Below are 49030 nucleotides of genomic sequence, written 5' to 3' on the forward strand. Positions count from 1 at the left end.
ACTGAGGATCAGAAAGCTTGTTTGAATCGATGTATTTCATCCGCAGATTATGCACGAATGCTAAGAAATCCGGAGTGCAAATATTAACCAAAAAGAAGATCGTTTTTTGATTTATGAAAGAGATCTACTACAACTAATAATTACTACAACGCTGAATAATGATAAGAATCGACATAAAAAACCAGCCGAAGCTGGTTTTTTGTTTATTCACTTATTTCTTTTTACGATCTAGAGCAGGGTCTTTAATTTCAACATAGGCATTGTTGCGTATTTCACGTAACCAGCTGTCCAGTTCAGTGTCAAATTGACGCTCACCTAAAATCTGACGTGCCATACGTTCTTGTACTTCATGTGTCATGTCTTGTTGACGTGTATCTGTTACTTGCAGGATGTGCCAACCAAACTGAGATTGGAAAGGTTTGCTGATTTCACCTTTCGCTGTTGATTTCATCATCGCTTCAAATTCTGGAACCATAACACCTGGGCTAACCCAACCTAAACTACCACCATTGGCAGCAGAACCGGTGTCATTCGAGAATGTTGAAGCCAAGACAGCAAAATCTTCACCTTTTTGCAGGCGGTTATACAAGCTGTCTATCATTTGTTTTGCGTTTTCAGGACTCACCACTTCAGAAGGTTGAATCAAGATATGGCGAGTTTGGTATTGTGGAACAATGGCTTTTTGTTCGCCACCTTTACGGTCAACCAATTTTAAAACATGAACGCCATCACGTACTGAAATCAGTTCAGTGGTTTGACCGACTTGCAAAGGTGCTACACGTGCAGCAAGTTCATCTGGAATATCAGATAAGTTGCGGAAGCCCATATCTGCACCGTCAACTTTAATGTCTTTGGTGCTGTATTTGTTGGTAATCGCTTTAACATCGTTACTTGCTGCCAGTTCTTTGCGAATGTCTTCAGCGATTTTAACGGCATTATCACTGCTAGCAACGCGTACATGTAAGACGTGGACTTGATTACCTAGCGCAGCTTGACCTTGTGGTGAGCTTAAGAAGTTTTTCACATCTTGGTCACTGATTTGAATGCGAGAAGTGACTAACTGTTGGCGTAGGCGTTGTAACGCGATGTCTTCAGCGATACGTGCACGTAAACCAGCATAGGTATTTGGCGCAACAGCATCTAATTTTTGCTGAAATGCTTCTAAGCTTGGAGAACCTGCGTCTTTTGCAACTTTAAGTACGGCTTCATTGAGCGATTTTTCATCCGCTTTGACGTTATAGCGTTTCACTTGTTCAAGCTGTGCTTGGCGCGTAATTAGCTGTTCTAAAGCTTGTTGCTGCAAGTATTCGGTCGGTGGGACGGTTTGTTTTTTTGCTTGAAGTTGGTGAGTGATCTCGGCAATGCTTTGATCAAGATCACTACGAAGAATCACGCTATTGTCAACGACAGCTACAATTTCATCTTTAGGTTGCGCAGCAGCAAATACAGATACAGAAGTCGATAGGCAAAGTGCCAAAGCTGACGCTTTAAAAATTTGTTTTAACTGTTTTGTCTTCATTAACGTTCTGTCCAAGATTGATTAATATTGTTAAAACCCAACACTCGGTTTTCAAGCAAAGAGGTTAATTTATTGTTGAAGCCACCTAAACCTTTTAGGGTGAACTCCGCCATAATGGCACGTTTTGGTTTAACATCTGAAGATGTTACATCATCTAAATCGTTATAGTACGAACGACCATAAACTGAAACACCCCAGCAGCATGACTCGTAGTTCACACCAAGTAAATATTCACGCGCAATACTGTTGTCGAGGTCATATTGTGCATGACCGATAATACGCCAGTTATTGTGAATAGGTTGAATAAACGATGCTACTGCTTGGTCATAGCTGTCTTGGCGGTTCGGAATGTCTTTACGATAGAAATAACCGACATTGTATAAATTGCCTTTATTTCCTGTGTAATACATTTGAATATCGCGCTGAGCATTATCACCATTCGCCATCCATGCAGAATTGGCATTGACACTGATGCTGTCAGATAGCTGGCTAGAAATGCTCACGACAGGGCCAGTATGGCGTTCGGTATCAAATTTATCAGAGACGTTGTTTAGCGTGACGCGGCGGTCTTCAAAATAGAAACTTTGACCAACGCTAGCTTTTAAACGCTCAAGACCTACATCATCAAATAAACTATAGCTTAAACCTAGAGATGCGAAGTTGTTGTCTTCTAAACGGTCATTACCGTAGAAACGACGCGGGCTAAACAACTGGTCATAGTTAATTGATGCTGTGGTTGAGTCAAAGTTTGGGTTAGTGTCTTGGTTTTTGTATGGAGAATACGCGTAGAAGAAACGTGGCGTTAAAGTTTGTAGATAACGACCTTCGCGCTCCATCACAAGACCCGCATCTAAAGTAAATTGCGGTACAACGACCGACTTACTTTCATTTGATGAACTAATGTTTTGTGCATTAACGGTGTCTTGATCGTAAATCGTGTTGACATTACGAATCGTTGCTTCAGGAATCACAAATGACCAAGGAGTACGATAGTTATAACGCACACTAAAGTCGTTATAAATACGTGCACCACTTGGCTCATACATTGTCGCATCACTATTGTTTTGCGGAATATTATCGCCACGCAGATTCTTTTTAAAATATGCTGTATCGTTGTTAAATTCGTACTGTAAGCCGAGCGGATTACCAGTCTTGTAGTTCAGTAGGAATTGCGGCAAGCGCGCATACGGACGGTCTTCATCACTGACAGTTTTATCCAGTGTTTGGAAGTCTTCAACTTTAAGCTGTGCTTTTAGGCCGGGGATACCATTTTTATAATTGAGTTCCCATGCACGGCGTAAGTTCAGGTCAGTTTTTGAGTTTGGATTATTATTGAGATCTGAGAAATAGTCTTTATCAGATGCATAGTTATATTCTAAATTTGTCGTGAATTGATCGTTAATTTTCCAGTTATGGAGGAAATGTAAGTCTTTACGATCTTGATCGTCATACTTTTGGTCGGATGGTAAATAACCACCCCACACCATCCCTGAACCAAAGTTTTTGGTCAAATAACGGAATTCACCTTCCATCATTGCGCCACGGTCTGCAATATAACGTGGTGTTACCGTAGCATCATAGTTTGGCGCAAGGTTTAAATATACAGGTACTGCAAGCTCAATACCACCGTCATTGGTAAAACCAAAGCTCGGGGTCAAAATACCAGTGGTACGACGGTCATCAATCGGGAAGTTGAAATAGGGCACAGCCATCACAGGTACGTTTTTTACATATAATGTTGTACCTTTGGTTTCACCGCGGCCAGTTTCTTGATTCAGCTTAATTTTGTCTGCTTGAATTTTCCACGTTGGTTTTTCATCGGGTGGACAAGTGGTATAAACCGCATTTTCTAATTCTAGGGTTTCTGTTGAAGTGCGCGAAATTTTTTCAGCACGACCATGCGCATGCTGCTGTTCAGCAATAAAGAAACTGTTATTTAAATCACCTTGTTGGGTTTTTAAATTGTAATCAATTGAATCGCTTTGAGAAATTAGCCCAGACTGCGCCATTTGCACGCGGCCAGAAGCATTGGCGTAGGTTTGGGTTTTATCAATTTTGATTTGATCGGCACGAATTTGACGACCTTCTTGGTCAATCAGAACATTACCTTCAAGAATGGAGTCGCCATTCGGGTCAAAATGACCATAGTCAGCGGTAATGGTAGAGGTTGCATCTTCAGGTGCGACCGCTTTTGTCGTTGGCGCAACAGGGGTAATCCACGTGCCAGTACAAAATGCAGAACTTAATTGATTGGTGTTGCGAATCTGTGCTTCAGGTGCAGACTTATCGACATAATATTGTTCGAAGAACTGCTGCCCCGGATAAGCTTCTGAAATGCTTTGTTTGAGTTGTTCTGTATCGTCATCCGTGGACGGGTTTGAAACAGGTGCTGCATAGCTTGGTAACGAGCTACCACATAGAAGGGTTAAGATCGCAGTCGCTAAAGGATTAAATTTAAACTGATGCTTCATTTGTCTCATTAACCAGGTATGCTTAATCGCAATTAATTATTGTCGCATCATAGAGAAAAAGTTGATAAGTAGCTACACTTAGCACTTTAAAAACTCAGCCTGTATTAGAATTTATCGCAAATGAATACACAACGTGAACAATTGATACAAACATGGATTTCATCTGTACTCGATTCAGATCAATTTGAAATTAACTTCTTAGCAGGCGATGCAAGCTTCCGTCGTTATGCACGAATCAAATTGAATAATAAAACATTTATGCTCATGGATGCACCACCAGAAAAAGAAGATTGTGGTCCTTTTGTGTCGATTGATGAATTTTTTGATGCACATGGCGTGCGTGTACCACATATCGTGGCCAAAGACCTTGATCAAGGCTTCTTATTGTTAGAGGATTTTGGTGATGTTTTATTGTCCACGTTGTTGAATGATCAAACAGTAGACGCACATTATGCTCAAAGTTTTAAACAGTTGATTCAATTACAGTCAATTGATGGTACTGCTCATTTTCCTGCATATACCTATGAAAAGCTGATTTCTGAAATGGAGCTGTTAACCGATTGGTTATTGCCATCTCTACAAGTGCAGCCTACTGAAGAAGAATCGGCACTGATTAAACGTACCTTTGCTATCTTAGCCAATGCTGCATTGGCTCAGCCTCAAGTGATTGTGCATCGTGATTTTCATAGCCGTAATTTGATGGTACTTGATGGTGAGCAAGATCAGGGTGTGATTGACTTCCAAGATGCTGTGATTGGTGCAGATACTTATGATTTGATTTCTATTACACGTGATGCCTATGTGCAGTGGAATGCAGATCGCGTTTATGCATGGTTTAAGACGTTCTATGATTTGCTACCTGCATCGGCAAAAGAAGGTCGTAGCTTTGAGCAATTCAAACAAGACGCAGACCTCATGGCGATTCAACGGCATATCAAAATTTTAGGTATTTTTGTGCGCTTATTTGAGCGTGATGGTAAGTCGGGTTATCTCAAAGATTTGCCGCGCGTGATGTGGTATTTACTCGAAGAAAGTAAACCGTATGCAGAATTACAACCTTTTATGCAATTTATTCAGGCTAAAGTATTGCCGAAATTTGAAGCCAAATACGGCACTTATGAGGTTGTTGCATAATGAAAGCCATGATTTTAGCGGCGGGTCTCGGAAATCGGATGCGCCCTTTAACATTGTATAAGCCAAAGCCGTTGCTTGAAGTGGGTGGAAAACCACTGATTGTTTGGCATATAGAAAAGCTAAAAAAAATTGGCGTAACTGAAATCATCATCAATTCTGCATGGCTTGCAGATATCCTGATTGGTACTTTGGGTGATGGTTCGCAGTTTGGTGTAGATATTCGTTGGACACGTGAAGCGGAAGGTTTGGAAACAGCTGGTGGCATTATTAATGCTTTACCTTTGCTTGGGACAGAACCGTTTATTTTAGTCAATGGTGACGTTTGGACGACTTACGATTTTTCAGCCTTGCTCAATGTTGAGCTAAAAGATGATTTGGCACACTTGGTTTATGTGACTAATCCAACGCAACATCCAAAGGGTGATTTTATCTTGGATGCAGGGCGTAGTTATACCTTTGAGCAAGAACATGCAGGCGAGGCACTCACCTATAGTGGGATCGCGGTCATTCATCCAAATATGTTTGATGGATTGGAAGCGGGCAAGCGTCCGCTCGCACCTTTATTGAAAGAAGCTATGTTGGATGGAAAAATTTCTGCAGAGAAAATGCAAACTGCATGGGTTGATGTTGGCACACCTGAGCGTTTAAGTGATCTAGATCTACAGATTCGCCAAGGCATGTACGATTAAGTGCATATTCGCTAAGCGTTAGCTGCTGTTCCACGGCTTAGAAATCGGTATACTTCAGTTAATTTTTATTGAGATGTCTTCTTTATGCATCCTTTTTTTCAAGACTTAAAGCAAGGTAGTCAAAAGCTTGGCTTAGATTTGAGTGAAGAAGCATTAAATCTATTGCTGAAATACCAAGATGCCCTAGTGCTGTGGAACAAAGCGTATAACTTGACCGCTATTCGTGATCCTAAAGAAATGTTAGTTAAGCATTTATTGGATAGCTTAAGTATCCTAAATGATTTGCCTGTAGGTCGTTTATTGGATATCGGTACGGGTGGTGGCATGCCGGGCATGATCATTGCACTGTGTCAGCCTGAACGTGAATGTGTGCTTTTAGATGCCAACGGTAAAAAAATTCGATTCTTAAAACAATTTATTGCTGACTTAAAACTAAAAAATGTCATTGCGGTACAAACACGTGTCGAAAATGAAGACAGCATTAATGAACTGGGGCAGTTTGATGTGATTACCAGTCGTGCTTTTGCATCGTTAACGGATTTTGTGGATGCGTCTAAACCGTATATGCATGCGCAAAGTATTATCGCGTCGATGAAAGGCTTAATTCCTGAAGAAGAAGTTGAAACACTGAAAAGTGATTTCAAGATTGATATCGTTGCATTAAAAGTTCCACGACTTGATGAGCAACGTCATTTAATTTTTCTTAAACGTATTTAAAATTTTCAAAGGACTGGGGTTACCATGGCTCAAATTATTGCGATTGCAAACCAAAAGGGTGGCGTAGGTAAAACCACAACGGCTGTGAACTTGGCTGCATCTTTAGCCATATTAAAAAAACGAGTTTTACTTGTGGACATGGATTCACAAGGCAATGCCACGATGGGTTCGGGCATTCAAAAAAATGATTTGCTGTATTCAGTCACAGATGTCTTACTCGGCGAAGTGCCGATTGAAACCGCCATATATAAAGCGGAAGTGGGCTATAAAGTTTTAGGTGCAAACCGTGACTTGGCCGGTGTTGAACTGGCGATTGCGGATCAAGACGGTCGTGAGTTTATTTTGTGTGAAGCGTTGGCAAGTGTTGAAAAAGACTTCGACTATATTATTGTCGATTGTGCGCCAAGTTTAAGTTTGATCACTGTCAATGCCCTTGCAGCGGTACGTGCGGTGCTGATTCCAATGCAGTGTGAATATTATGCCTTGGAAGGTTTGGCTGACTTAACCCAAACTATTGACCGTATTCAGCAAGCTTTAAACCCGGATCTAGAGATCGTGGGTGTACTTCGTACCATGTACGATGCGCGTAATGCCTTAACACGTGATGTGTCTGCTGAGCTTGAACAATACTTCGGTCAGAAACTTTATGACACGGTTATTCCGCGTAATATTCGTTTGGCTGAAGCGCCTGCGCACGGTTTGCCAGTGATTTATTTTGAAAAAAGCTCGAAGGGTGCAGTTGCTTATTTGAACTTGGCAGCTGAGATGTTAAAAAAAACCAAAGTAAAAAAAGGAACTAAAGCATGACCGTAAAAAAACGCGGACTGGCTAAAGGTCGTGGTCTGGATGCCTTACTCGGCTCAATTCAAAAAGAAAAACTACAGCTCGAAGCAAAAGCTTTAGATCATGGACAGTTAAAACAAATTGATGTGCATTTATTGAAACGCGGCGAGTATCAACCGCGTCGTTTCATTAAAGAACAAGATTTACAAGAACTTGCTGCATCGATTGAAAAGCATGGCGTCATGCAACCAATCGTCATTCGTCCTGTAGAAGATGAAAAGCATCCCTACGAAATTATTGCTGGTGAGCGTCGTTGGCGTGCGGCTCAGCTTGCAGGTTTAACTGAAGTTCCAGCCATTGTTCGTGACTTGAGTGACCAAGTGGCAATTGCCTTGGCATTGATTGAAAACATTCAACGTCAAGATTTGAACCCAATCGATCAAGCCATGGCTTTACAACGCTTCCATGACGAGTTTGGTTTAAGTCATCAAGAGATTGCCGATACGGTAGGTAAAGCACGTACCACGATTAGTAACTTACTACGCCTCTTGTCTTTAGCGGATCAAGTCAAAGACTTTATGCAGCAAGGTTTGCTCGATATGGGGCATGCACGTGCGATCTTGACGTTAAAAGCCAAAGATCAGCTTAAAGTTGCTGAAATGGTGATTGAAAAAAGTATGTCTGTACGTCAAACCGAACAATTTGTTCGTGATTTGAATGCACCAAAACAACAAAAAGCTAAACCAATTGTTTCATCAGACATTCAACAACTGACACAACGTCTCTCTGATCGTTTCAGTGCAGACGTGAAAATTGATCATAATAAACAAGGGAAAGGCAAGCTGGTGATTAGCTACCATACTCTTGAAGAGCTAGATGGCATTTTAAATATTTGTCTAGCTGAATAATTTTTAAATTCGATTTATTGGGGAAAATCAAATGTGGGAATTAGTCAAAGCGGGCGGGTGGTTAATGATCCCGCTCGTCATTTGTTCGATCTTTACGGTAGCCATTACCATTGAGCGTTTTATTCGTTTAAAAAAATCAATGGTGTTGCCAAAAGACTTGATGATGAATGTGAACACATCAGTGAAAGATGTGGTGCAGCAGCTAAAGCAAAGTCCAACTTTACAGCAAAGTACATTGGGTCGTGTCTTGGATGCAGGTTTTGCCAGTAAAGATCAAAACGAGCAATATGCACGTGCGCAAATGGAAGTCACAGCGTCACAAGAAATTGGTTATTTAGAAAAAAATATCAACTTTTTGGGCACCTTAAGCGCTGTTGCACCGTTACTAGGTTTGTTGGGTACGGTGATCGGTATCATTGAAGCATTCTTAATGATTGATATTGGTACCAATAGTGATCCAGTGTTGATGATGCCGGGTATTTCTAAAGCCTTGATTACCACTGCTGCCGGTATGTTAATTGCTGTGCCTGCATTATTTGCGCATCGTTATTTCCAACGTTTGGTTCAGGAATATGTGGCTGAGTTAGAACAGCAGTCGACATTATTTCATGCCGCTTTGTTTTATAAAAAAACACCTGAAGTAGAAAGTCAGGACATTCAGAAAGCCAGCTGAGTGGAGACTGCGCATGAAATTTAAACGTCGTCAGGTTGAAGATATTCATATCAACCTCACACCGATGATTGACTGTTTGATGTTTATTTTGGTGTTCTTGTTGCTCTCGACTACCTTTAATCAGATGAGTCGAATGAACCTCACTTTGCCAGATGCACAAGGTGTTCCACCTAAAAACTATGATCAAAAAATTGAAGTTGTGGTGGATTCATCAGGCCATTATTCTGTCAATGGTCAGTCATTGGCCAGTAAAGAAGTTTCTGATTTGAATACTGCAATTAAACAGACAGCCAATGATCGTCGTGATTTAATGTTTGTGATTGCCGCAGATGCAAAAGCAACACATCAAGATGTGATTCGGGTGATGGATGTTGCAGGTCAACTTGGATTTGTGAATGTCAACATCAGTACTAAAGTTCCAACTCGAGGTTATTAGTGAAGCACGATTTTAAGGTCTATTTACGCCTATTAAGTTATTTAAAACCTTTTTGGGGAATCGGCCTGCTGGTTTTGCTTGGTTTCGGTATTAATGCTGCGACAGAAGTTTCTGTCGCAAAATTATTGGAACGCATTATTGAAGCCATTCAAAACAAAGATCAAAGCTTTACAACCTTATTTCCACTCTTGGTGGTTTTATTGATGTTCTTCCGTGGACTCGGTTTGTTCATGGGGGGATACTTTACCGCAGTGATTTCTCGAAACTTAATCTTTAATATTCGTCAGCAAGTGTTCGCAAAACTCATGCGTTTGCCTTCGCAATATTATTTAGATAATTCGAGCGGTCATATCACTGCAAAAATTATCTATAACGTTGAACAGTTGACGGCAGCATCATCTGAGTCACTGAAAACGATTGTACAACAGGGTCTGATTACCATCGCATTATTGGGTTATTTGCTGTATACCAACTGGCGTTTAACTCTATGTATTTTAATTTTTGGCCCAATTATTGGGCTGATCATTCGTAAAGCGTCGAAACGCATGCGTAAATTATCCATGCAAGTACAAAGTACCATGGGTGACGTTAACCATGTGGTGCAAGAGACAGTACAAGGCAACTTGGTAGTGAAGGGCTTTGCAGGGCAAGATTATGAACAAAAACGTTTTTATGAAAGCTCAATGGAGAACTTACGCCGCGGCTTAAAAATGGTTGTGGTGCAGCAACTCAATAGCCCAATTGTTCAGCTGATTATGTCGATCGCGCTCAGTATCGTGATGTATATCGCGCTACGCCCAGAGATTCTACAAGATACAACAGCAGGTGAGTTTGTAGCGTATATCACTGCCGCAGGTATGCTGAGTAAGCCGATTAAAACCTTAACGGATGTCAATGAAAAACTACAACGAGGCATGGCAGCAGCTTATTCAGTTTTTGAATTGCTTGATATGCCTGAAGAAGTAAATAACGGCACGCTGAAGCCTGCTTTGAAAGGTGATGTCGAATTTAAAAATGTTAATTTGATCTATGCCGATGGTCACCATGCGATTCATGACTTCAATTTAAAAGTGAATGCAGGGCAAACTGTTGCATTGGTTGGGCGCTCAGGTGCAGGTAAAACCTCACTGGTCAATCTGTTGGTGCGTTACCAAGAGGTATCCTCAGGCCAATTGTTGCTTGATCAGCATGATATTCACGACATAGAGCTCAATAGCTTGCGTACTCAGATTTCGATGGTCAATCAGCAAGTGGTTTTGTTTAACCGTACAGTGCGTGAAAATATTGCTTATGGTCAGCTCGAGCATGCAACAGATGAACAAGTCATTGCTGCTGCCAAAGCTGCATTTGCACATGATTTTATTATGGACTTACCGCAAGGTTATGACACACCATTGGGTGCCCAAGGTTTAAATCTATCTGGTGGACAACGTCAACGGATTGCAATTGCTCGTGCGATTTTGAAAAATGCACCGATCTTAATTTTAGATGAAGCGACCAGTGCGCTCGATAACGAATCTGAATTTTTCATTCAGCAAGCATTTGACGCTGCGATGCAAGATCGTACTACGATCGTGATTGCGCATCGTTTATCGACCATTGAAAATGCAGACTGTATTGTGGTGATGGATAAAGGGCGTATTATTGAACAAGGTTCGCATACGGAATTGATGGCACAACGTGGTGCATATTACCAACTTCATCAGCGTAATTTTGAGGAAAATTAAGTCATGTCTTTTACACAATTGATTCAGGATGCTTGGAATGAACAGGCAAAGTGGCTCGTTGTGTTTAGACCTTTGTCATGGCTTTATCGTGGCGGCTTTTTACTCAATAAAAAACTCTATCAATCAGGTATAAAGCAAAGCTATAAAGCGCCCATTCCAGTCATGGTCATTGGTAACATCACAGTCGGTGGAAGTGGTAAAACCCCTTTGCTCATTCACTTGGTTAGTTATTTAAATAGCTTAAAGCTGCGTGTTGGTGTGATTAGTCGTGGCTATGGTGGTCAAGGACCATTTCCGGCCTATGTGGATTTAGATTCGACGGCTGAAATCGTGGGTGATGAACCGAGCTTAATCGTTCAGTCTACAGGTGTGCCGATGGCGGTCGGTCCAAATCGCCAACAAAGTATTGAGTTGCTGCTATCTAAGCATGAATTGGATTTGATTATCTGTGATGATGGTTTGCAGCATTGGGCGCTTCAACGCCAGTTGGAGTGGATCGTACTGGATAATAACCGTGGTTTAGGCAATGAAAAATTATTACCTGAAGGTTATTTGCGTGAACCGAAAAAGCGCCTTGCCAGTGGAACGGTCATTGAGCATTCAGCAGATCCAAGTTCTCCACTGAATATGCACCTAGAAGCGGCGCAGCCTTATTTGCTCAATAAAGATCTTGTGACGACATTTGATGCAAATAAAGATTTTTATGCCGTAGTGGGTATCGGTTTTCCGCAACGATTTTATAAAACCCTAGAAAACATGGGGATTCATCAATTTCAATGTCATGAATTCCCAGATCATTATGAATATGAACTGAGTGATTTGCAGTTTGAAGATGCCAATCCCATCATTACCACTGAAAAAGATGCAGTTAAAATTTTAGCGATCCTCAAAAATAATCCAGATTTTAAAAGAGAAATATGGGTTGTTCCTGTAGATGCAGTGTTGTCACCTGCGTGTTATGAAACTTTGCATGCGCAGTTGAAAAAACTGGGTCTGAAACTTCCCGAAGGCATTTAATTTATGAAACATATTGTTATTCCTGCACGTTTTTTAAGTTCACGTTTACCGGGTAAGCCTTTACTTGAAATTCATGGTCGTCCGATGATTTTACGTGTGGTCGATCAAGCCAAAAAAGTTGCAGGATTCGATGATCTTTGTGTCGCTACAGATGATGAGCGTATTGCAGCAGTGTGTCGTGCAGAAGGGGTTGATGTGGTACTGACCTCTGCAGAGCATCCATCAGGGACAGATCGTTTAAGTGAAGTTGCATGCATCAAAGGTTGGGCGAGTGATGACATTATTGTCAATGTGCAAGGTGATGAACCTTTGCTTCCCGCTCAATTGGTAAAACAAGTTGCACAATTACTTGTTGATCAACCGACATGTTCGATGTCGACGCTCTGTGAGCCGATTCATAGTCTAGATGAGTTTCAACGTGACAGTATCGTCAAAGTGGTGATGTCAAAGCACAATCAAGCGCTGTATTTTAGCCGTGCGACTATTCCTTATGACCGTGATGGTGCAAAGCAAGCTGAACAAACCTTGCATGATCAGGCTTATCGTCATTTAGGCCTATATGCATACCGCGTAAAACTCCTACAAGAATATGTCACTTGGGATATGGGTGTGCTGGAAAAATTAGAAAGCCTTGAACAATTACGCGTTTTGGAAAATGGTCACCGTATTGCCATTGCTGTGGCAGAAGCGAACCTTCCACCGGGCGTAGATACTCAAGCTGACCTTGATCGTTTGAACCAAATGGATGTTTCGAACTTCGAATAAGGTTAAACGATTTATGCAAAATGAAATTGTGGCGCAAGTGTACCCTTGGCAGAAAAATACATGGAATACATTAACCAGCCGTTTTCCACAATTGGGACATGGCGTGCTTTTGTATGGCAAAAAAGGCTGTGGTAAAGAGGCATTTGCAAAACAATTTCTTGCATGGGTGCTGTGTCAAAAACGTGATGAGCGAACTGAGCCGTGTGGTGAGTGCGGGAGTTGCCAGTGGTTAAAGTCAGATACACATCCAAATTTTGTCCATATCAGTACAGATGAAGACAATAAAAAGCAAAACGCCAAAATTAAAATCGAGAAAATTCGTGATTTATTGCCTTTTGTACAGCAAACCGTAGACGGTTGGCGAGTTGTGTTGATTGAGCCTGCTGAAGCATTAAACATTGCATCATCAAATGCATTGCTGAAAACATTGGAAGAGCCGGGCGAGCGGATTGTGATTATGTTATTGGCAGAGCATTATTTGAAATTGCCGGCAACCATTCGCAGTCGAATGCAGCACTATGCATTGGATCGTATTGAACCGGAACAATCACAGCAATATTTACAGCAGCATTTGCCCGATAGTGGTGAAACCCAGCGCAAAGTTCTCATGAACTTAGCTAGTCAAATGCCATTACAAGCGATTTCATTGGCAAGTAGTGAATGGCTAAATATGCGCCAAGAGTTTCTACAAGATTGGCAAAAACTTGTGACACAAAAAAATATGCCGATGGCAATTGCGACCAAGTGGAATAAAGCTCTGAGTTTTAGTGATTTTAGTCAAATGTTTGAATACTTGTTGTCCGATATAATTTGTGTCAAGCTAAATCAATCCATAAAAAATATAGATTTGGATTTTGGGGTGTTGGCAGAGCAATATTCGCTCGAAACACTCTTTGGGATTTATACAGAATTACAGCAGTCTAAGCGGTTCATCGAGCAGAACGTACAGGGGAATCTGGTCGTAGATGAGCTTTGCATCAAACTGATGAATGTTTAATTAAGGGGAAACATCATGCAACCACGTATGGGCGGGATCGTTCACGCTAATATTCCAGATGTGGAAACACTTTTTGCGAGCTACATGCCTTATGTCGTTGGTGGCGGTTTATTTGTACCATCAAAGCAAGCTGTGAAAATGGGTGATGAGGTTTTCTTATTGGCGACTTTGCCTGAACAAAGTATAAAAATTCCTTTGACAGGAAAAGTAATTTGGATTTCGCAAAAGCAAAATGGTATTAAACCACAAGGCTTTGGGATTCAATTAAGCGGCGAAAAAGGCGTTTATTTTAAAACAGAAGCAGAACGTTTACTTGCAGGGCTTAAATCTGAGGGGCGTAGAAGTTACACTATGTAGTTACAACTGTGAAGACTTGTAGGTACATATTGTGTTTGTAGATACCCATTGCCATTTAACCATGCTCGACCTAAGCCCTTATGAGGGTAATTTAGATCTTGCATTGGATCAGGCTCGTCAAGCCGGGGTCTCAAAATTTATGAGTATCTCGGTTGATCTAGATGACCATATCGAACTTTCAAAAATTGCTGCACGTCATGCCGATGTAGGTTATTCCGTTGGGGTACACCCATGTGAAGATCCTGCAACGATGGCTCGGGCAACAGAAGAATATCTCATTGAATTAGCACAAGCTGAAAAGGTTTGGGCGATTGGTGAAACAGGGCTGGACTATTTTCATAGTACAGACTTTATTGCAGAGCAAAAAGAATGCTTTGCCCGTCATATTCACGCATCGCAAGCCGTAAAAAAACCGGTGGTTGTACATACCCGTTCTGCAAAGCATGATACGGTGGATATTATCCGTGCAGAGAAATCTACTCACGGTATTTTGCATTGTTTTACTGAAGATTGGGAAACGGCAAAAGCTGTCTTAGATTGTGGATATTACGTGTCATTTTCAGGCATTGTTTCTTTTAAAAATGCACAAGATTTGCGTGATGTGGCCAAGCAAGTACCATTGGATCGAGTGCTGATTGAAACTGATAGTCCATACCTTGCACCGATGCCCTATAGAGGAAAGTCTAATGAACCAAAATACGTTCCCTATGTAGCCAAAGCCTTAAGTGATGTATATGATAAGTCAATTGAAGAGATGGCTTTCATTACAATGCAAAACTTTGAAAATCTCCTCAATCTTAAGTAAATAATTTGAATTGATATAAGAGTAAGAGAGTATAGGGTGAAGATGGATCGTCAAGCTCAGTTTAGAGCAAGAGAGGCATTAATTTTCCAAGTGGCAGAGCAGCTGCTATTGGAAAATGGCGAAGCAGGGATGACACTAGATGCGCTAGCGGCAGAACTCGACTTGGCAAAAGGGACGTTATATAAACATTTTCAAAGTAAAGATGAACTATATATGTTGCTCATTATTCGTAATGAACGCATGTTATTGGAAATGATTAAAGACACCGATAAAGCTTTTCCTGAACACCTTGCTTTCTTTATGTTGCATCACTTACATCACCCAGAACGTACAGTGTTGTTTCACCAAATTGAAGAGCGTTTATCGACAACGGGTGTGGGTATTCAGCACTTGTTTAGTGAACTATATCAAGTGCGCAAACAACGCCTACGATTGATCATTCGTATGACTGAGCGTTATTTGGAGTCGATTCAAAGTAGCATGCCAGTACGTGATTATCTTGCTTCGATTTGGTCACTTACACATGGCGCCGCAGCAATTTTGAACTCTAGTTTTTATCAGCGTTATTTGGGTTCAAGAGACACCTTGCGGGTTGCTTATATTGATCAAGCCTTGGCCTTACCAAAACAAGTGCATGCGGTTGCTCAATTCGCTTAAAGGCTGCTTATGAAAAGTGCATCACCATCATCGGTTCGTGGATTCACCCTCGTAGAATTGATGGTGGTGATTGTGATTATGGGCATTATGGCCTCATTGGTGCTTTTAAATATCGGTGGGACAGATCAACGCAAAGCCATGCAGGCACGTGAAGTGTTTGTAATGGATCTGAAACGAATTTTACGCGATGCAAATGATCAAGCATTGATATTGGCCCTACAGCAAAAAGCTGGAACGGATGTCAATACCCAAAGCTATGCGGTACAAGAATATTTACCAGAACAAAAACGTGTAGAAAATAGTATTTTAAATCAGAATAATAAATGGCAAAACTATAAAGACTTTGAAACCCGAGTATTGCCTGAAAATGTCTCTTTTACGATTCAGCCTTTAGATCAGCAGTATGAAAATGCCAATAATGATGATTTGTTAAATACCAATGCACCCAAGTTGATATGGTTGGGCAACGGTGAAGTAAAGCCTGTACGTATACAGTTTTATTTTGAAGAACGTGCCATTGGTAATGAAATCGAAATTGATCATTTAGGGAAAGTCAATGCGGGCTAAAGGGTTTACGCTACTTGAAGTCATGGTGGCATTGGCGATTTTTGCGACTGCGACAATGGCTTTGTCTAATGTTGCGATGCAATATACACAGTCGACAGCACACGCAATTTTAAGAAATAAAGCACAATTCGTTGCGCTGAATGAAATCGCTAAGATGGAAATCAATCGTGAATGGATGACGGGTACTGCATCAAAACAAGTCACTGAACAAGGCGAACAATGGCAAATTGACAAAAAAGCCCAAGCCACCATTAGTCCAAATGTACAACGGATTGATATCCAAGTGAGTTTGATGAATGCTGAAACAGGCGATGTTGAAGCAGGGATTAGCAGTTTGGTGTTCTTTAACTATAAGGCTCCGTTGGATGAAAATAATAACTAGAAAAAAACGTACATCTCAAGATATGCCTGTGCTTGTACAGCAAGGAATGAAGAATCAAGCAGGATTTACCTTAGTTGAACTTTTGGTTGCGATTGCCATTTTTGCAGTACTATCTGCATTGGGCTGGAAGGTTTTTGATTATGTCTCGAAAGTGAAAGAACGAAACGCAACCCATGAGGCACGGCTCAGTCAGTTGCAAGATGCCCATCAGCAGATACTCAGAGACACGGTACAAGCTGTGCCTTTAACTGCCAATATTAATGGAGATATTCAACCAGCGCTGGTGTTGCAAAATGGCCGATTTAATTTCAGTAAGACTGGTGTCACTGACCCATTAAATCAGGGTATTGCACCTGATGAGCGAGTGGAATATCAATACAAAGCTGATGAAAAAAAATTGTATCGGCTAAAGTTTAAAAATCTAAACCAAACGGGGCATGATCAGCCAGATTCGAGTGTGTTACTAGATAATGTAGAGCAATTTAAAATCACGGTACTCAATCCAAATGAGTTAGAGAATTGGCCAGATGCTGCCGCTGATTTGAATAATGAAAAAACCATACAACTGTTACCGCGGGGTATCAGGATGCAACTCACAGTTGATGGGACAAACTACGAATGGTTATTCAGTTTGTTAAATACTGATTTTTTATTGGATAAAAATAAGAATGGTTAACGGTCAGGTTGTGGGGTCATTTGAAGTTCGGAGTTGCTTATGAAACAGCAACGCGGCATTGCTTTATTAACCATCCTGATGATGGTGGCTTTGGCAACCATTGTTGCAGCAGGCATCGCAAAACAACAAGCCAATACTTCTGAAAATACCGCCTACGTGATGCGCCAAAATCAATCGATGTTATATGCGAAAAGTGCCGAAGCATTTTTTGCCGAACTTCTGGTAAATGATGCTGAAAATGCAGGGCAGGTGGATCATTTACAAGAAAATTGGGCTCAGCCCATGCCTGCTTTTCCAGTGGAAGGTGGAACTGTTGCAGGTGTGCTCCAAGATGAATCTGGCAAATTTAACCTCAATAGTTTGGTTTCAGAGGAGGGTGTGGTAAATGACAAAGCAAAGTTATGGTTTGAAAAAATATTGCAGCGTGTTGGTTTACCCGCGGAATTAAGTCAAGCTGTGATCGATTGGCAAGATGAAGATGATGAGACCTCTGGCCCGATGGGAGCTGAACTGGCGTACTATCGTGGTTTAAATAATGCGGCACTACCGCCAAATGCAAAATTTCATAGTGTGGAAGAGTTGAAATCAGTCCGTGGTTTTGAAGGTGCTCAATATAAACTGATTGCACCCTATGTGAGTAGCTTGCCCTCGCATGAAACAACGGTAAACATTAATACCGCTCCTGCATTTTTGTTGGCAACCATGGATGATCGTTTAGATGTCAATGCAGTCGAACAAGCTTTGCAACAAAAAGCTGCCAAATTTGAACATTTTGAAAATATCAATGATTTATGGGCAATGGAGCCATTTGCACAGGTGAGCACAGAAAATCGAGAAGTTTTAAACTCACAATTGGGTGTGCAGTCGAACTATTTTAAAGCGCAAATTGAAATTATTTTAAATGAAAGAAAGCGTCAATTTACCAGTGAGTTAGTGCGAAAAGATAAAGATGTATATGTGGCTTTTCGCAGTATGGCACCATTTTAGGTCTTAAATATCGCTAAATTTTCATGATGCCTTTTCCCAATTGTGCTGAACAGCAAAATTAATGCCTCTTGTTAGACTTTTGCATTATAATCTCTGAGAACCCATAGATTATTTGATTGCATTACGACATATGTTAATTCGTAAGTTATTTAAGTTTGAAAACGCGCATATCGTGCGTAATTGCACGTCAGACCGCTGCAAACGTTCCATTCATGGACACAGTTATAAAGTCGAACTATTACTCAAAGCGTCGAAACTTGACCATGGACAAATGGTTTACGATTTCGGTTTGCTCAAAGGGGTTATTAAAGACTTATTTGACAGTTTTGATCATGCGATTTGTTTTTGGCAACATGATGATGCCGAGTATATTCGTGCCTGCAAGCAGTTCAGCGCACGTTGGGTTGAACTACCCGTATCGCCTTCAGCAGAACAGTTTTCACGGATCTTCTTTTACTTGGCACAACAAGTTCTAAAATCAACAGAAACTCAAAATGGTGAGGGTGATGTTGAAGTGTATTCTGTGATCGTACATGAGACGGACACAGGCTATGCGCAAAGCTTTTTAGAAGATATCGACAACGCACAAATGGGGCTGTTGCAGTTAGATCAAATCGTTTTCTCCGAACAGGTTCAGTCGGAATGGAACGATACTCAGATGTATGAAAAATTAAAACAGGGTCAAAAATTTTTAAACCCTGCAGTTGATTTACAAATTAGAATTTAAGTAAATATTTGGTTTTATTAGGATTGGTTAACAGTGATGTCTTTAACAGAAGAGCAACAAGCAAAACTCGCTAAAGTGCAGCTTGAGCCTAGCTGGAAATATGCCCTAAGTGAGTTTTTGCTTAGCCCCCGCATGGATGAGTTAAAAGACTTTCTGCTACAACAAATGAAACAGGATAAAGTGATTTATCCACCGAATCCGCTGATTTTTAATGCCTTAAACACGACGCCTATGGCGAATGTAAAGGTGGTGATTTTAGGCCAAGACCCGTATCATGGGCCAAATCAGGCACATGGTTTAAGCTTTTCGGTACAAAAGGGGGTTGCATTACCACCTTCTTTACGTAATATTTTCCATGAGTTAAATACCGACCTTGGGGTACCAGTGTCAAAACATGGGGACTTAACACGCTGGGCAGAACAAGGTGTTTTGCTTTTAAATGCGGTACTGACTGTTGAGGCTGGGCAACCAACTTCACATCAAAAACGTGGCTGGGAAGATTTTACAGACCATGTGATTGATGTTTTAAATGAACAACGTGAGCATATTGTCTTTATTTTATGGGGGGCATATGCACAGCGTAAGGGACAACGCATTGACCAAAATAAGCACTTGGTGCTAAAAGCCGCGCATCCATCACCTTTGGCTGCAAACCGCGGTGGTTTTTTTGGTTGTAAGGTGTTCTCAAAAAGTAATAATTATCTTAAACAAAATGGCATTGAGCCAATAGACTGGCAGCTGGACGCATGACTTATTCTCCCGTTTCAAAAAATTATCACCCAGATCTGATTGTGGAAGAAGCGAAAAAGGGCTGGCGCATTGTTCGCCTGAATCGCCCAAAATCGCTTCATGCATTAGATGAATCTATCTGTACAGCATTGCTTGAAGTCTTTCAGGACTTTCAACATGATGATGCTGTTAAAGCGATTTGGTTGGATTCCACTACGCCGAAAGCATTTTGTGCAGGTGGCGATGTACGCAAATTGCGACAATTGGTGGTCAATGATGAAGTTGAAACGGCGAATAAATTCTTTGAACAAGAATATGCCCTAGATTTGCTGCTGCATAACTATGCAAAGCCGATTTTGGTTTGGGGCGAAGGTTATGTCATGGGCGGTGGTTTAGGTCTATTTATGGCCGCACCTTTCCGTTTGGTGACACCTTATTCGCGTTTAGCAATGCCTGAAATTAATATCGGTTTGTATCCAGATGTAGGTGCGACGCGTTTCCTAGCTGACCGTGGTGCTATTGGTTTGTTTACGGGATTAACAGGCTCGATTATGACCGCAGCAGGTGCTTATGGTATCGGCTGGGCAACCCACATTTGCGATGCACAGCGTGATAACGTACTTGAAACTGTCATCAATATTGATTGGGATCATTATCCAGCGGGCGATTTCCGTGCCATTGATGACACTTTAAATAGTATGCATCGTCCTGTGGGGCCGGGCCCATTACAAAATTCATTAGATGTGATTCAGAGTGTGTGCCGTGGGCACAATTTTGAACATGACTATGAATCAATTATTGGTTTAAGCGATGCACGCAGTGATTGGCTACGCCAAGCCAGTGAAAATCTGCAAAAAGGTTCACCTGCAACCGCAGCATTAACATGGTTATTGTGGCAGTGGGGGAAAAAAGTGCATTCTTGGAATGAAGTGTTTGAACTAGAAACTCAAATTTCAGAGTGGAAAATTCGTCATGCGGACTTTGTGGAAGGTGTGCGTGCACGTCTTGTTGATAAAGATCTCTCCCCAGAGTGGAAAAAAGGTACAGACCTTTCCCTTAAAGGGATTTTGGCTGACTATCCTCCTGTAACCAATATTGACAGTTGGAATGCACTGTTAAGACAGTATGGTGTAATTTAGTTAATTGATGTCTGAACAAAACCAACATAGTGATGAGCATTGGATGCAGCTTGCTTTCGAGCAAGCTGCGCAAGCTGCCGAATTGCAAGAAATTCCTGTAGGCGCAGTCATTGTGAGTCAAAATCAAGTCATAGGTGCAGGGTTTAATGCGCCGATTTCTCTGAAAGATCCAACCGCACATGCGGAAGTACAAGCTTTGCGTCAAGCTTGTTTAAATATCGATAATTACCGTTTACCCGACGACGCAACCTTATATGTAACTTTGGAACCATGCACAATGTGTGTGGGCGCTTTGGTACATTCGAGAATTAAGCGTGTGGTATTTGCAACGACTGAGCCTAAAGCAGGTTCTTTAGTCAGTTCGCGTCAATTATTAAATTCAGGCTACTATAATCATATCTTTGAGTTTGAGCATGGTTGCCTACAAGAGAAATGCTCCCAACAATTAAGTGATTTTTTTAAAATGCGTCGTGAACAAAAACGACTGATGAAGTTACAGGAAAAAGCCACTTTGACTGAACTTAATTTAAAAAATCAAGTAAACTCTACTGACAATTAATATTGTCAAATAAAATAGGGTACACCATGAAATCCATTCAAGTAAAAAAAGAATTTAATGCACCGGTCGAGCAAGTTTTTGAATTGCTTTCAAAACATTCGACCTATAACGTGGCTTTTGCGCCGATTCAAGTGGTGCGCGTTAAAGATTCAGCGGATCCTGAACGTCCTGATGGCGTAGGTTCTGTACGTCGTATGGGCTTTGGGCCAGTGAAGCCGTTACAAGAGCAAATAACCTTGCTTGAGCCAAACCAACGCATTGAATATAAAATTATTAAAAACCCATTGGTGAAACATCATTTGGGTGTGATTCAATTCGAAGCGATTGATGCTGCGCGTACTTTAGTCACTTATACGATTGAATTACAGGCGCGTGCGCCATTCGTTAGTCAGTTAATCCTTGCGCAACTGAAGTCAGCGATTAAAATTGGTTTTTCAAAACTTGCAAAAACCGTATAAACAAAAGTGGAAGAGCAATGACAGTTCAAATCATTACAATTGATGGCCCAAGTGGCTCAGGTAAAGGAACATTGGCAGCTAAAATTGCGGCACATTATCAGTTCCACTTACTCGACTCAGGCGCGTTATATCGTCTGTTGGGATTGTCATTGCATAAGCAAGACTTAATTGATGCATTAGACTCAAAGCTCGATGAATGCGTAAAAATTGCAACAAATTTAGACATACAATTTGTGACAAATGAAGCTGGTGTTTCGGTGCTTTTAGACGGTGAAGATGTCTCAAAAGTTATCCGTACTGAGAGAGTTGGAGAGTTTGCTTCAAAAGTTGCTGCAATTCCTGCACTTAGAACTGCGCTTTTGGAACGTCAGCATGCCTTTGCCCAAGCACCTGGTTTGGTTGCAGATGGCCGTGATATGGCAACAACGATTTTTCCAAATGCCCAAGCCAAGATTTATTTAACGGCTTCTGCTCAGTCCCGTGCGGAGCGCCGTGTAAATCAGTTGCAGGCTATGGGCGTGGATGTTAAAATAAACGACATTTTAGCTAATATCGAAGCGCGTGATAAGCGAGATATGGAACGCACAGTCGCTCCACTCAAGCCTGCGCCAGATGCTTATTTCATTGATAGTTCAACTTTGAGTATTGATGAAGTATTCACGCTGATGACGAATTACATCGATCAGCAATTAGCAAACTAAAGAATTTTCAGCAGAAGCATAGCTTGATCAGTCTTATACGGACTATGTAGACGCTTAATTAAACCGGCCTTGTCTGATCCAAGACCGCTGACTTTACTAGGTATATCATGACCGAATCTTTTGCAGCCCTCTTTGAAGAAAGCGAATTAAACCTCAACGTTGAAAAGGGTGCTGTCATCCAAGGCGTTGTAGTAAATATCGACTCTGACTGGGTAACAGTTGACACTGGCCTTAAATCAGAAGGTATTGTTGACCGCGCTGAATTCTTAAATGAACAACGTGAACTTGAAGTTCAAGTTGGCGACACTGTTGACGTAGTTGTTGAAGCTCTTGACAACGGTATGGGTCAAACAGTTTTATCACGTGAAAAAGCGAAACGTGCTGAAACTTGGACTAAACTTGAAAAAATCTTTGAAGACGGCGAAATCGTTACTGGTGTTATCTCTGGTAAGGTTAAAGGCGGTTTCACTGTTGACATCGGTCCAGTTCGTGCGTTCCTTCCAGGTTCTTTAGTTGATACTCGTCCTATTCGTGATACTACTCACTTAGAAGGTAAAGAGTTAGAATTTAAAGTAATCAAACTAGATGCTAAACGTAACAACGTTGTTGTATCTCGTCGTGCTGTTATGGAAGCTGAATCTTCAGCTGACCGTGAAGCTCTTCTTGCTCAGCTTGAAGAAGGTCAAACAGTTACTGGTACTATCAAAAATCTTACTGACTACGGCGCGTTCGTTGACCTTGGCGGTATTGATGGTCTTCTTCACATCACTGACATGGCTTGGAAACGTATCAAGCACCCTTCAGAAGTTGTTGAAGTTGGTCAAGAAGTTACTGTTAAAGTACTTAAATTCGACCGCGAACGTAACCGCGTATCTTTAGGCCTTAAACAATTAGGCGAAGATCCATGGTTAGCGATCATGAACCGTTACCCTAAAGGTTCTATCGTTAAAGCTCGTGTAACTAACTTAACTGACTACGGTTGCTTCGCTGAAATCGCTGAAGGCGTTGAAGGCTTAGTACACGTTTCAGAAATGGACCACACTAACAAAAACATCCACCCATCTAAAGTTGTTCAGATCGGTGACGAAGTTGACGTTATGGTTCTTGAAGTTGATGAAGAGCGTCGTCGTATTTCTCTTGGTATCAAACAAACTCGTGCTAACCCATGGGAAGAGTTTGCTAAAGAACACGACAAAGGTGAAAAAGTTTCAGGTACGATCAAGTCAATCACTGACTTCGGTATCTTCATCGGTTTACCAGGCGGTATCGATGGTCTAGTTCACTTGTCTGACATTTCTTGGAACGAACAAGGCGAAGAAGCTATCCGTCGTTACAAGAAAGGTGACACAGTTGAAGCGGTTATCCTTTCAGTAGACGCTGAAGGCAACCGTATCAGCCTTGGCATCAAACAAATGAACAGCGATCCGTTCAACGATTTCTTAGCTGCTAACGAACGCGGTGCGCTTGTTAAAGGTACTGTAACTGCAGTTGACGCTAAAGGCGCTACTGTTAAGTTAGCTGACGAAGTTGAAGCGACTCTTAAAGCATCTGAAATCAACCGCGACCGCGTTGAAGATGCAACTAAGTTCCTTGAAGTTGGTCAAGAAGTTGAAGCTAAAATCATCAACGTAGACCGTAAATCACGTTCTATCAACTTGTCTATCAAAGCGAAAGACGAAGCTGAAGAAAAAGAAGCGGTAGCTAACTTGAACAAGACAGCTACAGCATCTTCAGACAATGGTCCTAAGACTATTGGTGATTTGATCAAAGCTCAAATGAACCACTAAGTAAGTGTTTGAATTGTATTATTAATGTAAATTAATTAATATTTTTTACACAATTACTGTAACGGTAGCGTAGTAAGTGATTATTACGCTACCGTTTTGTATTTAAACAGGTTATTATCAGGAAACTGATCCTAGGTAGCTTGATAATTAAAGAGGTCGCAGATGACTACTGAAGCACTTAATAAGTCTGACTTAATAGAGCGTATTTCTCTTAAAAACCCACACTTAGCTGAACCCTTAGTGGAAGAGGCCGTTAAGATAATGATCGATCAAATGATCGAAGCGTTATCTACAGACAACCGAATTGAAATCCGTGGTTTTGGTAGTTTTGCATTACATCACCGTGAACCACGTGTGGGTCGTAACCCAAAAACAGGTAAATCAGTAGAAGTTGCAGCAAAAGCTGTACCGCACTTTAAACCTGGTAAAGCTTTACGTGATGCGGTAAACGAATCTGCAAACTAATTCAAAACATTGTTAGGGGTGTTTATGCGTTACGTATTGGTCGTAATTTTACTGGTTCTATTTGGATACTCATTGGCTTTGGTTCTGCAAAACGGAACTGAACTTTCAGTCGATTTGTTATTTACACAAGTGCCTGCAATGCGTTTAGGGCTTTTATTGCTATTAACCTTGTCTTTAGGTTTGGTGTTAGGTCTTTTATTGGCAGTGCAAGTATTTCGAGTATTTCAAAATAACTGGGAAATTAAACGTCTACGTAAAGATATTGACCGCCTACGCAAAGAGCAAATTCAAACTGCTCAACTGGCTGCTGCTGAAGCGGCTGCACATACGCGTCATGAAAAGACAGTTTTAGATATTGATGCGAATGAGCGTCCTTCTAACCCGTTATAATTGGGTTTTAGAAGTAAATTAACTACTTTTATGAGTAGATTTAAATTTTATATTTAACACTCCGGTGGATCATCGGGGTGTTTTTTTATGGGCTGAAAAAATAAAACGCTTATCTCAAATAAAATAATGAGATAACTCAATTCAAATTAATCATTTCAAATAACATGAGTTTTATGACTTTCTGATCAAGTTGAATCCATCTATAATGCACTAATTTTGTCAAAATGAAGGGTAAGTCTCTTGAGTATCATCGTTGCACTAGATGCTAAAAGCCAATATGACGCACTTACAATTGCAGAGCAGTTAGATCCTGCATTATGTCGAGTTAAGGTTGGTAAAGAGTTATTTACCCATGAGGGTCCAAGTGTCGTTAAGGCATTGCATGATAAAGGTTTTGAAGTATTTCTAGATCTAAAATTCCACGATATTCCAAACACTACAGCGCAAGCAGTTTGTGCAGCTGCGGATATGGGTGTGTGGATGGTGAATGTTCATGCTTCAGGTGGTCGTAAAATGATGGAAACCTGTGTTGAGCGTTTAAAGACGGGTAACTATAACACTCAGCTGATTGCAGTAACGGTATTAACCTCGATGGGCCGTGAAGATCTTGCGGATTTAGGTTTAGATGTTGAACCCTTTGAACATGTGAAACGTCTTGCGACTTTAACGAAAGAAAGTGGTTTAGATGGTGTAGTGTGTTCGGCACAAGAAGCAAAAATGCTGCGTGAGACTTTGGGTGCTGAGTTTGCTTTAGTGACACCGGGTATCCGTCCTGCGGGTTCTGCTGCTGATGATCAAAAACGAATTGTGACACCTAAACAAGCCATGCTCGATGGTTCTACACATTTGGTGATTGGTCGTCCGATTACCAAATCGGACAATATGCGTCAGACTTTAAAAGATATTTTAGCGACACTTTAATATTTACCTTCTCTCTCTAACTCTCTCCCAAAGGGAGAGAGAAAGTCCTCTGCCTTTGGGAGAGGATTTAGGTGAGGGGTTAGATAGCCGCCAATATACTCACCAATATTGGTGCAAGTACAGAAAGGATAAAGCCGCTGACCATGGCATGTGGAATAAAATCATTCCCACAGGCTTGTTTGACCATGGGTAGGGTGACATCCATAGCTGTTGCACCCGCAGATGAAATTGCAGAGCGTGGGTAGCGCCAGCCAATAATATACATAAATACAATCGCAAAAATTTCTCTGAATAAATCATTCATCAGCGCGATACTGCCTAGATGCGCATTCTTTAATTCAGTCACGACGATGCCTGTCATCGAATAGAAACCGTAGCCTTGTGACAACATAATCAAATCTTTCAAACTGATTTGTGGCAATAGATAGGCAGCAGCAAAAGCGCCCAAAAGTGAACCGACGATACAGCCGAGTGGAACAAGTAGAATTTTCCAATTTAACCAAGAACGATCGAGCGGTGAGTAGGCGAGATCAAGCCCAATCAGAAACATGAAGACTAAAAGTAGATCCCAAGTACTCATATGTGGCTGAAGACTAAAATGTGCTGCAATTTCGGCAAAAGCATAACCTAAACCTAATGCAATAAAAGCATAGCTAATATTGATGAGTGAGCTTGTCACTAACTGCATGGACACTTTGCCATGACTGGGTTTATAGCCTAAAAGCTTAAACAAAATATAGCAGCAAATAAAAGCACCCATTGAGGTCAATAGTGCAATAAGTACTGATGAAGAGAGGATTTGCAGAGGTGCTGGAATAGTGTGTAATGTTTCAGAAAATTCGATCGCAATCGCAAATAACAAAATATAAGTAAAGTACGGCAGGAGTTTAAAGGCGATTTTTTCAAGCCAAGTGGGTAGGCGACGTGCAAGAATAAAACCAAGCCCTAAACAGGTCAAGAGCTGGAAAATCAGCCAGAAAGATTGCATAAAAAATAGGCAGATAATGAATACCTGCCTATTATGACCTGTTATTGCTTAAGCTGCATGACTAGATTTTGTTTTACTTAGGAGTCGAAAATCAGCTGGATTTATTTTTCGAGTAGCCAGCCAATATTTCCATGTATAAGTTGGCCACAGTGCAAAATTTTTACCGCCATTTTGTTGATACCAGCTTACGCAGCCTGATTGCCATACCGTGCCATCAAGCATGTCTTGTACATGAGTGTTAAATTGGTCTTGCACCTGATCTTTGACAGCGATGGCTTGAACATTAGATTTTGAAACCAATTGCATCATTTGTAAGATGTAATCGACTTGTGCCTCAATCATAAATACCACTGAATTATGCGCAAGTACGGTATTGGGGCCTAATAATTGGAATAGATTTGGAAAGCCTTTGGTGCAAATGCCATAAAAACTTTCTGCGCCAGCTTGCCAAACTTGTTTGAGTTCTTGAGCATTTTCACCAATACATTTAAATGATTTTAAATAAATTCTTGGATCGGTAATAAAGCCTGTGCCATAGATCAGACAATCGATTTCACGGGATTTTCCATCTTTGGTAATAATGGCATTTTCAGTGATTTCTTGTATTGCATCACTGACCAATTCCACATTAGGTCGATTAAACGTTGGAAAGTATTTATTAGAAATTAAAATGCGTTTACAACCCATGATGTAGTTTGGCGTTAGTTTCTTGGCAAGTTCAGCATCTTTGACTTGGTATTTAATATACAGTTCTGCCAGTTTTTGCGCATATTTCATGGTGGTTGGTTTAACAATTGGTACGACACGTGATTCGTTGGTCCAATACAGGCGAGCGCGGTGAATTTTTCGAAACCAATCATATTTTTTAAATAATGATTTTTCTAAACCATGATAACTACGTTCATCTCGTGGAATGACCCAAGCCGCGGTACGCTGAAAAACATACAGTTGCTGTGTTTGTGGTGCGATTTCTGGAATGTATTGGATGGCACTGCCGCCTGTACCAATCGATGCGACTTTTTTACCTTCTAATGGATATTGATGATCCCATTGCGAAGAATGAAACACTTTACCCTTAAATTTTTCAATGCCCGGAATGTGTGGAATTTGCGGGACATGTAGCGGGCCAGATGCAAAAATCACGTATTGAGCGGTAATTTTAACACCATCTTTGAGTTCTAAATGCCAGTCGCAGGTTGATTCATTGTATCGACTTGAAAGCACTTCACTATTAAAGCGACAGAATTGTTTTAAATTATATTCACGGGTGACGTGTTGGATATAATCAAATATTTCAGGTGCTTCGGCATAACGTTTTGACCAATCTGTTTTGGGTGCAAAAGAAAGTGAATACATATGTGATTGCACATCGCAGGCAGCGCCAGGGTAGCGGTTTTCACGCCAGGTTCCACCAAAATCATTGGCTTTTTCGAGGATCAGAAAATCTTGATTGCCTTGTTGTAAAAGTCGGATCGCCATAGCAATACCACCAAAACCACCGCCGATGATGGCGATTTGTGTATGTATTTCAGAATTGGCTTTTGGGGTTTGCACTGTTTTTGTTTGCGCTTCCTGCATCATTTTTTTAATTCCAAGCGAGATTACAGGCTAAGCATACTTGAGTTCATAACCAGAACAATATGATTGAGGTGACAGAAAAATTGATCGAAACGGCAATGTTCATAATTGCAAATTTGTAGTAAAAAAGAAGAAATTTAATGTCATTTTACGATTTATGAAACGATCTATTCTAAGCCTGATGTATTTAGTACAAGGAATGCGTAAAGCAGGCGTAGATGTCGATCAACGTTTGCAAACTATCGGGCTGCGTGTCGATGCACTCGATCCTACTTCGGTGATTCATCCGAGTTTGGAGTGGGATGTACTGAAAGTCATTGGTAAAGATGTAGAACCTGAGCAAGGTTTATTTATTGGTCAGCATTATACGTTGGCGGGTTATGGCCCGTTGCTGATGTTATTGGTCACCAGTGATACTTTACGCCAAGCTTTAAATCAGGGAATTCGCTTTCAACAGTTGACGCATCTAACTGGGCGTTTGAGTTTGCAAATCAGTCAGCATAAAGTGGCCTTATGTTATCAACCGCAAGATGTGTATGCACCACTGGGTGCATTATTGGCGCAGTCGGAAATTTCTGGAACGTATAAATTCATCCGTGATCTGTACAAAATGATGGGGCTATCTACACCGCAAGTTCAAATTGATTTGCCGTTCGCTGAACCCAAAGATCCTGAAAAATTAAAAATGTTTACTGATTATTATGGCTCTCAAGTTCGATTTGGTGCGCCATTTGCGGCATTTTGGTTCGATGAAGATGTTTTAGATATTCGGATCCCTTCCGCAGATATTATTACTTTTCGATTATATGAGTCGAAATGTATTGCGGAGTTAGAACGTTTAAGCGCCGATGAAGATGCGCCATCATTGGTTCAACGTGTGCAAGATTATTTGGAATTACAAAGTGGTGCGATGCCAAGTATGGCAGCAACTGCTCAAGCGTTGAACTTGCCTGAAAGAACTTTGCGTCATCAACTGCAACAGTTAAATACCAGTTATAAGCAAATTCGTGAAGATATTATTAAAGATAAAGCACTCCGTATGATTGAATATAATGAATATTCAATTGAAATGATTGCAGAATTGCTGGGCTATTCAGAACCTGCGGCGTTTAATCATGCGTTTAAACGTTGGTTTGGGCATAGTCCGAGACAATATAATAAATAGCCAATGCGCTTTACTGCCAAAGTGTTATATCTTCGAGTTTATTCTTCGTTATAATTCATTTAGCCCAAAAAAGTATTTAATGATATGTCAGATTTTCAGTCACCACACAACACCGCATTTACTCCGATTTCACCGGCTGAGCGTTATGCTCAAGCCTTAGCATCTGGTCAGTTTTTACCAGATCAGGAACAGGCGCAAGCGGTGCATGAGTTGGATCGAGTTTGGCAAGAATTAATCCAACGTTTTAAGGCTTCTAAAAAAGCGTTTCGTCGTTTCCGTCGTCAAACTGCACCGAAAGGGGTGTATATGTGGGGCGGTGTAGGACGTGGTAAAACGTGGCTGATGGATCAGTTTTATGATTCTGTGCCATTTCGACGCAAAACACGTATGCATTTCCATCACTTTATGCAGTACGTGCACCGTGAATTAAATAAGCTTTCAGGTCAGCGTAATCCACTAGACCTTGTTGCCGACCAAATTTATAAAGAAGCAGTCGTGATCTGCTTTGATGAATTCTTTGTATCCAATGTCACGGATGCAATGATTTTGAGTGATCTATTCCAAAAATTATTTACGCGTGGGATCACCCTTGTTGCAACATCTAACATCGCACCAGATGGTTTATATAAAAACGGGATCCACCGTGACCGTTTTATCCCAACCATCGAAATGGTAAAAAAGAACTGTGTGATTTTAAATGTAGACTCAGGCGTAGACTATCGTTTACGTGTATTGAAACAAGCGCAGTTGTTTAAGTCGCCTTTAACACATGAACATAAGTTGTGGATGGCACAGCGTTTTACAGCATTAACGCAAACCCAAACGGTTTCACAAGAGCCAATTATTATTAATCAGCGTATTGTAGAAACCATTGGTCATACGGAAGATGTGCTGTGGTGTGAATATTCTGAGCTTTGCCTAAAACCACGTAGTCCAGCGGACTTTATTGAAATTGCCAATATTTATAATACGGTCTTAGTGAGTAATGTGCCGCACATGACGGATTATTTGTCTGAAGGGACTCGTCGTTTTATCTATCTAGTTGATGAGTTTTATGACCGTGGTGTGAAGTTGTTGCTTACTTCAGAAGATACGATTATTGAATTATATCAAGGTGAAAAATTGGCATTTGAAATTGAGCGTACACGTTCGCGCTTATTGGAAATGCAATCTGATGATTATCTACATACCTCTCACCGTCAAATTAATGCACCAGAATCTACGGCAGAAAATTAAGCGTTTCTGTTGGAATGAAAAAAGAACGTCTTGATGGCGTTCTTTTTTTTTGATTTTTAGTTTTAGAAAACATGTATAAATTAAGAAAAGCTGTGGAACGAACAATAGAAGTTAAAGCAAAGTCTCATGATAAAAGCATCATTAAATAAGAAGTATGGCTGTTTAATAATTCATCGATAAAAGCGTTAAATTTAAACTGATTGGTTGAAGTTGTAGCATCGACATTGGCAGCATTTCATGGCTTAATCGAGTGAGTTTGTTTGACGCTTGGGTCTATTTGTTCAGTTTTAGAACAAAATTCTGCACTTAAGTCTAATTTCGACATTTCAAAAACTTTATACACTGTAAAAAGGTATTCAGGCTGATGATGACGTCGTATTTCTGATCTTTATTATGTTGAATGATGAGGGTATTTCATTACATAGAAAATGATCATTATTTAGGAATGTGATAGTACTATTCAGCAAAGTATAAATGGGTATACTAGAATCTCTTGTTATAAAAAATAGCAATATCAGGAAAGACAATGACTGCACGTATTCAAAAAGGCAAGTTAGCGATTGCTAAAGAACTTTACGATTTCATCGAAAATGAAGCACTACCGGGTTCAGGTTTAGACAGTGAAACTTACTGGAAAAACTTTGAACAAGTCGTTGTCGATCTTAGCCCAAAGAACAAAGCACTATTGGCTAAGCGTGACGACATTCAAGCTAAAATTGATGAATGGCACCGCAACAACAAATTTGAACTCGAAGCTTACAAAGCTTTCCTTACTGAAATTGGCTACTTATTACCAGAAGTAGAAGATTTCCAAATCAGCACAGAAAATGTAGACGAAGAAATCGCATTATTGGCTGGTGCGCAATTGGTAGTACCTGTGCGTAATGCACGTTACTGCTTAAACGCTGCGAACGCACGTTGGGGTTCACTCTACGATGCTCTTTACGGTTTTGACGTGATCTCTGAAGAAGGCGGCGCGGAAAAAGGTAAGGGTTATAACCCAGCTCGTGGCGCAAAAGTTATCGAATTTGCTAAAAACTTCTTAAATGAAACTTTCCCGCTAGCTAATGGTTCGCATGCAGATGCAACTAAATATGCAGTAGAAGGCAAAAAGTTAGTTGTAAGCCTAAAAGATGGCTCAACTGCAACTTTAGCGAAAGAAGCTCAGTTTGTTGGTTTTAATGGTGACGAAGCTGCGCCAACTGAAATCGTACTTTTAAACAATGGTTTGCATGTAATCATTGAAATTGATGCGACGAGCCCAATTGGTTCAACTGATGCTGCGGGCGTTAAAGACTTAGTTCTTGAAGCTGCAGTAACCACAATTCAAGACTTAGAAGACTCAATTGCAGCAGTTGATGCTGAAGAGAAAGTTGAAGGCTACCGTAACTGGTTAGGCTTAATGAAAGGTACACTTTCTGAGTCAATCGAGAAAAATGGTAAGATCATCACGCGTACATTAAATAAAGATCGTACGCACAAAAACTTAATCGGTGGTGAAACTACGCTTCACGGTCGTTCATTGATGTTGCTTCGTAACGTGGGTCATTTGATGACAAACCCTGCGATCCTTGTAGATGGTGCTGAAATCTACGAAGGCATCATGGATGCATTGATCACACCGTTATTGACGTTTGCAGATATTAAAGGCGAAAACGAAAACAAGAACTCTCGTAAAGGTTCTATGTATATCGTTAAGCCAAAAATGCACGGTCCAGAAGAAGTTGCATTTGCAGTTGAATTATTTGAGCGTGCTGAACAAGCGCTTGGTCTACCTGCGAAGACTTTGAAAATCGGTATCATGGACGAAGAACGTCGTACTTCTGTGAACTTGAAAAACTGTATCGCGCAAGCGAAAGATCGTACGATCTTTATTAATACAGGTTTCATGGACCGTACGGGTGATGAAATCCATACTTTCATGGAAGCAGGTCCATTCGTTCGTAAAGGCGAAGTGAAGTCTCAAATCTGGTTCCCTGCATATGAAAACCGTAACGTGATGATCGGTCTTCAAGCAGGTTTACGTGGTAAAGCGCAAATCGGTAAAGGCATGTGGCCAAAACCAGATATGTTGCTTGATATGTATAAAACTAAGATTGAGCATCCAGAAGCTGGCGCAAGCTGTGCATGGGTTCCGTCTCCATCTGGTGCTGTTATTCACGCGATCCATTACCATCAGTGCAATGTTTCTGAGCGTCAAAAAGAGTTGTTGAATACTCAACCGCTATCTTTAGATGACTTGTTAACACCGCCTTTAGCGACAGATACAAACTGGTCTGAAGAAGAGAAAACCAAAGAACTCGAAAATAACCTTCAAGGTATCTTGGGTTATGTGGTTCGTTGGGTTGATTTGGGTGTAGGTTGTTCAAAAGTTCTAGACATCAACAACGTTGGTTTGATGGAAGACCGTGCAACTTTACGTATTTCTTCTCAACACGTTGCGAACTGGTTACGTCACGGTATCGTAACTGCTGAGCAAGTTGAAGAAGTATTTAAGCGCATGGCGAAAGTTGTAGATGAGCAAAATGCCAACGATCCACTCTACACGCCAATGGCACCAAGCTTTGATGGCTATGCATACAAAGCTGCTTATGACTTAGTATTTAAAGGTGGCGAGCAGCCTTCTGGTTATACAGAGCCGCTTCTTCATGCTTACCGTTTAAAATTAAAAGGTTATACAGGTGACTAATCTGTAAATCAAAAAAAGCCTCTTCGGAGGCTTTTTTTATTACTTTAGAAAGTTAGAATGTCGACATAAAAAATGAAAAGGAAAATCCATGTATTTATGGAATGTAAATCGGTTGGTGGATGATATAAGACTGAATAAAGTCTCTGAAACCCATTATAAAAACTACTATATTGCCAGTTCAATATTGATTTTCTTTAGCTACTTAGCACTGACGTTAACCCCAGAATCCAAACCTACAGAAGCTTGGGCTTCGTTTGTTTTACAAGTTGGTCTGCTGATTAGCTGGGTGAATGCCATATTTAAAGCCAATGGCGGCGAGCAAGGCCGAGATTTTTTAAAGCGCTTTATTGCATTGTATTTGCCCGTAACGATTCAGAGTTTAGTCCTCTTTATCTTGATCGCTGTTGTTGTCGAAGGGCTGTTACCCATGTTGACCCTAAACATGGAGGAGGCTGCGCTTGAGCAACTCACCACAGTTAAAGATCTAAGTTTTGAAGTCATCATTAGCTGTTATATTTATTGGCGAATCTATAAAGCGATGCGGCAGATTCATCAGCCTGTTTAAAGTATAAGGTTGTAAAAGAAATTAATTATAAAGTTTTATCCTGTTTTTCTCATAGCTTTTCAATGCTGAAGCCTTTACATTGGGATGAATGATAAAAATAGGATGGAAACGATGTCAGCTTATACCGCATTAGATTTGCAATATATTGGTGGGCAATGGCGAGCAGGGACTTCAACGCGTCACATCAAAAATATAAATCCCTTTAGCCAAGCACAGATTTTTGAATTGCAGGCAGCCAGCAGTGTGGATGTAGACAGTGCTTATAGTGCGGCAGAAGCAGCATTTAAATCAGAAATGACCAAGCCCATTGAAATACGTCAGCAAGTTATCAATAAATTAGCTCAAACCATTCAGCAGCGCAGAGAAGAAATTATTCAATGGCTGATAGATGAATCTGGGAGTACACGTTTAAAAGCCAATATTGAAGTTGATGCGGCGCTCGGCATTATCCAAGAATCGCTGAGTTTTCCTGAAAAAATGCACACCGTGGAGCTAGAGAGTAAAGATCCGAGTCGAAAGAGTTTTGTACTGCGCAAACCCTTGGGAGTCATAGCAGTGATTAGCCCTTGGAATTTTCCATTTCATTTATCGATGCGTTCTGTGGTGACTGCGATTGCTTGCGGCAATAGTGTGGTGCTGAAGCCTGCAAGTGACACGCCAGTGACAGGTGGAACGTTGCTCGGAAAGTTATTTGAAGAAGCGGGTTTACCGCATGGTGTGTTAAATGTCGTTGCAGGCAGCGGCAGTGAAATTGGCGACTATTTTGTAGAGCATCCTGTACCTAAATTGATTTCATTTACAGGTTCAACTGAAGTGGGTCAACAGGTGGGGGTGAAAGCTTTGGTAAGTTCACGGATTAAGCGTTTAGCGCTGGAACTTGGCGGCAATGCGCCTTTGGTCATTTTAGATGATGCAGATTTAAATTTAGCCGTTGAACTGACCGTGATGGGGCGTTTTTTGCATCAAGGACAAATCTGCATGAGTACCAATCGAGTGATTGTGGATGAATCCTTGCACGATGCTTATGTTGAAAAATTAATTAAACGGGTAAAAAGCATTGTGGTCGGTGATCCGAATGATGTCGAAACTCTGATAGGCCCTATCATCAATAAGTCGCAAATCGATAAATTAAAAACCATTATTCAAAATGCCATTCAGCAAGATGCGATTTTAGCCTATGCAGGCGGTATAGAAGGTCAATTAGTTGCACCGCATATTTTCACCCATGTGGATGCGCACGCTGATATTGCATTGGAAGAAAGCTTTGGGCCAATCTTGCCGATTTTAAAAGCGCGAGATGAAGCACATGCACTAGAATTGGCGAATTCAACCCGATTTGGTTTATCGAGTGCGGTATGTACGTCAAACTTAGCGCGCGGCGGAGAGTTTGCTGCCAAACTCGATATAGGCATGACGCATATCAATGGCATCAGTGTGGCGGATCATTCTAATGCACCCTTTGGTGGTGAACGTAATTCAGGCCTTGGCCGTTTTAATGGTGAGTGGATATTTGAGGAATTTACCCGCACCCATTGGCAGACTTTCCCCGCTTAAAATACACAAAATGAAGTCTATTTTATCTTGTGCAATAGACTTCACAACAGGTTCTGTTGCGCAGGAGCAGGACCTCTCTAGTTTATTTCCATGAAATATCAGGAAGTATATAGTCCCAAAAACGACTCCAACGTGTTTTGTAATACAGAAAAGCGCCAATATCCTGACTTGAACAATTATTCTGATAGTACATTTGCTGATTCATCAACAGCATAGGCTTACGTTGCAAGGTCGTTATATACAGCTTTACCTGCACTTTATAATTGTAGATTGAATAATTAGAAGAAATAGTCTCGGTTTTCATTTTTTGGATATTGTTAATATACACATCAAACTTCAAGCCATTTTTGTAATCCGTTGCCTCATGAATTGTTCGATCTTCGATTGGAATAACCGGATTGTTATCACTAAACGCTAAATATGCATTATGTTTTTGTTTTCCTTGTTGATAATTAAACTGAATAGCTGAATTTGCAGTGGTGAAATAGGGGAGCGCATCCAGAGGATTGATCTTAAAAGTGCCTGTACAATCTGTCCTGACACGGCCTTCATCTGCGTTCACTGTAAACCAGTCAAATTGATCTTCTAATTCTGTCGTGTGGGCTTCATCTGCGTCAGGAAGAATCACGCCAAATTGATCTCGTTGTCTTTGCTGATTTTGCATCAAGCGATAACTATTTTGAGCATGTTTTGCAAAACGGATTTCAGGAAACATTTCTGGAGATGTAATTTTAAAGTCAGAGACATTGATCATTTCACCATAGGGCAGGATGACGAATGAAAATTGTTGTTCTTGAGTATTGGGATGATTTTTGACCGTGACCCAATGATGTGTACTGATCATTTGCTGATTGCGAAAATGCTTATATTGAATGCGGTATTTGCCTGCAGGGATCTCGATTTCATTGATCAGGCTTTGTTTAAATGGATATTCATTGAGATAGAGCGCGTCGAGACTAAAAGGTAGAAATGAAACGGTATGTACAGAAACTTTTGCTGCTTTGCAGTTGGATATAGACTTAAACTGAGAATTAAAACGATAAAGCGACTTCGGTCTAGATTTTTCATTTATTATAAAGATTGAATTTTTGCGGATTATGGCAAATATGTGTGCCAATTTCAAACCGATTACCTTAGCGCAATTAAAGTCGCAAAACTTGCCTGAAATCAGTTTTGAATATCCTGAGGAAGTCTATCCAAATTATGATTTACCGCTGCTCTTTAAGTCTGAGCAAGGGCTAGAGTGGCGAAAAGTGGGTTTTGGCATGGTGCCTAAATGGGCCGAAGACAAATCTATTGCACTAAAAACCTATAATGCCCGAAATGAAACTTTGTATCAAAAGCCGTCTTTTATCAATGCGATCTCAAAATGTAAGTTTGGCGTAATTCCAGTGTCTGAATTTTATGAGTCTATGTATATCGACAATAAACCGCAGCGTTGGAGTGTTAAACGCAAAGATGGAGAAGCGTTTTATATCGCTGCCTTATATGACATTTGTCGGCAAGGTGATGAGATTGTACGTTCTGCAACCATGATTACGATGGATGCTATCGATCATGAAATGATGAAACACTTTCATGAGCCAGGAAATATAAAACGCTCGGTGATTGTGATTCCGCATGCGCGATTAGAGGAATGGTTAAGCTGGAAATCACCCAATATCCAAAGTTTTGTACAGGGTTTTCCCGTTGATGAATTTGAATGCGCGCATGCACCTAAAATAAAAATCGAAAAAATCAGTCCCCAACTGAACTTTTTCGATTAATACTTCGGTGATGCAGAATGCTTAGCGCGCTAAGTTTTTGAAGATGTGCTTTAAGCTTTCCATGGTTTTTTCAATTTGTAGCGGTGTTAAGCCTTCAAAAGATTGCTCGAGAACGACATTCGTTAGATCGTTAATCTTCTGCGTCATTGCAGTGCCTTTATCGGTTAACACGACGCGGGTAATACGCGCATCATCTTCACAAGAATAGGTATCTACTAAGCCTTCATCTTTTAAGCGATAAACAATTTTGGTTGTCGTCGACATTTTAGACACGACCATTTCAGATAAATCCGAAACGCTCGCATGTGGCTTAGACTTGAGTGCGAGAAGGATACGGCGACGTGAATTATCAACACCATATTTTTTCAACGCATGGTCGACGTTTAAAACGTATTGAGCATGAACCTGAGTAACCCAGTAGAAAGGAAAATTTTCTAAACTAAAGTCATCGGTGGATGGTAAAAATTTTGAATACTTTTTTGTCATAAAGGAGTCCCCTGAATATTTGTTTTAATTTTATTTAATGTTTTAACATTCTATTGAAAAATAGAGGGTAATAGCAAGAGTTCACAATAAAAAAATAGAAAGTAGAAGATATCTCATTTTTAGATTATCTAAATAGATTATATTGATATTCTGTCTAAATGCTTAAAAGAAATTAAAACTAAGGTCAGTTATAGAGATAGTGTAGTGAAAATAAATAAGTTTTTAATTTGAATTGAATATTAATATTTTTTACCAAAAGGTAGAAATAAATAATTCATTAGATTTGTCATACAATCTCATACAACGTATTTAATTACATTTAATTAAAAGTCAGGTGAATTCATACTTTTTTTAAAGTGGAAGAGGAGATCTCAAAAAGTAGGTTTTAACATCTAGATGTGTATTTTATATCGCCCATTCGATTTGTAATACATTCAGCGTTTTTAACATTTTGTCATATTGTTGCTGCGAAAAAATATGCTTGAATACATTACAAATGCGCAAGATTATGCATAATGGAATGGTCTCTAGTTACACAGGTTAAATTTATGGATCCGTCGCCGTGCGTTGGTCTGATTGAAGATATTCTTACAATCCAGAATGAGGAAGAGAGCTAATGGAATTTTTGTTAGATCCCGGAATCTGGGTTGGTTTACTTACATTAATTATTTTAGAAATTGTACTAGGGATTGATAACCTAGTCTTTATTGCCATTTTGGCAGAAAAACTCCCTCCAGAACAACGTGATAAAGCCCGCGTACTTGGTCTTTCACTCGCATTATTTATGCGATTAGGATTGTTATTTGCAATCTCTTGGTTGGTCACATTAACAAAGCCCCTGATTACCGTTTTTGATTGGACATTCTCTGGTCGAGATCTCATATTATTGTTCGGTGGATTGTTCTTAGTTTATAAGGCGGTCACAGAGCTGCATGAGAAATTAGAAGGTAAACCGGAAGTTCAAGTGACAACAAAAGTGGCATATGCCAGCTTTACAGCAGTAGTTGCGCAAATTGTTGTCTTAGATGCGGTTTTCTCTTTAGACTCTGTCATTACAGCGATCGGTATGGTCGACAACATTTATGTCATGATGGCAGCAATGATTGTGGCAATGGCAGTGATGTTACTTGCATCTAAACCGCTAACGGCTTTTGTAAACCGACATCCGACCGTCGTGATCCTATGTTTAAGCTTCTTATTACTGATCGGTATTAGTTTGATAGCAGAAGGTTTTGGTTTCCATATTCCGAAAGGCTATATCTACTCAGGTATTGGTGTTGCGATTGTCATCGAAGCCTTTAACCAGTTTAGTCAACGCAATGCTCAAAAACACGAAGCGAAAATTCCATTACGCCATCGTACTGCAGACAGTATTTTAAAACTGATGGGTGGGCGCTTAGAAGCTGATCAAGTCGGTAATCAGGCGCAAGAAACCTTTGCAGACGAAGAGCGTTACATGATTGGGGGGGTGTTGACGCTTGCAGAGCGTTCAGTTGCGTCGATCATGACTCCCCGTAATCAAATTTCTTGGGTGGATTTAAATGACACACCTGAGCAAATTCGTGAGCAAGTCCTTTCTGTGCCGCACAGTTTATTCCCTGTGTGTCGTGGTAGCTTGGATAAAGTGATTAGTATTGTCCGCGCGAAAGAACTTATTGATGTTCTAGACAGTGAAGATGATCTAAAAGCATTGATTAAACGTCATCGTCCAATCTTTATTTTCCAAAAGATGAAGGTGATTGATGCGATTAATACCTTGCGTACCTCTAAAGGCTCTTTGGTATTGGTTACGGATGAGTTTGGTGCGGTACAAGGTCTGATTTCACCACTCGATGTGTTTGAAGCGATTGCTGGTGAATTCCCTGATGCTGATGAACAACTAGATTTGATTAAAATCGATGATGCATATTGGAAAGCTTCAGGCATGCTCGATCTGTATCAGTTAGAACTTGAATTGGAAATGCTGGATTTGATCGAAGAAGATGATGGTTATATCAGTGTTTCAGGTCTTATTTTAGATCAGACCCACGGCAATGTTGAAGTCGGGACTGTAGTTGATTTTAAAGGCATCCAATTTAAAGTTACGGCAATGGATGAAAACCGCATTAAAACGGTTGATATCTATTACCAAGCTTAATGCTTAAATTTTAAAATAACTCAAAGACAGCTTTTCGAAGCTGTCTATTTTGTATGACTAGAAAGTATAAGAAATCCTATCCAAGGGGGCTGTAATTCACGATGTTAAAACGTATTATATTTACATGATGTAACAGTCAAAAAACGCTGCATCTTTTGAGCTTTTAGAGGGCTAAAACGGTTCAAAAGTAAAAAATATTGATAGGGTTGGTTTTAAAAAAGCATGAGGTTAAATAGTGATTCAATTTAACTCGGGGTTTTAATCATCATAGATGATCTATTAATAATTTTATTTCATTTTAAATATCGTTTTTGAAAAATTTATAACTAGGTACTTTGAAGAAATTCAAAGTTAATCCATTAAAAAATGGGTGTTGGTATGGCGATCACTGAGAATATCATTGATTTTAGTAAACTCACGACTGAAGAAAAACATGAGTTGTTTCAACGGCTCTGGGAGTTTGATCAACGTATTTTCCCGACATCGAAAATTGAGCAACTTTATCAATACATGCATGACCCCGATATTGTCGCATTACCAATTATTCAGTATTTTGAGCAAGATAAACTGATCGGGCAAAACATTGTACGCATATTAAAAATTATGCATAACAATCGGCCGATTTTTATTTTTAATTCACGCGCTGGGGTATTGGTTGATTATCGTCGAAAAAACCTGACCTTAAACTCGGCGATTAAAGTGGCGATGCAACATCAGATACGATTTCCAGCGATTCCGATGTGGTTTGTGGCTACATTGGCACAACCAAAGGTATATACATTATTTGCCTCGCGCTCTGTTAAGTTTTATCCAAGGCACGGTATCCCGATGCCCACTGAGTATGCGGATGTTTTAAACAGTTATAAAATCCGTCAGCATGATGTACAGCATCGGGCTGAGGATATTTTTGTTCATCGTTGTGATTTACCGAAGGTGACGCCTGAGCAGTTGGTGCGGCTACGGAAAAAATCTGATGAACATGTTCAATTTTTTATGCAGCACGTGCCAGATTATTTTGATGGCATGGGTTTAATGTGTATTTATAAATTAAATGTTTCAACCATCTTTGAAGCAAGTATGAATCTGGCAGTTGGGCGGGCAGTTTAATGATGGACATGGATGTGTTATGCGACAAATGACGATATATCGATTATTAGGTTTCGGTGCGGCAATCTTTTTAACGGCTTGTCAGCCTGCAGAGCAAAAAGTACAGGAACAATCGCAGAAATGTGTTGCACCCGAAAAACTGGTCAAACAAATTTATGATCAAGAGTTGAAATTACATGCTTTGAGTAAAGATCAACTTGCTGCCTATTTTGAGCCATCGTTAGCGGAGCGTATGCAAGTAGAAATTAACTGTAAGCAGTCGCAACAAGCGTGTAATGTGGATTTTGATATTTTTACGGATAGCCAAGATCCGCAGCAAGATTCGAAAAAGGGTATTCAACCTAAACTGAGTTTTGATGAAAATAAAAATGTGGTTCGCGCTGAGTTTAAAATTGGTGATGAAGCCAAAGTATTAAATTATGAAATGAGTGGTGGAGACTGTTCAAAAATCAAAAATATTGTCTATGCGGGGGACTATGACCTAGACATGATTTTGAGTAATCCAACAGAAATGATCGAAGGTTCAGAAATGTTTGATGCCAATGCTGCAAGTGACAGTACGGCACAGTAAGTTTTTTGACGCGTTCTAATTATAAAAAACAGCATGAAACCCTGAACAGCTTGAGTCTTTTACTCAAGCTATTTTTTTCTCAAGCTATCGTAGCTTCATAGTGCATAAATTTGCATGTTGGCAAGTTGATTAAAATCATCTTCATTGAGATTATAAATTTCATCTAAAAATGCAACATTAAAACTGCCGACACTTGAGCTAATTTCATAGGCTTTTTGACCCGCAATCGCAAAGTGCAAATGTGCAGCGACCGTGCCAGCAGTAAGTGTTTCACTCACGGCGCAATACGCCGCTGTTAATGCACCTAAAGCGCAGCCAGAAGCCGTTACTTTGGGTTGTAAGTAAGATCCACCATTAATCTGTATCACTGCATTCATTTCTTTCGACAAGATGAAATCTGATTCGCCTGAAATTGCCACACATTCACAGTGTTCTAATAAGGGTACGGCATTTAAATAAATCTCGGCACTATTTAGCGTGCTATCGACACCGCGTGATTCACCTTGATTCCCTGCAAGACCACTGATTTCTGATGCATTGCCACGGATAATGCTTGGTTTGTATTGGAGTAATTGGTCAACCATTTCAGATCGCCATGGCAAAACGGGGCCATAACCGACAGGGTCAAGCACCCAAGGTTTATTTAAATTTTGTGCTGTTTGTGCAGCAATTTGCATGGCCTGCATTTGTTCAGACGTTGGCGTACCTAAATTGATATTCAATGCACTGGCAATAGAGGCAAAGCTTTCGGCTTCAAAGGGATTGTCAATCATTGCAGGAGAAGCACCCGCAGCCAAAAGGACATTGGCCACATAATTGCTCGCGACTGCATTGGTGATGATATGCACCAAAGGTTGTTTGGATTGAAGTTCAATCCACGCATTAATGACGCTTTGCAAAAGCGGGCTATTTAAGTCAGTCAATTCACTGTTCATGGTCGTTTCAAAATTTTCAGATTGATTCATCGGTTTCTCCCTTAGCGGGTGAAGTAATGGTCTTGATGTTTACAATTACGGCAGAACAGGGTCACATAATCTGCGGCATCATAATCGACAGAGAGCTCTTGTGAACCACAGTACATGCAGCGCTTTGTGGAATAAAAATTTAAGCGAGGTTCGATTTTTTTCCAAGCATGGCGTATCGGTTGCACAAAGATACTTTCATCGAGTCCTAAAAAGTGAAAGAGCAAAATTTCACTCATTTTACTAAAGGGGAGTTGTGGCGGACGAGGTAGAGTAAAGGTTTCCCATTTTTCCTGTAAGCCACGTTCACGATATTGCTGTAAGGTCTTTTTTAACAGATTTGTATTAATGAAATTTTCATTACGCACTTGCAGAGCTTTTTGTTTATGTAGGTATTCGAGTGCTGACTGAATCATATAGTAAATCTGCCCAACCGCTAGATGGTCGAGTAGGCGATAACAGAACACTTGAAAGCTTTTATTCCCTGCAATTTGAATGCCCCATGTCTTACAGTAAAACTGCATGAATTGCACAATTTCTTGAAACAGTAGGAGATACAAACACTCTTTCACTTCGTCAGCACTTTTAAACGGAACACCCAAGGCTAAATTTTCATAAAACCAATGGCGAAGTTGCTGCGCGACACTAAAAAGACTGGGCTCCGAATAGCCATCCAGACGGACATTGATATAATACTGCTCAGCTTGCAATGCATCATCTTTCACAATCAAAATTTGCTCATGTACGAGATGCTTTTTGAGCGACTGTTGAAAGAGATAATTCGGGCTGATGTTGTGATATTTAATCGTATCCCAGTCGATAAATTCTTGATGCGCCGTATGTTCTTGGACGTGATTATCCAATAAAGCCAGCAAAAAGAGTTTCTGTAAAAAACTCAGTTCACTTAATTCACGTTCAACGATATCTTTATTTTTGAGTTTACGCTGTTCTTGTAAGCGGGTTTCTTTCAGTAGTTTTTTTCGCGCAGCCTGACAGTTTTCACAATGACAGTTGTATTGCTGTTCTGGAAATATTTGATGATGACAGTGGCTACACTGATAAAAATTAAATTCTTGCTCATCTAATTTTTCAGCATCTACCCAATACATAGATGCACGACACAACGGGCATTGCGTACTTTCATCCATTTGTTTGCGTAGAATATTGAACATGTTGCCAGCGTTTATTGAAAGATTAAATTGATTATACACATCTCTGTTTAAAGACGGGTTTGGAATTTGAGTTGCGGCAGCTCAGGCGAGAAGTCGACAATTAAAAAAGCTGCATAGTGATGATGCAGCTTTTAGTCAGAATGGATTATTAATAGGCGGCTGGGCATGGGATCGATTCGTCCTCCTCTCCAAGTTGTTTGGCTTGTATTAAAGCTTGCACTTTTTTAGACGCGACTTTTTTAGTGCCTAATGCACTATATGAGTTAAGTAATGAACTGACCTCAAAGGCTTTGAGTGGAATCCCTTCGCAGGTCATAAACATTGCGATCACCTGATGATCGATATTTGCAGCATCAAGCGCTTGTAAAGTCTTCATATTTTCAATACGGATGATGTGTTCTTTAATAAACATAATGCACCTCTTTTTGTTTTAGCCTGATGATTTTGCTTTTGGCAATTAAGTAGATGCAAAACGCATGCTCAAATGTTTTGAGTAGACATTTTAAAGCAGATAAACGGCATATTGTTTTATTAAGATATTGAAAATAAATTATTAATTTAAAAGTAACAAAATAATATTGATGCGTATGCTATGTCTAATGAATTCTCAAAATGCTTAAACTGTTGAAAAAGAAACATCTTGGTGCATCGTTTAAACAGAAGTATGCAATCAAATCTAAATCAGAATATTGATATGATTCGAGAGTTAAGGTGCTTTTTGGAAGGAATCACCTAAGCGATTGGATTTTAAAAGTATATTTGTATATATTGAGCTTATAATTCTAATGATCTTAACTTGCAGGACTGAAACAAAGCGGAATCTACTGAAATTGATACATAGTATGATTCAGCTGGATTTCTAAAGGTTTTGATCTTTTTTTATCCTTTCTTTGTATGGAATACATATGTCAGACGCACTTAAAAACAGCAATATCACCCGTATGCAATTATATAAGCAGCCACAGGGTACGGTTGGTGCGCTGATTATTGGGCATGATCAAACACTGGAAAAGACGATCGAGTTATTGGGCCTGGCTCAGCAACATCAAGTATCTAAAATTTATGTGGCGGGTGCGACGGAAGAAATTCAGCAATTCCTCACCTCAAAAGTCACGGCATTTCAATTTTACTTTGCAGCAGACTACGACAGTGCACTCGATTTAATTTTCGCAAATCAATAATCCTCTAAGTCTTAAGCAGGAAAGTTTGAGCGCAATAATTTGAACGTACAGATGGATTAAGCACCTGTACTTTCTCTTTCTAGTATATAGGCGCTTTATTTATTTGATGTAGATAAATAATTTCCATATTGCAGTAGCTGTGCTCAACTCAGGCATTTATTTTGCTTAAACATGGCGAAAATATGTGCCAGCCTTTAAATTATTCAATAAAGATGATTGAAAACAACATGCGCTGAGCCCATATATAAATCATTGTAAATGCGAAGACAGCTTATGCATCTTGTCGTATGATCAAGTCATTCACAATGTGTTCAAAAAGCTGATGAAGCAATAACTAAGGAATAGGACGAGATATGAACATTGCGGCAAATCCAGTGGTCGAAGCAGACCAAACTGTTTATTTAAAAGATTATCAAAAACCATCATTTGTCGTAGATAGTATCGATCTAGATATTCAAGTCTTTGATGACCATACCAATGTAAATGCAAAATTAGTGATGCAGCGTCAAACGGCAGGGGATTTGGTGTTATTGGGTCGTGATTTGGAACTCAAATCAATTCGCTTAAATGGTCAAGTCTTGCCAGCAGATGCCTATGTTGTAGATGCAGAACAACTGGTGATATCAAATGCACCTGACCAAGCTGTCATTGAAACCGAAGTCGTGATTCATCCTGAAAGTAATACTCAACTCGAAGGCTTATACCAAGCGGCAGGCGATCTATTCGTCACTCAAAACGAGCCTGAAGGCTTCCGTAAAATTACCTATTATCCTGACCGTCCTGATGTGCTATCGGTATTTACCACACGTGTCGAAGCGGATAAAAAATTCCCTGTATTACTTGCCAATGGTAATTTGATTGAAGCGGGTGAAACCGGTGAAGGTCGTCATTATACCGTTTGGCAAGATCCAACCAAAAAACCATCGTATCTTTTTGCTTGTGTGATTGGTGATTTGGCGGTACTTAAAGACTCTTACGTGACGTCTGAAGGTCGTAATGTTGCTTTAGAAATCTATGCAGAAGAAAAAGACATTCCAAAATGTCATATTGCGATGGAAGCTTTAAAGCACTCGATGCGTTGGGACGAAGAACATTATGGTCGTCCTTATGATTTAGACAATTATATGATCGTGGCAACCAGTGCATTTAATATGGGTGCAATGGAAAACAAAGGTTTGAATATTTTCAACACCTCTTGTGTGCTTGCTGATGAAGAATATACGACTGATGCTGCGATCATGCGCGTTCAATCGGTGATTGCACATGAATACTTCCATAACTGGACAGGTAATCGTATTACCTGTCGTGATTGGTTCCAACTTTGTTTAAAAGAAGGTTTGACGGTATTCCGTGATCAGTCGTTCTCAGAAGATTTACAATCTGCTGCGGTACAACGAATCGATGATGTTGCAGTATTAAAAGCACATCAGTTCCCAGAAGATTCAGGCCCGCTTTCACATCCACCGCGTCCAGATCATTTTGTTGAAATTAATAACTTCTATACCGCAACAGTGTACGAAAAAGGTGCGGAAATTAACCGCATGATGGCGACATTGTTGGGCAAAGAAAAATTCCGTGCAGGTACTGACGAATATTTCAAACGCCATGATGGTCAAGCTGTGACAGTTGAAGATTGGGTAGCAGCACTGACAGCGGGTTCAGGTGTAGATTTATCGAGTTTCTTGATTTGGTATAACCAACCGGGTACACCAAAACTTGAAGCAAAAGGTGAGTACGATGCTGCAAATCAAACCTATACTTTAAGCTTGAAACAAAGCTTAAAAGCGCATCCAAAATATCCAAATTTAAAAGCAGTGCCTATTCCTGTGGCTTTGGCATTGTTTGATGCGACGAGTGGTGAACAGTTAGTTCTCAGCTCAGATGCATTGGTTGAAAATGGCATCAAAGATGGCGTGTATTTATTTGATACCGATACTGCAACCATTACATTTAGCGGTGTAAAAACCCAGCCTGTTGTGTCTTTACTGCGTAATTTCTCTGCACCTGTTAATCTTGAATTTAACTATTCAGATGAAGAGCTTGCATTCCTGATGCAGTACGAGCCGAATGGTTTTAACCAATGGCAAGCCAGCCAAACCTTGTTAGAACGTATTTTGTTAAATGGCCATGATGCCGACATCTATGTTCAAGCTATTCAAAATACATTACCAGCATTGGTTGAGCGTGATCCACTACTTGCTTCACGTTTATTCGATGTACCGACAGAGGGTTATTTAGGTAGCCGTATTGATACCGACTACAGTCCTGCCCAAGTGCAAGAACAACGTGAAGCACTGTTAAGCCGTGTGGCACGTGAGTTAGGTGCTTTCTTTAAAGAGACTTATGCAACTTTAGACCCAGATGCGCAGAAAGAGTTTTCACAAGCCATGGGTGTTCGTGCATTGAAAAACATCATGTTGAGCATGATGGCACGTCAAGGCGATGCATCTGTATTTGAATTGGCTTATGAGCAATTCAGCTCTACAGGCAATATGTCTGAACGTCTTGGTGCTTTAAAAGTATTGGTTTGGAATGATGCACCGCAAGCGCAGCAAGCTTTAGAAGCCTTCTACACACGCTTTAAGAATGAAGCTTTGTCGATGGACCAATGGTTTATGCTGCAAGCGGCACATCCGAAAGCAACTGCGGAAACCATTAAGGCACTGACTGCTCATCCTGACTATGACTTGAAAGTACCGAACCGTATTCGTGCGGTTACTGGTGGCTTAAATAGCAATCCTGTCAACACTTGGAGCTTTGGTGTGCAGCATATTGTTGAATTAGCAAAATTCCTCGATGAGAAAAATCCAATTGTCGGTTCACGGTTACTGCAAATTTTGTCCCGTTGGTACACGTTGGCAGAGCCGCAGCGTAGTGAAGTCAAAGCCGAACTTGAAGCGCTTAAACCTGTCGTGAAATCGAAGAATGTATCAGAAACCTTAAATAGCATGTTAAGTGTTTAATCATTCAACCTCTCTATACGATTGATTTGAGTTAAATCAGTCGTACTGAAATGAGCCTGTTGCCATGGCTATGGCAGCAGGCTTTTTTTATATCCAGTCTTTTTATCCAATCTTTAGCTAGAATTGAAAATCAATCATGTTTAGATGGCTGAAACTCAAAAATTTTCTCTGAGCATTTATTTAAATTACATAATAATTGCAATATAAATCACATAATGGCGCTACAATAAAATAGGTCTAACATATGAATGACTGTATGCGGTAAGGCATCCAAGTTTATGAATGTTTAGATTTTTTTATCTATTTCATTGTGCAAGATTTTGAGGCGGGTCATGTTAGTTAAGGTTGATGAAGGTTTTTATTTAAACTCACATCATATTATTGCAATTCGAATTAATAGAGATTTGCATGATACCTTTGTTGTTTCGGTAGAATACACACCCAACAGTGTGCAAAGCACGGGTGTATTTGAAAAGAAATTCAATGCACGCCGTGACGCAGAGCAATATCTACAGACACTGAATCAAATCATTGGTAAATCGTAAAAGCTAAAGTGCATATCGTGGATATTGTCTAGATTGAAATGGGCAAGATATGAATCAGACTCAGATTGACGTCTAGCTAAAGGGATGGAGCGCATCACTGCTGTCCCATAGTTTGCTTTAAATAAAAAAACCTGAGTCCTAACAGTTAAAATATGAGTGCAAACAAACACTTTAACGACCAGGATTCAGGTTTTGTCACATCAGAATACCGTATTTCATGAG

49 protein-coding genes are annotated in these 49030 nt (G+C 40.2%); 40 read left to right on the forward strand and 9 right to left on the reverse strand.

Annotated elements, in window-relative coordinates:
• Nucleotides 1–211: 211 nt before the first annotated feature.
• Nucleotides 212–1519 (reverse strand): peptidylprolyl isomerase, encoded by a 1308-nt coding sequence (locus tag FTT94_RS10740; RefSeq protein ID WP_180170777.1) that lies wholly within the window; start codon nucleotides 1517–1519, stop codon nucleotides 212–214.
• On the reverse strand, nucleotides 1519–3990 hold the full coding sequence (locus FTT94_RS10745; RefSeq protein WP_180170778.1) for an LPS-assembly protein LptD: 2472 nt from the start codon (nucleotides 3988–3990) through the stop codon (nucleotides 1519–1521). The genes FTT94_RS10740 and FTT94_RS10745 overlap by 1 nt, the downstream gene beginning before the upstream one ends.
• 120 nt (nucleotides 3991–4110) lie before the next feature.
• Between FTT94_RS10745 and FTT94_RS10750 the strand changes: the two genes are divergently transcribed.
• The 28 genes from FTT94_RS10750 to pyrF all read left to right on the forward strand — a co-directional run bounded on the left by FTT94_RS10750 (nucleotide 4111) and on the right by pyrF (nucleotide 26143).
• The gene (locus FTT94_RS10750) at nucleotides 4111–5124 is read left to right on the forward strand and encodes an aminoglycoside phosphotransferase family protein (RefSeq protein WP_180106236.1); all 1014 of its coding nucleotides are present in this window, start codon (nucleotides 4111–4113) and stop codon (nucleotides 5122–5124) included.
• Nucleotides 5124–5813, forward strand: coding sequence for an N-acetylmuramate alpha-1-phosphate uridylyltransferase MurU (gene murU, locus FTT94_RS10755; RefSeq protein WP_180007341.1), 690 nt, complete (start codon nucleotides 5124–5126; stop codon nucleotides 5811–5813). Before FTT94_RS10750 ends, murU begins: the two co-directional genes overlap by 1 nt.
• Before the next feature lie 84 nt (nucleotides 5814–5897).
• Complete coding sequence (gene rsmG, locus FTT94_RS10760; protein ID WP_180110651.1) at nucleotides 5898–6530, forward strand: 16S rRNA (guanine(527)-N(7))-methyltransferase RsmG; 633 nt, start codon at nucleotides 5898–5900, stop codon at nucleotides 6528–6530.
• 24 nt (nucleotides 6531–6554) lie between these two features.
• Nucleotides 6555–7337 carry a ParA family protein gene (locus FTT94_RS10765; protein ID WP_180170779.1) on the forward strand — a complete coding sequence of 261 codons (783 nt, stop codon included), beginning with the start codon at nucleotides 6555–6557 and terminating at the stop codon, nucleotides 7335–7337.
• The gene (locus FTT94_RS10770) at nucleotides 7334–8221 is read left to right on the forward strand and encodes a ParB/RepB/Spo0J family partition protein (RefSeq protein ID WP_111885065.1); all 888 of its coding nucleotides are present in this window, start codon (nucleotides 7334–7336) and stop codon (nucleotides 8219–8221) included. Before FTT94_RS10765 ends, FTT94_RS10770 begins: the two co-directional genes overlap by 4 nt.
• A gap of 31 nt (nucleotides 8222–8252) precedes the next feature.
• Nucleotides 8253–8894 (forward strand): MotA/TolQ/ExbB proton channel family protein, encoded by a 642-nt coding sequence (locus FTT94_RS10775; protein ID WP_168378889.1) that lies wholly within the window; start codon nucleotides 8253–8255, stop codon nucleotides 8892–8894.
• A gap of 13 nt (nucleotides 8895–8907) precedes the next feature.
• On the forward strand, nucleotides 8908–9330 hold the full coding sequence (locus FTT94_RS10780; RefSeq protein WP_180010301.1) for a biopolymer transporter ExbD: 423 nt from the start codon (nucleotides 8908–8910) through the stop codon (nucleotides 9328–9330).
• Nucleotides 9330–11057, forward strand: coding sequence for a lipid A export permease/ATP-binding protein MsbA (msbA, locus tag FTT94_RS10785; RefSeq protein WP_180170780.1), 1728 nt, complete (start codon nucleotides 9330–9332; stop codon nucleotides 11055–11057). The genes FTT94_RS10780 and msbA overlap by 1 nt, the downstream gene beginning before the upstream one ends.
• 3 nt (nucleotides 11058–11060) lie before the next feature.
• Nucleotides 11061–12074: a tetraacyldisaccharide 4'-kinase gene (lpxK, locus tag FTT94_RS10790; protein WP_168378892.1), complete on the forward strand. Its 1014-nt coding sequence runs from the start codon at nucleotides 11061–11063 to the stop codon at nucleotides 12072–12074.
• A gap of 3 nt (nucleotides 12075–12077) precedes the next feature.
• Entirely contained in the window at nucleotides 12078–12839 is a 762-nt protein-coding gene (kdsB, locus tag FTT94_RS10795; protein WP_180116606.1) for a 3-deoxy-manno-octulosonate cytidylyltransferase, read from the forward strand.
• 13 nt (nucleotides 12840–12852) lie between these two features.
• Nucleotides 12853–13836, forward strand: a complete 984-nt coding sequence (locus FTT94_RS10800; RefSeq protein WP_180170781.1) for a DNA polymerase III subunit delta' — start codon at nucleotides 12853–12855, stop codon at nucleotides 13834–13836.
• A gap of 15 nt (nucleotides 13837–13851) precedes the next feature.
• Complete coding sequence (locus FTT94_RS10805; RefSeq protein WP_111885061.1) at nucleotides 13852–14193, forward strand: PilZ domain-containing protein; 342 nt, start codon at nucleotides 13852–13854, stop codon at nucleotides 14191–14193.
• Between the two features lie 31 nt (nucleotides 14194–14224).
• Nucleotides 14225–14998, forward strand: coding sequence for a TatD family hydrolase (locus FTT94_RS10810; RefSeq protein ID WP_180054571.1), 774 nt, complete (start codon nucleotides 14225–14227; stop codon nucleotides 14996–14998).
• A gap of 42 nt (nucleotides 14999–15040) precedes the next feature.
• Nucleotides 15041–15655: a TetR/AcrR family transcriptional regulator gene (locus tag FTT94_RS10815; RefSeq protein WP_168378896.1), complete on the forward strand. Its 615-nt coding sequence runs from the start codon at nucleotides 15041–15043 to the stop codon at nucleotides 15653–15655.
• A 9-nt stretch (nucleotides 15656–15664) separates the two neighbouring features.
• The gene (locus FTT94_RS10820) at nucleotides 15665–16222 is read left to right on the forward strand and encodes a type II secretion system protein (protein WP_180049347.1); all 558 of its coding nucleotides are present in this window, start codon (nucleotides 15665–15667) and stop codon (nucleotides 16220–16222) included.
• Nucleotides 16212–16604, forward strand: a complete 393-nt coding sequence (gene gspI, locus FTT94_RS10825) for a type II secretion system minor pseudopilin GspI (protein ID WP_180022530.1) — start codon at nucleotides 16212–16214, stop codon at nucleotides 16602–16604. The genes FTT94_RS10820 and gspI overlap by 11 nt, the downstream gene beginning before the upstream one ends.
• A 46-nt stretch (nucleotides 16605–16650) precedes the next feature.
• On the forward strand, nucleotides 16651–17280 hold the full coding sequence (gene gspJ / locus FTT94_RS10830; RefSeq protein WP_078193724.1) for a type II secretion system minor pseudopilin GspJ: 630 nt from the start codon (nucleotides 16651–16653) through the stop codon (nucleotides 17278–17280).
• A 39-nt stretch (nucleotides 17281–17319) separates the two neighbouring features.
• Entirely contained in the window at nucleotides 17320–18267 is a 948-nt protein-coding gene (gene gspK, locus FTT94_RS10835) for a type II secretion system minor pseudopilin GspK (RefSeq protein WP_078193662.1), read from the forward strand.
• A gap of 130 nt (nucleotides 18268–18397) precedes the next feature.
• The gene (locus tag FTT94_RS10840) at nucleotides 18398–18994 is read left to right on the forward strand and encodes a 6-carboxytetrahydropterin synthase (protein WP_180170782.1); all 597 of its coding nucleotides are present in this window, start codon (nucleotides 18398–18400) and stop codon (nucleotides 18992–18994) included.
• Between the two features lie 36 nt (nucleotides 18995–19030).
• Nucleotides 19031–19744, forward strand: coding sequence for a uracil-DNA glycosylase (ung, locus tag FTT94_RS10845; RefSeq protein ID WP_180170793.1), 714 nt, complete (start codon nucleotides 19031–19033; stop codon nucleotides 19742–19744).
• Entirely contained in the window at nucleotides 19741–20862 is a 1122-nt protein-coding gene (locus FTT94_RS10850; RefSeq protein WP_180170783.1) for an enoyl-CoA hydratase/isomerase family protein, read from the forward strand. The genes ung and FTT94_RS10850 overlap by 4 nt, the downstream gene beginning before the upstream one ends.
• A 7-nt stretch (nucleotides 20863–20869) precedes the next feature.
• A complete protein-coding gene (gene tadA, locus FTT94_RS10855) occupies nucleotides 20870–21421 on the forward strand; it encodes a tRNA adenosine(34) deaminase TadA (protein WP_180170784.1) in 552 nt (183 codons plus the stop codon).
• A gap of 26 nt (nucleotides 21422–21447) precedes the next feature.
• Nucleotides 21448–21879, forward strand: coding sequence for an SRPBCC family protein (locus tag FTT94_RS10860; protein ID WP_111885054.1), 432 nt, complete (start codon nucleotides 21448–21450; stop codon nucleotides 21877–21879).
• Nucleotides 21880–21896: 17 nt separating this feature from the next.
• Nucleotides 21897–22580, forward strand: a complete 684-nt coding sequence (cmk, locus tag FTT94_RS10865; RefSeq protein WP_168378902.1) for a (d)CMP kinase — start codon at nucleotides 21897–21899, stop codon at nucleotides 22578–22580.
• Nucleotides 22581–22687: 107 nt separating this feature from the next.
• Nucleotides 22688–24367: a 30S ribosomal protein S1 gene (gene rpsA / locus FTT94_RS10870; RefSeq protein WP_168378903.1), complete on the forward strand. Its 1680-nt coding sequence runs from the start codon at nucleotides 22688–22690 to the stop codon at nucleotides 24365–24367.
• 162 nt (nucleotides 24368–24529) lie between these two features.
• Nucleotides 24530–24832, forward strand: a complete 303-nt coding sequence (locus tag FTT94_RS10875; RefSeq protein WP_067767464.1) for an integration host factor subunit beta — start codon at nucleotides 24530–24532, stop codon at nucleotides 24830–24832.
• A 24-nt stretch (nucleotides 24833–24856) separates the two neighbouring features.
• Nucleotides 24857–25222: a lipopolysaccharide assembly protein LapA domain-containing protein gene (locus FTT94_RS10880; protein ID WP_078188931.1), complete on the forward strand. Its 366-nt coding sequence runs from the start codon at nucleotides 24857–24859 to the stop codon at nucleotides 25220–25222.
• A gap of 240 nt (nucleotides 25223–25462) precedes the next feature.
• Nucleotides 25463–26143 carry an orotidine-5'-phosphate decarboxylase gene (gene pyrF / locus FTT94_RS10885; protein WP_180040242.1) on the forward strand — a complete coding sequence of 227 codons (681 nt, stop codon included), beginning with the start codon at nucleotides 25463–25465 and terminating at the stop codon, nucleotides 26141–26143.
• A 79-nt stretch (nucleotides 26144–26222) separates the two neighbouring features.
• Here pyrF and FTT94_RS10890 read toward each other — a convergent pair whose 3' ends face one another.
• Both FTT94_RS10890 and FTT94_RS10895 read right to left on the reverse strand, forming a co-directional pair.
• Entirely contained in the window at nucleotides 26223–27131 is a 909-nt protein-coding gene (locus tag FTT94_RS10890; RefSeq protein WP_180059033.1) for a lysine exporter LysO family protein, read from the reverse strand.
• A 48-nt stretch (nucleotides 27132–27179) separates the two neighbouring features.
• Nucleotides 27180–28709 carry an NAD(P)/FAD-dependent oxidoreductase gene (locus FTT94_RS10895; protein ID WP_180170794.1) on the reverse strand — a complete coding sequence of 510 codons (1530 nt, stop codon included), beginning with the start codon at nucleotides 28707–28709 and terminating at the stop codon, nucleotides 27180–27182.
• Nucleotides 28710–28866: 157 nt separating this feature from the next.
• On the opposite strand from FTT94_RS10895, the gene FTT94_RS10900 reads away from it, so the two are divergent.
• The 5 genes from FTT94_RS10900 (at nucleotide 28867) to FTT94_RS10920 (ending at nucleotide 35918) form a co-directional block, all read left to right on the forward strand.
• Nucleotides 28867–29874: an AraC family transcriptional regulator gene (locus tag FTT94_RS10900; RefSeq protein WP_111885051.1), complete on the forward strand. Its 1008-nt coding sequence runs from the start codon at nucleotides 28867–28869 to the stop codon at nucleotides 29872–29874.
• An 84-nt stretch (nucleotides 29875–29958) separates the two neighbouring features.
• Complete coding sequence (gene zapE, locus FTT94_RS10905; RefSeq protein ID WP_111885050.1) at nucleotides 29959–31110, forward strand: cell division protein ZapE; 1152 nt, start codon at nucleotides 29959–29961, stop codon at nucleotides 31108–31110.
• A 526-nt stretch (nucleotides 31111–31636) separates the two neighbouring features.
• The gene (locus FTT94_RS10910; RefSeq protein ID WP_180054559.1) at nucleotides 31637–33799 is read left to right on the forward strand and encodes a malate synthase G; all 2163 of its coding nucleotides are present in this window, start codon (nucleotides 31637–31639) and stop codon (nucleotides 33797–33799) included.
• An 88-nt stretch (nucleotides 33800–33887) separates the two neighbouring features.
• Nucleotides 33888–34364, forward strand: coding sequence for a hypothetical protein (locus tag FTT94_RS10915; protein ID WP_111885048.1), 477 nt, complete (start codon nucleotides 33888–33890; stop codon nucleotides 34362–34364).
• Nucleotides 34365–34475: 111 nt separating this feature from the next.
• Nucleotides 34476–35918: an aldehyde dehydrogenase family protein gene (locus FTT94_RS10920; RefSeq protein ID WP_180170785.1), complete on the forward strand. Its 1443-nt coding sequence runs from the start codon at nucleotides 34476–34478 to the stop codon at nucleotides 35916–35918.
• 82 nt (nucleotides 35919–36000) lie between these two features.
• Here FTT94_RS10920 and FTT94_RS10925 read toward each other — a convergent pair whose 3' ends face one another.
• Nucleotides 36001–36762, reverse strand: coding sequence for a hypothetical protein (locus FTT94_RS10925; protein ID WP_180170786.1), 762 nt, complete (start codon nucleotides 36760–36762; stop codon nucleotides 36001–36003).
• 262 nt (nucleotides 36763–37024) lie between these two features.
• Here FTT94_RS10925 and FTT94_RS10930 point away from each other — a divergent pair, with 262 nt between their 5' ends.
• A complete protein-coding gene (locus tag FTT94_RS10930) occupies nucleotides 37025–37684 on the forward strand; it encodes an SOS response-associated peptidase family protein (RefSeq protein ID WP_180007386.1) in 660 nt (219 codons plus the stop codon).
• 21 nt (nucleotides 37685–37705) lie between these two features.
• On the opposite strand, the gene FTT94_RS10935 is transcribed toward FTT94_RS10930, so the two are convergent.
• On the reverse strand, nucleotides 37706–38170 hold the full coding sequence (locus FTT94_RS10935; RefSeq protein WP_180003047.1) for a MarR family winged helix-turn-helix transcriptional regulator: 465 nt from the start codon (nucleotides 38168–38170) through the stop codon (nucleotides 37706–37708).
• Between the two features lie 616 nt (nucleotides 38171–38786).
• Between FTT94_RS10935 and FTT94_RS10940 the strand changes: the two genes are divergently transcribed.
• The 3 genes from FTT94_RS10940 (at nucleotide 38787) to FTT94_RS10950 (ending at nucleotide 41985) form a co-directional block, all read left to right on the forward strand.
• Entirely contained in the window at nucleotides 38787–40307 is a 1521-nt protein-coding gene (locus FTT94_RS10940; RefSeq protein WP_180003045.1) for a transporter associated domain-containing protein, read from the forward strand.
• A gap of 378 nt (nucleotides 40308–40685) precedes the next feature.
• Entirely contained in the window at nucleotides 40686–41414 is a 729-nt protein-coding gene (locus tag FTT94_RS10945) for a hypothetical protein (protein WP_180170787.1), read from the forward strand.
• 19 nt (nucleotides 41415–41433) lie between these two features.
• On the forward strand, nucleotides 41434–41985 hold the full coding sequence (locus tag FTT94_RS10950) for a hypothetical protein (RefSeq protein WP_180170788.1): 552 nt from the start codon (nucleotides 41434–41436) through the stop codon (nucleotides 41983–41985).
• Nucleotides 41986–42080: 95 nt separating this feature from the next.
• On the opposite strand, the gene thiM is transcribed toward FTT94_RS10950, so the two are convergent.
• The 3 genes from thiM to FTT94_RS10965 form a co-directional block, all read right to left on the reverse strand.
• Nucleotides 42081–42950 (reverse strand): hydroxyethylthiazole kinase, encoded by an 870-nt coding sequence (gene thiM / locus FTT94_RS10955; RefSeq protein WP_180170789.1) that lies wholly within the window; start codon nucleotides 42948–42950, stop codon nucleotides 42081–42083.
• An 11-nt stretch (nucleotides 42951–42961) separates the two neighbouring features.
• The gene (locus FTT94_RS10960; protein WP_180170790.1) at nucleotides 42962–44119 is read right to left on the reverse strand and encodes a hypothetical protein; all 1158 of its coding nucleotides are present in this window, start codon (nucleotides 44117–44119) and stop codon (nucleotides 42962–42964) included.
• A 148-nt stretch (nucleotides 44120–44267) separates the two neighbouring features.
• Nucleotides 44268–44531, reverse strand: a complete 264-nt coding sequence (locus tag FTT94_RS10965) for a hypothetical protein (RefSeq protein ID WP_078193641.1) — start codon at nucleotides 44529–44531, stop codon at nucleotides 44268–44270.
• A 493-nt stretch (nucleotides 44532–45024) separates the two neighbouring features.
• Between FTT94_RS10965 and FTT94_RS10970 the strand changes: the two genes are divergently transcribed.
• The 3 genes from FTT94_RS10970 to FTT94_RS10980 all read left to right on the forward strand — a co-directional run bounded on the left by FTT94_RS10970 (nucleotide 45025) and on the right by FTT94_RS10980 (nucleotide 48808).
• Nucleotides 45025–45300, forward strand: a complete 276-nt coding sequence (locus FTT94_RS10970) for a hypothetical protein (RefSeq protein WP_078193640.1) — start codon at nucleotides 45025–45027, stop codon at nucleotides 45298–45300.
• Nucleotides 45301–45653: 353 nt separating this feature from the next.
• On the forward strand, nucleotides 45654–48263 hold the full coding sequence (pepN, locus tag FTT94_RS10975) for an aminopeptidase N (protein ID WP_180170791.1): 2610 nt from the start codon (nucleotides 45654–45656) through the stop codon (nucleotides 48261–48263).
• Between the two features lie 332 nt (nucleotides 48264–48595).
• On the forward strand, nucleotides 48596–48808 hold the full coding sequence (locus FTT94_RS10980; RefSeq protein WP_180170792.1) for a hypothetical protein: 213 nt from the start codon (nucleotides 48596–48598) through the stop codon (nucleotides 48806–48808).
• Nucleotides 48809–49030: the final 222 nt, after the last annotated feature.

This window comes from Acinetobacter sp. YH12027 (genome assembly GCF_013420085.1).
Lineage (GTDB): Bacteria > Pseudomonadota > Gammaproteobacteria > Pseudomonadales > Moraxellaceae > Acinetobacter > Acinetobacter amyesii.

Bases quoted from the DNA above. Each gene is read 5' to 3' on its own strand.
- thiM (WP_180170789.1), bottom strand. From the start codon at position 42,950: ATGAATCAATCTGAAAATTTTGAAACGACCATGAACAGTGAATTGACT.
- gspI (WP_180022530.1), top strand. From the start codon at position 16,212: ATGCGGGCTAAAGGGTTTACGCTACTTGAAGTCATGGTGGCATTGGCG.
- FTT94_RS10965 (WP_078193641.1), bottom strand. From the start codon at position 44,531: ATGTTTATTAAAGAACACATCATCCGTATTGAAAATATGAAGACTTTA.
- zapE (WP_111885050.1), top strand. From the start codon at position 29,959: ATGTCAGATTTTCAGTCACCACACAACACCGCATTTACTCCGATTTCA.
- FTT94_RS10800 (WP_180170781.1), top strand. From the start codon at position 12,853: ATGCAAAATGAAATTGTGGCGCAAGTGTACCCTTGGCAGAAAAATACA.
- tadA (WP_180170784.1), top strand. From the start codon at position 20,870: ATGTCTGAACAAAACCAACATAGTGATGAGCATTGGATGCAGCTTGCT.
- FTT94_RS10980 (WP_180170792.1), top strand. From the start codon at position 48,596: ATGTTAGTTAAGGTTGATGAAGGTTTTTATTTAAACTCACATCATATT.
- FTT94_RS10740 (WP_180170777.1), bottom strand. From the start codon at position 1,519: ATGAAGACAAAACAGTTAAAACAAATTTTTAAAGCGTCAGCTTTGGCA.
- FTT94_RS10915 (WP_111885048.1), top strand. From the start codon at position 33,888: ATGTATTTATGGAATGTAAATCGGTTGGTGGATGATATAAGACTGAAT.
- FTT94_RS10750 (WP_180106236.1), top strand. From the start codon at position 4,111: ATGAATACACAACGTGAACAATTGATACAAACATGGATTTCATCTGTA.
- rpsA (WP_168378903.1), top strand. From the start codon at position 22,688: ATGACCGAATCTTTTGCAGCCCTCTTTGAAGAAAGCGAATTAAACCTC.
- FTT94_RS10765 (WP_180170779.1), top strand. From the start codon at position 6,555: ATGGCTCAAATTATTGCGATTGCAAACCAAAAGGGTGGCGTAGGTAAA.
- FTT94_RS10805 (WP_111885061.1), top strand. From the start codon at position 13,852: ATGCAACCACGTATGGGCGGGATCGTTCACGCTAATATTCCAGATGTG.
- FTT94_RS10945 (WP_180170787.1), top strand. From the start codon at position 40,686: ATGGCGATCACTGAGAATATCATTGATTTTAGTAAACTCACGACTGAA.
- FTT94_RS10770 (WP_111885065.1), top strand. From the start codon at position 7,334: ATGACCGTAAAAAAACGCGGACTGGCTAAAGGTCGTGGTCTGGATGCC.
- FTT94_RS10900 (WP_111885051.1), top strand. From the start codon at position 28,867: ATGAAACGATCTATTCTAAGCCTGATGTATTTAGTACAAGGAATGCGT.
- FTT94_RS10860 (WP_111885054.1), top strand. From the start codon at position 21,448: ATGAAATCCATTCAAGTAAAAAAAGAATTTAATGCACCGGTCGAGCAA.
- FTT94_RS10935 (WP_180003047.1), bottom strand. From the start codon at position 38,170: ATGACAAAAAAGTATTCAAAATTTTTACCATCCACCGATGACTTTAGT.
- FTT94_RS10970 (WP_078193640.1), top strand. From the start codon at position 45,025: ATGTCAGACGCACTTAAAAACAGCAATATCACCCGTATGCAATTATAT.
- FTT94_RS10920 (WP_180170785.1), top strand. From the start codon at position 34,476: ATGTCAGCTTATACCGCATTAGATTTGCAATATATTGGTGGGCAATGG.
- FTT94_RS10775 (WP_168378889.1), top strand. From the start codon at position 8,253: ATGTGGGAATTAGTCAAAGCGGGCGGGTGGTTAATGATCCCGCTCGTC.
- kdsB (WP_180116606.1), top strand. From the start codon at position 12,078: ATGAAACATATTGTTATTCCTGCACGTTTTTTAAGTTCACGTTTACCG.
- FTT94_RS10940 (WP_180003045.1), top strand. From the start codon at position 38,787: ATGGAATTTTTGTTAGATCCCGGAATCTGGGTTGGTTTACTTACATTA.
- pepN (WP_180170791.1), top strand. From the start codon at position 45,654: ATGAACATTGCGGCAAATCCAGTGGTCGAAGCAGACCAAACTGTTTAT.
- FTT94_RS10950 (WP_180170788.1), top strand. From the start codon at position 41,434: ATGCGACAAATGACGATATATCGATTATTAGGTTTCGGTGCGGCAATC.
- FTT94_RS10925 (WP_180170786.1), bottom strand. From the start codon at position 36,762: ATGATCAGTACACATCATTGGGTCACGGTCAAAAATCATCCCAATACT.
- lpxK (WP_168378892.1), top strand. From the start codon at position 11,061: ATGTCTTTTACACAATTGATTCAGGATGCTTGGAATGAACAGGCAAAG.
- FTT94_RS10930 (WP_180007386.1), top strand. From the start codon at position 37,025: ATGTGTGCCAATTTCAAACCGATTACCTTAGCGCAATTAAAGTCGCAA.
- ung (WP_180170793.1), top strand. From the start codon at position 19,031: ATGTCTTTAACAGAAGAGCAACAAGCAAAACTCGCTAAAGTGCAGCTT.
- FTT94_RS10820 (WP_180049347.1), top strand. From the start codon at position 15,665: ATGAAAAGTGCATCACCATCATCGGTTCGTGGATTCACCCTCGTAGAA.
- rsmG (WP_180110651.1), top strand. From the start codon at position 5,898: ATGCATCCTTTTTTTCAAGACTTAAAGCAAGGTAGTCAAAAGCTTGGC.
- murU (WP_180007341.1), top strand. From the start codon at position 5,124: ATGAAAGCCATGATTTTAGCGGCGGGTCTCGGAAATCGGATGCGCCCT.
- gspJ (WP_078193724.1), top strand. From the start codon at position 16,651: ATGAAGAATCAAGCAGGATTTACCTTAGTTGAACTTTTGGTTGCGATT.
- FTT94_RS10890 (WP_180059033.1), bottom strand. From the start codon at position 27,131: ATGCAATCTTTCTGGCTGATTTTCCAGCTCTTGACCTGTTTAGGGCTT.
- gspK (WP_078193662.1), top strand. From the start codon at position 17,320: ATGAAACAGCAACGCGGCATTGCTTTATTAACCATCCTGATGATGGTG.
- FTT94_RS10745 (WP_180170778.1), bottom strand. From the start codon at position 3,990: ATGAAGCATCAGTTTAAATTTAATCCTTTAGCGACTGCGATCTTAACC.
- FTT94_RS10850 (WP_180170783.1), top strand. From the start codon at position 19,741: ATGACTTATTCTCCCGTTTCAAAAAATTATCACCCAGATCTGATTGTG.
- cmk (WP_168378902.1), top strand. From the start codon at position 21,897: ATGACAGTTCAAATCATTACAATTGATGGCCCAAGTGGCTCAGGTAAA.
- FTT94_RS10840 (WP_180170782.1), top strand. From the start codon at position 18,398: ATGTTAATTCGTAAGTTATTTAAGTTTGAAAACGCGCATATCGTGCGT.
- FTT94_RS10780 (WP_180010301.1), top strand. From the start codon at position 8,908: ATGAAATTTAAACGTCGTCAGGTTGAAGATATTCATATCAACCTCACA.
- FTT94_RS10960 (WP_180170790.1), bottom strand. From the start codon at position 44,119: ATGTTCAATATTCTACGCAAACAAATGGATGAAAGTACGCAATGCCCG.
- FTT94_RS10815 (WP_168378896.1), top strand. From the start codon at position 15,041: ATGGATCGTCAAGCTCAGTTTAGAGCAAGAGAGGCATTAATTTTCCAA.
- FTT94_RS10880 (WP_078188931.1), top strand. From the start codon at position 24,857: ATGCGTTACGTATTGGTCGTAATTTTACTGGTTCTATTTGGATACTCA.
- FTT94_RS10875 (WP_067767464.1), top strand. From the start codon at position 24,530: ATGACTACTGAAGCACTTAATAAGTCTGACTTAATAGAGCGTATTTCT.
- FTT94_RS10910 (WP_180054559.1), top strand. From the start codon at position 31,637: ATGACTGCACGTATTCAAAAAGGCAAGTTAGCGATTGCTAAAGAACTT.
- FTT94_RS10895 (WP_180170794.1), bottom strand. From the start codon at position 28,709: ATGCAGGAAGCGCAAACAAAAACAGTGCAAACCCCAAAAGCCAATTCT.